The sequence below is a fragment of the Paraburkholderia madseniana genome (genome assembly GCF_009690905.1).
GTDB lineage: Bacteria > Pseudomonadota > Gammaproteobacteria > Burkholderiales > Burkholderiaceae > Paraburkholderia > Paraburkholderia madseniana.
In genome coordinates, this window is the sequence record NZ_VOSW01000041.1 from 1 (window position 1) to 56,558 (window position 56,558).

Below are 56,558 nucleotides of genomic sequence, written 5' to 3' on the forward strand. Positions count from 1 at the left end.
GTTCAGAAACGGTTATGAAAGCGATGCGGGTGTGAAACCCGTATGCGACTCACCGTCCCCGCAATACATTCGGCACTGAATTGACGTTTGTCGTGCCGCAATCGACTCGCCCCAATCTGCCAACGAGTCAGCGTGTCCTCAAATTTCCGCCGGCTACGCGTTTTGACACACTCTGGGCCGAGCGCGGTCCGATGCTGAACCGCAGTGGCGGGCCGGGTTTTGATCGCGCTGCATCCGGCTCAAGTCGACCCTCACCGGCCGCTCGCCCAAGTGTGAACGCTACGACAGGTTCCAAGCTATAACGGTCGTTCACGCGGCTATCTCTGCGCGTACGCTCGACACCGGACAGACCATCGCACCGCAGCCGAAAATATCCATTGAGCGTCAAGCAGACGCCTACCCACGACATCGCTCAGTTACGGCCGCATCCCGCCCGCGCGACCGTCTAGTCAACTCTGTTGCTCAGGAAGAACACTGACGTAGTATCGCGCGCTTCACGTGGCCGGCCGCGAAGATAAATCGTGGATGCCCTGGAACCAGTATGGTCTGCTGTGGATTACCAAACGATGTGGATGACGCCAACCTCTCCCACGAACGCCAACAAGTGATCTGACGAAGCAACCCGGGCGAGTTTGTTGCGCACTTAACTCCAGCATTCATGGGAGTTCAGTCTTGCGTATGCGCCCAGGGCACGCTCGCAAGACATTCGCCGAGATAGGCCAGCATCGCTGTCACCCGCGCCGGTCTGAAACCGCCAGGCGGTGTGACGAGGTTGAGATGAACTCGCGCAATCTGCCAGTCTGGCAAGACTTCCTCCAGTTCGCCGCTGCACAGCGCATCCCAGACGACGAACTCCGGTTGCAGCGCCAGACCCTGTCCCGCAAGCAGTGCCGGAATAATGGCCTCGGCATTGTTGCTGCTGATTCTCCCCTTCACGGGCACCACGCACTCGTCTCCGGACGCATTACGGAAGCGCCATTGGCCGGGCGTCGGTAGATTGGTGTAGATCAGGCAGGCATGGTCCGCGAGTTCCCGTGGATGCTTCGGGCGGCCGTTGGGGGACAGATAGTCCGTGCTTGCGACGAGCGGCCGGCGCACCTCGCAGAGCTTGCGCGAGCGCAGCGACGAGTCCGGCAGTTCGGCGATGCGCAGTGCCACATCGTACCCTTCGGCGACGACATCGACCACAGTATCTGTCAACGACAGGTCGATGTTGACGTCGGGATAGCGGTTGAGAAATTCGGGAATCAGCGGCGTCAGATATTTGAGGCCAAACGACATCGGCGCACCGACGCGCACCGTGCCGTGCGGCGTGAGCGCTTGCGCCGACGCCTCGGCTTCGACGGCTTCACCTTCGTTCAGGATGCGGACCGCGCGTTCGAGGGCCATGCAGCCCGTCGGGGTTAACGACAGCCGGCGCGATGTCCGATATAGCAGCGCTGTGCCGAGCCGTTGCTCCAGGCGGGCAATCGCCTTCGATACGGTGGGCTGCGACATGCCGAGCGACTCGGCCGCTTTGGCAAACGAGCCGAGATCGGAAACACGGGCAAATATGGCCCAGGCTTGAAGATCGGGAAGAGAAGGCATGAAAAAAACGGAATGGAATCCATTCGTTCCATTCTATTTATCAGGTTGAGAAGGTCAATTACTATCGTTCCTTCGAAATCGTTCCTGCGGGCGCTCTCATCCGTGTCGATGGAACTCTCAGCGCGGACGGCCTTCATCACGCGATATCAGGTTTGCTGAATCAACCTGGAAAACACGATGCTCCAAGCACAGCCAAGCCTGGAAAACTGCTGCTTTCGCCGGCCGATCACACGCTGATCCTGATCGACAAAGTCGCAAATGGCGTTCGCCACGAAGTCGATCGATCCGGTTCTGCTGCGCAACAATGCCGCGCAGGTTGCGAAGGCGGCGAAGGATTTCTCCGTTTCGACGATCCTGACCACGGTGGCATTGAAGACCTTCTCGGGTCCGATCCGTCATCCGGAAACACCGAGCGGATCTCGCCGAAGAGGGTTGCGACGATTGTGGATGGGTCGATAGTACGCGTTGGCCGCTAAGGCAAGCAGACATTTAAAACCGTTAGTCCGACAAGGAAGGGCTTTCACCTACCGATAGAGAGGTTCTATGGAATCCGCGAGCGAATTAGTCTACGTAGTCGACGACGACGGGCGCGTGCGAGAAGCACTCGCTGCGCTGTTGCGCGCAAACGGAAGGGACGTCCAGACATTCGACTCTGGCGAAGCGTTTCTGGACACGCCGCATCAAAATGTCGTCGCGTGCCTGATACTGGATATGAGAATGCCAGGCATGAGTGGCCTGGAAGTCCAGAGGCTTGTCCGCACGGACTCTCCGATTCCCGTCATTTTCATTACCGGAAGGGCAGATGTGCCGTCCACGGTCCTGGCCATGAAGGGCGGGGCAATTGACTTCCTCACAAAGCCACTCGATGAAGACTCGTTGATGCGCGCGGTCGATGCGGCACTCGCCACGGCGCACGTTCTTCGCAAGGAGGCGGAAGATACCGCGGCGCTCCAGGCTCTCCACCAATCGCTGACGCCTCGTGAGCAGGAGCTGTTGCCGTTACTCGCAAGCGGCCGGCTCAACAAGCAGGCGGCGGCAGTCCTTGGTATCACCGAATACACCGTGCAGGTGCATCGCGGCAACATCATGAGAAAAATGCAGGCGGATTCATTTGCCACGCTCGTCAGACAGGCAAGCAGACTGCAGCTTCAAACGTCGTCGACGACGCAACGAACGGCGTCACCAGCCGAGCGGCTGTTTCGAGAGCGAAGCTGACGCACGAATGTCCGGTTGCGCCGACGAGCGGATGACGCCTTCGAACCCGGCTGTTTCCGCTGCGGACACGGTGCTTGGGAGATTACGCATGCCGTTCCATGAGGTCCGGTGACGACGAAGGAGCAAGCACCAAAGTGCAGATCTTGCCGTCGTTTTCGACTTCGACAAAACCGATTCTGCTGTACCAGTCATAGGCAACTCGGTTGCGTATGAAGACATTCAGGTACAGGGGTTTTTGTAAAAAACTGGACAACGACATGACCTTGGCAATCGCTGCACTGCCGATCGACTTGTTTTGCATCTCCGGCACGATACAAAGCATCCTCAGCCATAAGACATCCGGTTCGACGTCCCAGTGCACAAACCCGCAGCGGCCGCCTTTCCACGTAACTATTTGACAAGGGCCCTGACGAAGGCTTTTTGCAAAGCCCGCTTGCTGCAAGTTGTCATCCCAGCCATACGCTGAAGTAACGAAACCTTTCATCGTTCGCCGGTATGTGCCAAATAGCCATTCCGAGTCTCCGGGTACGGGCAGCCGAAAATCCAGATCCACCACAACCGCCGATCGCGATAAGCAGGTCTTCGGCAGAGTACTGGATAAAGAGGATCGGCATCAGTCGGTTGGGGCCGGCGAAAGCCAATGGATGCGGAATGCCGTTCACCGGACAGCTGAGTCACCGATCCGCTGCTGGCCGAACCTCGGCTCCCGACGAACCGCCGAAATCGACCCGAATCGGACCTACGAAACTTCGTGCCAGCGATCTCTCCTCGGGGTCGCCGGGGAGACGGAGAGCGTGAGCCTGGCCGGTTTCAAAGGGATGCTGTCGAAAAACTCGCGGCAGTTGGTTGCCCACCGCCGGCCAGAAAATCGATCTCTCAGATCGCACTACAAGCCGTTCGCGGGCCTCGGTTAAGGAGCGACCAATGAAAACCTCGCGATGTAGACCGTCGCCGGCTTTTTCAACACCATCAAAGGTCAAACGGTCATTCACGCAAGGACACGCCTCTAACGAGTACGGGACACGAGGCGTATTCCAGCTTTATGTAATAGCCGCCCTTTGCCCCGCCAGCTACCATCAGGAAATTGGCACTACAAACCGTTCAATTCAGACACCACGGCTTGGCGATTGCACTGCGGACCTCGATGTGATCGCGGGCCGGATGAACGTCCTGCCGGGCAATTCACGGCATCCGATTCCGATCGCGAAGGGATCGGAAAGCCAGCGGTAATGATCGACGAGATCGCTACCCGGCGGTACACAGTCGTGCCCGACATTCAATCTCTCTTCCGATGGCAATGACACGAAAGGACACACTATGACCTCGCCCCGAACCAGCGGAACGAATATTTCCCCGGATGCGACCCGCTCCGGCCGATTGTTTTTCCTCGAACTGAGCGGTGGCCGCATTCACTCGATCAATCCCGACGGATCCGACCTCAAGACGATCGTCGCGGATTGCCGCCTCCCCGACGGCATCGTCGCGGACGTTGATGCCGGTCATATCTACTGGACCAACATGGGTTCAATCGGCCTCCATGACGGCTCGATCGAACGTGCCGACCTGGATGGCAAGAACCGCGTGGTCATCGTCCCGCAAGGCGTCACGCACACACCGAAGCAGATTCATCTCGACAAGGCAAATGGCAAGCTCTATTGGTGCGATCGAGAGGGCATGCGCGTGATGCGCGCCAACCTCGACGGCTCTCAAGTCGAAACGCTGGTCGCGACCGGGCAGAGCGACCAGGACCGTCTCGACCAGACCCGGTGGTGCGTCGGAATCACGATCGATCCGAAGCACAAGAAGCTCTACTGGACGCAAAAAGGTCCGGACAACGCCGGCCTGGGCCGCATCTTCCGCGCCAATATCGAGATCCCGCAGGGCGAAGGCCCGACAAACCGCTCCGACATCGAGGTGCTGTTCGACCGGCTGCCCGAGCCCATCGACCTCGAGCTCGACCTCACGAAGCGTGTCCTCTACTGGACCGACCGCGGCGATCCTCCGCGCGGCAACTCCGTCAATCGAACGCCGATCGACGGACCCGCGACGTCTGAAATCCTCGTTACGCACCTGATGGAGGGAATCGGCATCGCACTCGACATTCCCGGAAATCGGATGTTCGTCACGGACCTGGGCGGCTCGATCTACTCCGCCGATCTCGATGGAAAAAACCCGCGCAACTTCCTTTTCGCCCAAGGCAACCTGACCGGCATCGCCTATGCCGAAGTCTGACCCACGCATTGGAGACATGACATGACTGATACCAAGAGCCAGCCCATTCGCCGCATCGCCATCATCGGCACCGGCGTGATCGGTGCCAGCTGGACCGCGCTGTTTCTCGCCAAGGGGCTGAAGGTCGTTGCGACGGACATCGCCCCGAATGCCGAAGCCCAACTCAGGGCGTTCGTGGAGGCTGCCTGGCCGGCGCTCACGAGATTGGGCCTGGCGCCCGGCGCGTCGCAAGCGAACCTGACGTTCACGCCTGTGCTTGCACAAGCACTCACGGATGTGGATCTGGTCCAGGAAAACGGCCCCGAGCGGCTCGAATTCAAGCAGGATCTCTATCGGCAACTCGATGAGCTGCTGCCCCCCCACGTGATCATCGCATCGAGCACGTCGACCCTGCCCATGAGCAGCATCCAGGTGGGCGCCGTGCTGCATCCCGAGCGCTGCGTCGTCGGCCATCCGTTCAATCCGCCGCACCTGATTCCGCTGGTCGAGATCGTCGGCGGGACCAAGACCTCGGAAGAGACGATCCAGCGCGCCATGGAGTTCTATACGTCGATCGGGAAACAGGCGGTGCGCCTGAACAAGGAATTGCGGGGCCACGTCGCCAACCGTCTGCAGTTCGCGGTGGCGCGCGAGGTCTATTACCTGGTGTCAGAGGGTGTGCTGAGTGCCGCCGACGTCGACACCGCCCTCTCCTGGGGGCCGGGCCTGCGCTGGGGCTTGATGGGCAACATGATGCTCAATCACCTCGGCGGCGGCCCGGGCGGCATCGAGCACTTCTTCCATCAGTTCGCCGGCCCGATGACGGCTGGGTGGAAGGAACTGGGCTCGCCGGAGCTGACGCCGGAAGTGCAGAAGAAGCTGATCGACGGCGTTCATGCCGAGGTCGGATCGCGGTCCATCGAGGAACTGGAGGCAGAGCGCGATGAGCTGCTGCTCGGACTTATCGAGCTGCGCACCAAAGGAAAGGCGCGTTAAAGGTACGGATGCGGCCACGCCACGCGTGGCCGCGGCTCGCGTGAATTGATCGCGGGCAGTTGACACTCCCTTATCGAAGAAATTTCCCAAATGAAAGACTCGACCAATCTTGCAATCGAAAGCGGGCCGGATCGGCTCACCGGAATCATTCAATCGAATCTCGCGAATCCGGCACGGAACGCGGATATCGACCTCCACGGCGCGCTCAATGACGTACTGAAAGACGTCGGGCTATCGACGGCGGACAGCGGTGGCAAGATCACGTTCCACGGCCGGGATCCGATCATTCCCGCGCTCTTCCGGTTCGGCTCGTTGTCCGCGATCGCCCTGGCCGCGAAGGCCGTCGGCGTCGCTGCACTATGGCGACTGCGGACCGGCGAGGAACAGGACATCGAAGTGGACGTTCGTAAAGCGTTGCGGCGCTTCGCGGGGTTCTTCGATCTGAAATGGGAGACGATCAATGGACGTCCTCCAGCCCTCAAGATCGATACCAATCTCTTTCGCGAAACCCGCGACGGACGGCACGTCGTGCCCCTGAACATCTACCCAAAGCTGGCTGCCCGCGAACTCAGCCTGCTGCGGTGCGACTCCAGCCCGGAAGCCGTGCGCAACGCCATTCTGCAATGGCGCGCGGACGACCTGGAGAATGCGGCGGCGGAAGCCGGGATCGTCATCGCCAAGGTGCGCACTTTCGAGGAATTCCGCAAGGAGCTTCAGTACACCGAGGTCCTCTCGAGAATGTCGCTGATCAACGTGGAAAAGATCGGCGAAAGCGAGCCGATCCCTTTCAGGAAAGAGGGCACCAGTCCGCTGGACGGCATTCGCGCACTTGGGATGGGTCACGTGATTGCCGGAGCGGCCATCGGGAGAGACCTCGCTTTGCACGGGGCCGATGTCCTCAACATCTGGCGGCCGTTCGACGACAGCGAAATCGAGGCGTTCGCGTGGGACACTCAGGTCGGGATGCGCTCGACGATCCTGGACTACTCGACGGAGGATCGCGCGAAATTCGATCTCCTGCTGAAGGATGCCGATGTCTTCTTCGCGAACAAGCGTCCGGGCTACCTGGAACGCCATGGTCTCGAGGCTGAGGAACTCTGCGGCAGGAAGCCTGGGTTGATCCATGCCAGTGTCCTGCTTCACGGCGCCAGGGGCCCCTGGAAGTATCGTCCGGGATTCGATGAAATCGGCGCGGCCGTCTCGGGGCTGTTCGCCGTCGAAGGTACGCTCGCGCGTCCGAAATCGCCGCCGATCATCCCCATTGTCGACAACGTGGTGGGCTGGCTCGGCACGGTCGGCGTACTCGCGGCGCTGCGCCGACGTGCGATCGAGGGTGGCAGCTATCGAGTCACCGTTTCTCTGACCCGAACCGTGCTGTGGCTGTTCTCGCTCGGCATCTTCGACAGGGACTATGCCCAGGCGACCGCCGGATCTTCCGAAGAACACGCCTACGTCGCCCCCGATCTGTTCACGGCAGAGACCCCGCTGGGCACGTATCAGGGCATGACCGACCAGGTCGTCCTGTCGAAGACTCCCGGGTCCTTCAGGACGGTGCTCGTGTCACGAGGCTCGAGCAAGCCCGAATGGCTGACGCAGTGAGGACCTAAGCCGACGATCGATGAGCAATCCCAGTAAGCGGCGGCCTTGACCGTCCGTATGTTGTTGACACGCGTGCGCTCGCGCGATCGCGAAAGCAGCAGTAAGCCGCGGCGCACATCATGCCTGGATATCGTGGCACATTGCGATGCCACGTAGTCCGCCTCAAACCAAGGAGAACCCGATGTCGGAACACGTATACAAACTGATTGAACTCACCGGCTCGTCGACGCAATCGAGCGACGACGCGGTGCGTGTGGCGCTAAGCAAAGCGGCCAATACCGTGCGCAACATGCACTGGTTCGAAGTGTCTGAGACGCGCGGACACATTGAGGAGGGCAAGGTCATGCACTGGCAGGTCACGCTGAAGGTCGGGCTGCGCCTGGAGGACTGAGACCAGACGGTGACTCATAAAGGCCCTGACCGCATGGTCCGAACAACACAGGGATGTTTCAAGCAAACACCCTCTCTGGGACCCGCTGGGCACATATCAGGGCATGACCGACCAGGTGGTCTTGTCGAAGACTCCCGGGGCCTTCAGGACGGTGCTCGTGCCGCGAGGCTCAAGTAAGCCCGAATGGCTGACGCGGTGAAGGTGCCCGACCGCGAAATCAGACAGGGGCGGATGGCGTTACGGCTGATGTTAATCAGCTTTCTGCAAGCAAAGGACGCCATTCCGTCTCCGCCGTCTCTGATTGCGATTGAAACGGCGGGGGCCGCCGCGCGCCCTTGCAAAGGCGATAAAGCAACGTTCATGGTCGCGAATTGAGTGGCCGCTTTCTGGGGTGGATCCGACGTCTGAACTTCCGAGCAACGGTGCGTGCGAATGACGCTTCATGGCCGAACTCGGTCCGACGCCGAACCGCCGAGCTGGCCGCCGTTGATCGTTCCGCTGCCGGCGGAAGTCGACCCTTCTCCGTCATACGAGGTCAATCAAGATCTCCGGCCGCTTTTCGAATTGCAACGGCCGTTAATCAATACAGTTGAATCGTGCTGGAGGTTCAATCTCCCGAAGTGGGTTGCCGCGATAGCCCGCCCGCGGCCTCGACTCACATCATTTCGGGGCTGCTCAGTTTTGTTCCGTCGGAAAAGCGGGCCAGTCTGTAGGGTTTAATGTCGAACTGCGGCGCCTCGTCCATTACCAGCCGGCTCACGAGAACGCCTGCGCCTGGCCCTAGTCCAAAGCCGTGTCCGCTGAAGCCGGATGCGATCACGAGACCGGGTTTCGCATTAACCTTCGAGATGACGGGAACGAGGTCCGGCGTCGTGTCGATCGCGCCCGCCCATGCGTGAGCGATCCGCAGGCCCGCCAGCTCGGGAAACACGCTGGACACATTTTGCAGGGCACGTTCGAGCCATTCGGTATCAGGCCGGGGATCCAACACCCGCGTTTCTTCGAACGGCGAGACGTCATCGTCGCGCCAGGTTGCGCTTGCCTCCGGTCCGTGGAAGAAGCTGGCACCGACGCGAATCTTCAGTTTTTTCTTCAGCTTGCTGCGGAACATGGTGCGGAACTTCACCGAATGCCGCAGGTTTTGCGGCGCGAGTTCCACGCGTCCGTAGCCGGGAACAGCGATGGTGTAGCCGCCGTCCAACCGCCTCCTCAGCGCGAAGTTAGGCCCGGAGAAACAGCCTTCGATGACCCCCGGCGCCTCAGCGGTTCGCAACGCCGTTCCCATCACGTTGATGGAGGGCAGATCGATGCCGTGATGCTGGCAGAACAACGCGCTCCAGGCGCCTCCCGCGAGAACGACGGTGTCCGCTGCGAGCCGGCCGCGCTCCGTCCAGATGCCAGAGACACGCCCAGCACTCGTGTCGAGACTTCGTACCGCGCAGTTCTGATACACCATCGCGCCGAGACCTTGCGCGCCGCGAGCAATCGCAGGCGCGGCTTTCGACGGCTCGGCGCGGCCGTCCGTGCCAGACCACAGCCCTCCAGCCCACTTCGCGCGTCCGGACGGAATGCGCGCTGCCAGTGCGCGCGCACTGAGGATCTCGCTGTTAAAGCCGACTTCCCGGGCGCGGGCAAGCCACGATTCCCACTGCGCGATGTCCGATTGATGCTCCGTGCCGTACAGGATGCCCGCCTTACGAAACCCAATGTCCTCGCCCAGTTCTTCGCTTAGTTCGCTCCAGCGCTTGAGGCTCTGCATCGCGAGCGGCAACTCATGGAGGTCGCGGTTCTGCTGACGCACCCAGCCCCAATTGCGCCCCGACTGCTCGCAGCCGATGACGCCCTTTTCGAGCAGAGCCACCTGGACGCCGCGTCGCGCCAGTTCATAAGCGGTGCTGACGCCAATAATGCCGCCGCCAATTACCGCGACATCGCATCGCTCGGGGAAACCTTCGCTATCCGTGACTTCGTCGATCCTTAGCATTTCATAGTCGTTGGTTGCCGCTTCTTAGTACGTTACTGCAGTCAAGACATCGGAAATGCGCACCTAAAGCGCGATTTCACCATCCGCAGATAGTGGCTACGATTTTGGTATGTTCCACCGCTTCGCTGATAGGACGATCCTGTTGTATCCGAAAGGGATACAACGATGATCCACCAAACGCTGAGGCAAATCTTGAATTGCAATCTTGCAGACTGTTGCCGAGACCAGGTTTCTGCCTAGCCACATTCTCACGCTCTTGCTTCCTGGTTAGCAGACGTGCAAGCACAGGATGTGCGAACGGCGGCAAAGGCCGATCATGGGGCGCTCGTCGTTAACAAGCGGATGGCTGGTTGCGGGGCGAAGCCGACGCCTGAACGTCCGACCGGCGACGCGTGTGAACGACGGGTTGTGGCCGCTCACTGCCTCATGCAAACCGCATCGGCGACTCGACCTCCCTCGGTCTCGATCGACAACACGCGACCCCGAGCCGTCATTCGTCACCGTGTTGGCAACGGCCGCTTTCCAATTCCGAACGGACATCCGTCCGCATCACGTCTGCAGTACGGGCGCTCGCGGCCGACGGGTCGCGAGCGGCCATCATGCACTCGCTCAGAAGCGCCAACGGAATCTCGGTCAAATCACCAGCAAGCGTTTAGCGATGTGCGTGGCCGCTGTGACTTCGTCGTGAGGTGCCGCTATTTGAACTTGACGAGATCCTTGAAGATCAGTTGACCCCAGGTATTCCCCCTGCCTTGGACAAGCAAGCCGCCATCCTTGAGCGGTCCTAGCGCAATCGGCGCGAAACCGAGTTGTTCGGCCAAAGCAGCGACCGGTGCCACCGCATTTTCGTCATCGCTCGACAAAAAAACGACGCGGCTTCCGCCATTCACGCTCGGATCAGCGGCCAGGGCGGCAGCAGGCAGATGGTTAAAGCCCTTTACGAACCTGGCGCCGGTAAACGCCTTGGCGACAACCGCGGCCGGCGGCTGACCCTCCAGGTCTTCAACAGGAACACCAAAAGCATTTGTCGTGTCGATGATCGTCTTGCCCTGCCAGGTTGTGATCTGCTTCGCGACTTCGCGATGTTCCCAAAACGGAACCGCGAGGAAGATCGTGTCGGACGCGATTGCATCCTGCAGCGTCCCGGGGACAACGGTGGGGCCGATCGCTCGTGCCTGTTGCATCAACGTCTCGGGAGGGCGCCGGCTGGCGACGGTCACATCGATGTTCTTTCTTGCAAACGCTCGGGCGAGCGCCTGGCCTACCGCGCCAAAACCAATAATCGAATAGTTCATGCGAACTCTCCATTCAGTATTGTAAGGAATCCGTATCTATCGACATAAATCAGATCACCTTCGTCGAGTTGAAAGATCCTTCTACACGCTTTCGGCGCGATTTCAGATGGCCGAGAAGCCGCCGTCGACAGACAACTCCACCCCATTCACGAAGCTCGAATCGTCTGAAGCAAGAAACAGCGCGACCGTCGCAATTTCCTCAGGACGACCCATCTTTCCCCGCGGGATCAGGGATTCGAACATCCGCTTCGCCTCCTCGGTGAGAACCTGGTCCTGCATCGGCGTGGCGATCGGCCCCGGGCTCAGCACGTTCACCCGGATATTCCTGCCCTTCAGTTCGTTAAGCCAAGTGCGTGCGAATGAGCGCAACGCCGCCTTGCTCGCCGAATACACGCCATAACCAGGAAAACCTTTCACCGACGCAACTGACCCGGTCATGAAGATCGATCCGCCATCGTTGAACAGCGGCAACGCCTTCTGAACCGTAAACAGCGTTCCGCGCGTATTCAGACCGAAGGTCGCATCGAAGTGCTGCTCGGTAATCTCGCCCAGAGGGACGGCTTCGCCCGTGCCTGCGCTCGCGAACAGGATGTCGATCTTGCCCTTTTCCCGCTTGACTGTATCGAACAGGCGGTCGAGGTCGTCTAGATTGGCCCCGTCGCCGCGCACGCCGGTCACGTTCCGGCCAATCAGCTTGACGGCCTCGTCGAGCGCCTCCTGCCTCCGGCCCGTGATGAAAACATAGGCGCCTTCTTCAACGAACCGCTTGGCGCTCGCCAGCGCCATGCCGCTCGATCCACCCGTGATGACTGCAACCTTACCCTCAAGCTTTCCCATGACATCTCCTTTCGTGGTGTCGTACTGCGCCTCTGTTCCCATCTGCACAAATGTGCTGTATCTTGTGGATCACTGATCCGGATACAGGTTCATTATATTCGGATCACTGATCCGTTTGTCAAGGCAATTTATGCGAGCTGACGCCAGAAAGAATTACGACCATCTCCTTGCAGTCGCGCGTGACGTCGTCACCGAGCATGGTGCCGAGGCGTCCATGCGAGATATCGCCCGCCGGGCCGACGTCGGGTTGGCGACACTATTTCGCCATTTCCCGACACGAGAAGCCTTATTCGAAGCGTTGCTGCGCATGAACGTGGACGAACTGATACAGCAGGCGGCCGAACTCGAAACGTCGAATCCACCTGACGAAGCGCTGGTGTCCTGGTTTCGCGATGGGGTGGCATTCGTTCGCAGCTATAGCGGTATTTGCGCCTTGTTTGCGACCGCGCACGCGGACCCGGACTCCGCGCTTCATGCTTCGAGCACAGCGCTGCGTTCGGCGGGCGCGCGACTACTGCTCCGCGCTCAAGCCGAGGGGACGGCGCGCGCCGATATTGATGGGGTCGACCTGTTCGCCCTGATGTCGGCGCTCGGCTGGCTCGTCGGCCAGCCCGGATTCGCGCCACGGGGGGATCATCTCTTTCACGTTATTACGAGCGCCATCCTGACAAATCGGCCTGGCAACGATATCAAGAAGGCAACGTAACCGAGTCCAACGAATTGTTGTCTGCATTGCGTCGGATGGCGTCCTCTATGACCGACGCCGGCGACACTATGCGCAAAAGTCTTGGCAAAGGTGACGAATGCAACTGATCGTGTCGGGAGTTTTGAGCGGCTGTTGACGAAGGCGATAAGACGCTGGAGCGGCTGAGCTGTCGCACTACCCAGCGACCGCACATGGCCAATCACGGTCCGATCCTGATTGCATAGGGTAATCGCCAGAGATCGACTCGCGTCAGACCGTCATCGACCCTGAGCCGACGTTCACCGTTCTACGAAGCGGACATTGATTCAAGGTAACCCGACCCGCTTCTGAAGCTACCCACGGATCGCTTGAAATCATCGTCCTTTAGTACATTCGCGGGACGAGCGTGTCATCCGCTACCCGCTGCACTGTACCCTGCCATGAGCGCCTCGGCCTCCCTTGCGAACGGGTGCATGCTGTCTACCGCGAGGCGTATCAGCGCAATCATGGGCGAGTAGCGCCCGTACTTCTGATAACGATTGATGCTTGCCCCAATGTCTTGCATGCGCCATTCTAACTTCGCGCTCGCGAAGTCAACATGCTCGTACGCTACTCGTTCGCGGCGCCGGTGGCCGTCGCACGCGGTGAATTGCGCCCACTGCGCGATTCAACCGATCCTTAGGTCGGGGCACTGCCGTTGCTCCCCGGGCCCCTTATTTTGCATTCGTCTTGTGCCTTACGTCCCGGGTGGCATACTTGGCTCATTCGCGGTTGAGAGAAAAGCGCGCGTCAGCTTCCGATAACCAGGCATTTTTATAGCCATGAATCCAAGAGGACATGCCGAATGAACAGTTTCGATACAGCAATCCTAGCTTTCCTGACGCACAACGCTTTTAGCTCCGACCTGATTAACCACGCGATAAGGGTAATCGCGGACCTGTATACATTCAAGGGCCTCGTGCTCATACCCATTTTGTGGTGGATGTGGTTCAAACCCAGTCAGCGTGGCGAATGGGAGCGTGAAATGGTCATTGCAACGATTGTGGGCGGCCTTCTGGCGCTCGCAATCGGCAGGCTTCTCGCCGATTATTTGCCATTTCGGGTGCGGCCAATCTATAACCCCGAACTGCACCTGCACTTTCCATCCGCCAGTCTGCGAGACGTGCGAACCTGGAGTTCCTTTCCGAGCGACCACGCGATGCTGTGGATGTCAGTCGCGACAGGAATTTTTCTCGTCTGGCGCCGCGTGGGCGTGCTTGCGCTTTTGTACACCGCTATCTTCATATGCATGCCGCGCGTTTATCTCGGCTTGCACTATCCGACCGACATACTCGCGGGTGCGGCGATCGGGATTATCATCACATACGTAATGACACGGGACTCCGTCAGAACGCGTTTTGCGGTGCCGATACTGGGATGGATTCAGAGATTTCCCGGGGGCGGTTATACGTTGGCGTTTCTCTTGTGTTTTGAACTGATAACCCAGTCGGTGGAAATACGTTTGCTCGAGCAGTCCGTTTCAAAGGCAGTACGACTGGACGGGACCGCAACTTATGGGCCCGGCAACCACTGGCAATAGCGTGAGCGTGAGCGTGAGGAGTGGATGGTGAGACCGGCGGCGCACGTCCCAATCCGCCCGCTGAACTCACGCGCTGCCAGTCGCAAGGCAAAGTTACTTCAGGTGAATGAGGACTGATCCCTCCGATATCTCCGGCGCGCCCACGCCCGTGTTTCCGGCGTTTTTCGCGATCCAGTCCTTCGCCTTCTGCACGCTTTCGTCAGTGCCTGTCTTGTCCTGGCAAACAGTCACCGAGAATCCGCCATCGCCGCTGCGTGCGAGGGTGTAGCTGACAAAGCCTTTGACCGAACGCATCAGTTCTTCGACGTCAGCCGTGCGCTTCTCCAGCAGATCGAACAACTCCTTTGCACCCTTTCCGGAAAATCTCCTTATAACAGTTTGCATGATTGCATCCTCCTGTTTGACCAGCGAAACGAGCATGCCGCACGAACAATGTGTGCAGCGTGTAACTGCTCTTTTCGACAGCGTGTAGTGCGTGGAAGTAATTGAGAAGGCCGCGCACCTGACTTCCGCGACCCATACCAAGTGTAGTAACTGTACCGCCGTAGTAAACATGAGAAGCGGTGCAAAATCCAGGTGCCTTCAGCCAACGTCCGCAATTGGCCGACTACGGTCTGACATGCGCGTGGCTAGTCTCCGTGCGCGGATTGCGGGTGCTACAGACGCGGGACATGAGCAATATGCATCTTATCTATTTGCAACACTCGCAGGCCTCAACTATGTTGAATAGCCTGAAGGCTCGGCTGCCGGGCGGGTGCCATGTCCGATATTCCTAGCACTCTTACGCGATTCCGAGTTCGCGACAATAGCAGGGAGACTCGGCTATGACGACACCGCTGCTCGGACAGATGATGGACGTGCCGCTGACGGTTTCCTCACTGCTGGCCCATGCGTCACGTCACTTCGGCACGACCGAGATCGTGTCAAAGCGCATCGAAGGCGACGTGCATCGCTACACGTATCGCGACTGCGAAAAACGCGCGAAGCAACTGGCACAGGCGCTTATCGCGCTGGATGTGCAGCCGGGCGAACGGATCGGCACGCTGGCATGGAACGGTTACCGCCATCTGGAAGCCTATTACGGCACGACGGGCTTCGGGGCCGTCTGCCATACCATCAACCCCCGGCTCTTCCCCGAGCAGATCGCATGGATCATCAACGACGCCGATGACAGCTACGTGCTGTTCGATACGACGTTCGCGCAGCTGATCGATTGCCTTGCGCCGCTCTGCCCGAAGGTGCGTGGGTGGATCGCGCTTGCCGACGACGCGCATCTGCCTGCGATGCAGACGCCCATACCGCTCATCAGCTACGAGACGTTGCTCAAACCGCACGACGGCGCATTCGACTGGCCGCTCCTCGACGAGCGCCAGGCATCGTACCTCTGTTACACCTCGGGCACGACAGGCAATCCAAAGGGCGCGCTGTATTCGCATCGCTCTACGGTGCTGCACGCGTACGCCGGTTCGCTGCCGGATGCGATGTGTCTATCGGCGCGCGACTCGGTGTTGCCCGTCGTGCCGATGTTTCATGCGAACGCATGGGGCATGCCGCATGCCGCGCCGCTCACGGGCGCGAAACTCGTCCTTCCGGGCAAGGATCTCGACGGAAAATCCCTGTTCGAACTGATGCAGGCGGAGCGCGTCACGTATTCCGCCGGCGTGCCAACCGTCTGGCTTGGCCTGCTCAACTACATGAAGGAAGCGGGCGTGCGGTTGTCGTCACTGCAACGCGCGGTGATCGGCGGGTCCGCGTGCCCGCCGGCGATGCTGCGCACCTTCGAGGAATACGGCGTCGAAGCCATTCACGGATGGGGCATGACCGAGATGTCACCGCTCGGCACGGTCGCAAAACTGAACTGGGAACAATCACAGCGGCCGCCGGAAGAGCAGCGCAGGCTGCGCGAAAAGCAGGGGCACGTGATCTACGGCGTGGACATGAAGATCGTCGGCGACGATGGGCGCGATCTGCCGTGGGACGGCATCGCGTTCGGCGAACTGCGCACGCGCGGTCCGTGGGTGATCAAGCGGTATTTCCAGCAGGATGACTCGCCGCTCGTCGACGGCTGGTTTCCGACCGGCGACGTGGCCACGATCGACCGGGACGGTTTCATGCGCATCACCGACCGAAGCAAGGATGTGATCAAGTCGGGAGGCGAGTGGATCAGTTCGATCGAAATCGAGAACATCGCGATCGCGCATCCGGCCGTCGCAGAGGCGGCCTGCATCGCCTGCGCCCATCCGAAGTGGCTGCAGCGGCCGCTGCTCGTCGTCGTCAAACGCATGGACGCGGAGATCACGCGCGAAGAACTGCTCGCGTTCTACGAGGGCAAGGTCGCGAAGTGGTGGATGCCAGATGACGTTGTCTTCGTCAACGAATTGCCGCATACGGCCGTTGGCAAGCTGCACAAACTGAAGCTGCGCGAGCAGTTCTGCGATCACCTGCTGCCGTCGGCGCTCGAAGTTGAGAACTGTCCGCTTGCCGACGAGCGCGCAACGGGAGGCGCCGGGTCGAAACCTGCGGCGGAATAATCGGAAGGAGGCTGTCAAAGGGACCGCCACCGCACCGCCATTTGGTGCAACCGGCCGTAGCCGACCCACATCAGCCCTTCGGGCTGGCGGGACATAAATGGCGGCTTCCGGAGTGCTTCGGACATCCGTCTTCGCACAGGCTGCTGCCGCACTTCGGCCAGAGCGGTCCCTCGTACTTCACCGAATATGACCTACCGCGAATGGCCGGTTTAACGCGCTCTTGACGGGCGCTATCTACCTGAAACGGAGATATATTCTTCTACAAATCGGACGCTCAGTTCCAGTCAGCCCTTGCATCGTGGCGACCTATATCCATTACGGCGCGTCCAGCCCAAGGCGAAAGCAATGAGTTCCGCAATGGCATCGGTAATAGGCTTCGCGGCACAAAAGTGCTCGTCGTGCGAGCGGTTTTTCTTGTGACAAGACGCAAATGCTTCGGCTTGGACTGGCGCTTACCGAGCGGCCACATCTTTCGCCTCTGTCGCCGGTTCCACCGAACGGAATGTCACGTACATCAGGTCCCCGGCCCTACTTCGCTAGCGTGGCGGCCGCTGCTCTCGTCGGCATTCAGAACACACCGAAGATCAACCGATACCGAACGCGGCTCATGAATTCGCGGTAGCTTCTATCCTTGGACAGCACGCGTTCTTCCCGAACGATTCGGCAGATCTGTACGCAGAAGTGCAGCGCGAACACGATGACATTCTGAAGTCCGAAGTTCGGAAGCAGAAAACCGACGTTTCTAATCATGTACCCGACGTACATCGGATGGCGCAAGACGCGATAAGGCCCGCTCACAACAACCCCTCGATTCGCGGGCAGAAGTCCGAATGAGCGCCGCAGCGCGAGCTTCGCCCAAAGCTGGATGACGATGCCGACAATTTGCAATCCGACGGCTACCCCCTCAGGAATAAGATGGATGCCGGGCTCCATCCGAAAAGCGACGTAGTAGAAGGTCCCGGTCACAGACATCACCATGCTGACGGGAGTAAAGTCCCGCTCGCGCGCAACACGTGCGAAGACCACCAGGCCGATGTCCAGGAGTGAGGTGAACAAAAAGAGCAACAGCGTGATTCGCGAAGGGTCCTTCAGAACCTGGAGGATCGCGGAAACGAGAAACACGGAAAGTGCCGACACGGTGCAGACGCGCAACGCAATCTCGATCACCAGTTGTTTGGGCGTCAGCCGCGCGGCAGATGAAGGAAGCGATACGGACGCCGGGGCATCGAGGCTGATCGAGGCGGTGGGCGCGCCTGGCCACCCCAGGTTTTCTTGTTCCATTGGCGTTGCGTGTCGATGTTAGGAAAGGTCGTCGCGCAGCTCGCGAGCCGCGTGCCAGACAGCATCGGGATCACTGCGCGAGGCGCGGTTCAATGTACGCTCCGTAGTTGGGTCCGACGCCGCTCGCAGATGTCGGTATCCTGTAACCCGCGACGAAATGCCCCTGAATGTATTTGTCGCTACCTCCAACCGATGCGTCGACGTAGAACGCGGCGAAAGCGACGATCGGAACATACGCCTTAATGTCGATTTGCGCCGCGACGGGAATGACGATTGTGACGTTCGTCGGCACCGAACTGTACAGCGTCGTTTTCGCGCCGGGTTCGACCCAGATGCTGTCGCCGATGCTCAGCGGCGTTGGATTGCCGTTCGCGATCAGCGAGCGAACGGTCGGCACGTTGTTCGCGTTGATCAGGAATGACGTCCACTGGCCGGCAGAACACGATGCCCCATAGACTTGACCGTTCGTAATGTTGAATTCGTAAGGCTGACCCGTCGATGGGTCGATCATGGGTTGATTGGTCTGCGCGTTCCAGTACTGGTTGAAAATGCACTGGTCCAGCACGACGGGAAACAGGCCGCCCGCGCCGACCGTCCCTGGCGACGCAGCCACGGCTACGGCAGTGGCGCTGCCGGGCGTGCTCAGCAGGTTCAGCAGGCCGCCCAGAAACAGATTGATCGCACCCCCGTTCTGGTTTGCCGCGCGCGTCACAATTACCTGCACTGCGGGCGCATCGTCGAGGCCCGGCGAAATCGTTGTCGGCTGAATGCCGGCTGGGCTGCCCGACAGGTTCCAGTAACCGGTCTGAATCGCGCCCGTCGTCAGCTTCTGCTGATCGGAGCGGTTTAGCGAGACGCTGTTACTTGCTGCGGTTTGCGCCAGAGCCCAGTTCGGCCCGCTAGTGCCGGCAGCCAATAGCGCGGCCGCACCGCTCAGCGCCGCGGCGTCGGCCGCATTTTGCAGTTCATTGCGCACCACGCTGACACGCGCAAGGTCGACTGCGAATGCGCCGAAGCTCAGCAACGCTACGAGGAACAACACGAAGAAGAGCGCCACGGAGCCGCGTTGCCGACTCAGGGGGCGGGATGGCTGAATTCGCGACGGGTTGGCAGTGCGCTTCATCTTCACCCTCACTCGTAATTCATCGCAGTTGTAGCCGTCAGCGTGACCGGGCCGGTCAGTGAACTGAAAGCAGAACCCACAACAAGGCCCTGGTACTGATAAGTCACCGTGACCGTCAATGGACTGCCGGGAGACGTGCCGCCTGACTGATCTACCGTAACGGTGGGTGTTGTAGCCGTGCCTCCAGTGACAAGATTCTGCTGCGTGTAATTCAGCGCGACATTGCTGATCTGGGTAACCGACAACTGGGGAATCCGCACTACCACCCCGGCGCGGGCCGCTTCCCGACTCGCATTGGTAATGACCGCCTTGTCGCACAACAGCAGGCTGACGTCGATAATGCCGAACAGCACCAGCATGAGGAACGGAAACACCAGAACGAATTCGAGCGCGATCACTCCGCGCTCGGCGCCGGCACGCGACCCACGTTGCGCCCGGACGGGGCAACGCGACGGGTTGACGGCGAGCGCGCGCTGATTCATTTCGGCGCCTCTGCGGGCGGCGAAACGCTTGCCGCTGTGGCCTTGCCGTCTGTACGCCGGGTATCTGAAGGATACCCGGCGAGCCTGTCGCGCAGCGATTGATAAAAGCGCAGGTTGTCGTCGGCCGAAGACGGCGGCAGATCGACCAGCAGGATCTTCTTCGCCGCCTCCGCGTTGCCGAGCATCCCGTACGCGAGAGCCAGGTTCTGGCGCGCCTGCAGAGGTGCATCCGGCAGGCCTGCGACGTCGAGCAGAGTGTTGGCGGCCTGACGGGGCTTATTCTCAAGAATGAAAGACAGGCCCAGGTTGATGCGCAAACCCTGTACCTCCGGGTGCGCCGCGAGCGCGCTGCGATAGATTGCCTGCGCGTCCGCGTGGCGGCCCTGAAGGTCGAGCACCGCGCCGAGACCCTCGCACGCCACAGGATCGTCAGGCTGGCTGGCTAGCAGCCCGCGATATAGCGCCGCTGCATCGTCAAGCCGGCGCTGCCGCAACGCCACGCGTGCGAGACCGAGTTGCGCTGCCGGCTTCACCAGGGTCTGCAGCGCGGCGAGCTGGTAAAGCGCTCGGGCTCGCTCGAGGTCGCCGGCCAGGTACATTGCATCGCCCAGACCGAGTTGCGCCTCGGGCGAGTTCGGGTTTGCCGCGAGCGCTTTTTCGAACAGTGTGCTCGCAAGCTCGACATCACCACCTCGCAAAGCACTGTCGGCGACGCGCAGATCGCTCGTTCCGTCGATGTTGCGCGACGACGAGATGGGGCGCGGGTTAAAACTGCCGCCGTTGGCGCAACCCGTCAGCAAAACGACGGCACACGGCAGCGCTATGACGATGGAGCGCAGCAACGTTGGGGAAATTTTCATTTGAAGACCGCTATCAGGCGAATCACAGCCGGGCCGGCCGCTATCAGGCCCACCGTCGGCAGGATGAAGAACATCATTGGCAACGTCATCTTGGTTGCAAGTTTCGCGGCCTTTTCTTCGAGCGTCATCATCTGCGCGGTCCGCTCGGCACGTGACAGCATGCGCAGCGAGTGGGTGATTGGAGTGCCGTACTGTTGCGACTGAATCAGCGTGGTCACGAGCGCGCGCACCGAGGGCAAACCGATTCGCGCCGCCAGGTGGCGCAAGGCGCCCGCACTGTCGCCGCTGACCTGCAGTTCGTCGCCGGTTACGGCAAACTCGTCGGCAAGCGGCGGACAGATCGTCTTCAGTTCTCGTGCGACGCGCTTCACGCCGACCACCAGACTGTTGCCCGCGTTGGTGCAGATCACCAGCAGGTCGAGCGCGTCGGGCAGACACGAAGCTATCGCCTTTTGCCGGCGGCTGATCAGCGTGTTCAGCGCAAGCTCGGGCAGCATCATCCCAACGATGAACACGCCGCCCATCATCAGTGCTCGAAACACAAAATACTCGCCAATGCGTGGCACATACGGACCGAGCACAATTGCCACCAGCGCGAACAACGCGCCGACCAGCAGCTTGAAGCCGATCATCATCGAAACCGCCCGGCGCTCGCGAAATCCGGCCCGGACCAACTGCTCGCCCAGCTGGTTGCGCTGCGCCGCACCGCCCACTGGCACGCGTTCGCCGAGCGATGCAAAGCGCTTCAGCAGGCGTTGCCAAAGGTCCGCTACGTGCTCTTCCGCGCGCAATGGTGGATGCGAGTCCGCGCGCATTGCGGCGATACGCGCGCGATGTGCGATGCGACGGCGGGTGCTGCGCGGCCGCATCAGCGCAAGCAGTAGTCCGCCGCAGAGCAGGAGCACCAGCGCAAGGTCGCGCACGGCATCAGAGTCAATAAAGTTCATCGCGACGTGTCCAGATTCGATATTTTTTGAATCAGCGAAAGACCGATGACAAGTAGCACCGCGGCAAGCGTCAGCATCTTGTGGCCAGCGCGTGTGTGAAACAGCAGGTCGACATACGGCCGGTTGATGACGTACAGGAAGCCCATAATGGCGAAGGGCACCGCGGAAATGATCTTGCTCGCGATTCGGCCCTCCGCGGTCAACGCTCGGGTCTTCAGACGAATGTCCCTGCGGGTGCGAATGATTCCAGACAAGTTCTCCAGCGTTTCCCCCAGATTTCCACCTGTCTCACGTTGCAGCAGCAGACACACTGCAAAGAACGAAAAATCGGCGATCTGCAGGCGTACGACTGCTTTGTCGAGCACTTCTTTCAGGTCCGCACCCAGCCGCAGGCTGTCGCCCATCGTGCGGAAAGTCGAGCGAACCGGTTCCTCGGCCTCCTTGCCAGCGGTGCTGATCGCCTGCACGACCGGGATGCCGGCACGCACCGCCCGGATGATGAGGTCGAGCGTATCGGGAAATACCAGCAGAAACCGCGCGCGGAAACGGGCGATCAGAAAGCGATAGGTGAACCGTATCGCGGCGAGCGACATGCAGGAATAAATAAACAGATGCGACCACCCAGGCAGCGGGGCGAGCCGCACGACGATGAACGCGACCACAGCGCCGGCTATACCACTCGCGCATACGAGACGGATGCCGCCCCCGCCGCTTACCGCCCTGATCCGCTGCACATATTGCTGGAACCACCTCTGGAACGCGCCGTAGTCCTTCGGCCGTTCGAATAATGCGCCGCTCGTGTCTGCTGGCGCAGACTGCTGCCTTGCGGCGCGCACCTGCTGAAGCTCTCTCATGCGCTCCTGAATACGCCGCCGCGGCCGACTGCGTGCGAGATCGCGCAGCGAAGATACGAGCATGCCTGTCAGCACGATCGCGACGAACGCACCGGCGCCGACGATGTCCGCTGGTGTCATGGCCGCATCGCCTCCATCAGGGTCGTCTCGAGGCCGTAGTAGGCAGCGCGTGTCGCGAACACAGGACGCAACGACGACGACTCGAAGGTGCCTTTCACGTCTTCCTGATAGGCGCTGGCATCGTAGCGAAACGCGAACAGATCTTGCGTGATGATCACGTCGCCTTCCATGCCCGCCAGCTCAGTCACGCGGGTAACGCGGCGCACGCCGTCGCGCATGCGTTCGACCTGCAGGATCAGATGTACGGCGCTGGCGATCTGGCGCCTGATCGCCGTAAGCGGCAGGTTCCCGTTCGCCATCATCACCATGCTTTCGAGCCGGGTGATCGCGTCGCGCGGCGTATTCGCGTGAATGGTCGTCATCGAACCGTCGTGACCGGTGTTCATTGCCTGCAGTACGTCGAATGCCTCGGGACCGCGTGTTTCGCCCAGAATGATGCGGTCGGGACGCATCCGCAACGCATTGCGCACGAGATCTCTCTGCGTCACCGCGCCGAGTCCCTCGCTGTTCTCTGGGCGCGTTTCGAGGCTTACGACGTGGGGTTGCTGCAATTGCAGTTCCGCGGCGTCCTCGATAGTCACGACACGTTCGTGTTCGTCAATGTGTTGCGACAGAGCATTGAGCAAAGTCGTCTTGCCCGAACCTGTACCGCCCGAGATGATGATGTTGAGACGGCACGCGCCGGCGATCTTCAGCAAGCGGACCATCTCCGGCGACATGTTGCCTTGCTGGGCCATTCTTGCAAGCGTGATATTGCGCCGTGAGAACTTCCGGATCGAGATCGATGCGCCGCGTAGCGCGATCGGCGGCAGCACGACGTTGACCCGGCTTCCGTCGGCCAGTCGCGCGTCGACCATCGGGCTGCTTTCGTCGACGCGTCGGCCAACCGCAGCTGCAATGCGCTGCGCGACGTTAGTCACATGCGCGTTGTCGCGGAACTTCAGCGACGTCAGTTCAAGCCGGCCATGCCGCTCGGCATAGACCTGATCCGGACCGTTGACGAGGATATCCGTCACCGCATCATCGGCGAGCAGCGGTTCGATGGGGCCGACGCCAAACATGTCGTTGAGGATTTCGCCGACGATCTGGGCCTGCTCGCCAGGCGTGATGTGCAGCTGTTCGCGTATCACCGCGTCGGCAGCGATTTCCTCGATGCCTGCGCGCACCTGGTCGCGCGTTTTCATCAGCGCGGCAGACATGTTCATCGATGCAAAAACTACCGCGCGGATTTTCCTGAAGTTTTCCGAGCGAATCACGGTCTCGTAGCCGTCAGGCGGCGTGCGCGGATGCGGATGCGCAGGCGCAGGCGCAGGCGCCGCGGGCTGCACGGTTTCTGCGTCGGCGAGCGGCAAAGGCTCCGGGATGGGTTTTTTGGCGCCGAACATCAGCCGCTTCTCCGCATTTTGAATAACCGCAGGTGCCAGGGAGCGGGCGCCGGAGACTCACGGCCGGTGAGGCTGTTTGCAACGCGTTCGATAGCGGCGGCAAACCCCAGAGGCTTCCTGCGATCGCCGAGCGGTTCGCCCAGGTTTTCGGCCCGCGCAAGGGGCTTTGGATCGTACGGCAATTCGTGCACGACGGCGCGTCCCAGCGCGCGCTTGAAGTCCAGAGGCTGGACGCGGTCCGCGACGGGTTCGAGCGGATTGTTCAGCAGCACCGAGATCACCGGTTCGCCCGAGCGATCTTCGGTGAAGCGGAGCAGGCGCATGCACTCGCGTGACGCATACACGGAAGGATCCGCCACGATGCAGATGACCTGTGATGCGTCGAGCGCCTCTTCGACGATGCGGCCGCTCCGGGCCGGCAGATCGAGCAGCACATAATGGAAGCGGCGCTTGAGCGTATTGATCAGGTCGGCGAGCGCACCCGGACGCACGGTGAACTCGGTTTCATAGGGAAGCTCTGACGACAGCGTGAAGAGCCGTTCACCGGCTGCCACCACCGCTTGATCGAGTGCCTGCGGATCGATGCTGCGCGTGTCCTGCAACAGATCAGTCAGCCCGTTGCCTCCGGGTAGCCCAAGCGTGGAACCGGCCGCCCCGCCGTGCAGGTTCAGGTCGACGTACACCACATGTCTGAGCGTTTCATCCGTCAGATGTCGCGCGAGCGAGACGGCGATCGTCGTCACACCTACGCCACCTCGTGCGCCAATGAAGCTGATCACCTTGCCGGTGCGTGCCTGGGCGGACGGATCACGAGCCGACAGTGCGCGCAGGAGCAGTTCGACCGTCACAGGCTTGACGAGATAGTCCTGGATCCCAATCTCGAGCAGGCTGCGATACAGACCGACATCGTTGCGATCGCCGATCACAACGACGGCGACCGACGGCGCACACACGTCGGCCAGTCGAGCGAGGTCCGACAATGGCATGTCGGAGCCGGACACGTCGACCAGCAACTGGCGCGGCGGCCGCGTGAGATTCTGCAGCAGACGGATCGCGTCGTCGATGTTGCCGATCTGCGCGTGCGCATTCGATATCGCCTGATCGACAATCAGGCTCTTCACGGCATCGACGCTGGTTGCATCAGAGACAACCGCAAGCAGGTCCGCCGCGTGTGCTGCGGCCGAACTCGCGGGACGAAACATGTCGAGCGCATTCATGAGGGGCGTGTCAGTGTGTCAATGGACTTGTCGTCGACGTGGCGTTCGGCTGCTTCACGCGGCCTTCGTCATAGCGGCGCACCGCGCCTGCGGCCGTCGTTGCGTCGGCGCCGGCGTACGGCAGCGGATCGACGAGATCCTCCGGCCGGGCGAGCATCACCGCGAGATTCGTATACGTCGCGCAGCCGAATGGCATGCTCGCGCGCGCGACGCCCGCATCGACCAGATGCGACGGCTGGACCAGCGTCGCGCAGTCCGGCGCGATCGCGTGGCGGCTGTCGAAGCCGATGACCGATGCATCGGGAAGTCCGAGTGGCGGAGTTGCGGACATGCAGCCGGGCAGCAAAAGCGGCAGCAGTCCAATACCGATCAGTCGAAGGAGCATGGCATGGTTCCCGATAGGTCAATAGACGAAGCCCGCGGCCCCGACGAGGCGCGGCACGTTCCCCGACAGCGGATCGAGCCCGAGCTTGCTCTGCAGCACATACTCGATGTCGCTGCTCGGCCGCACGATGGTGTCGATCGGTTGCCGCAGACGGCCGGGGTCAGCGGGCTGCACGATGTAAGGCGTCACGATGACCACCACTTCGGACTTGTCGTTGAGATAGTTCTTCGACGAGAACAGCTTGCCCAATACCGGAAGCTTGCCCAGGCCCGGCAACTCCGAGAGGACGTCGCTGGTCCTGCTCTGCAGCAGTCCGCCAATGGCGAAGCTTTGTCCACTCGACAATTCGACGGTGGTCTCGACGCGGCGCACGGTGAGCGCGGGCACCTTGATGCTGTCGATCGTCACGCTGTTGGTCGGATCGATCTCGCTGACTTCGGGGCGCACCTTGAGGCTGATCCGGTTATCCGACAGCACCGTGGGCGTGAAATCGAGCGACACGCCATAGGGCTTGAACTCGATCGTGATCGAATTGGTCTGGCCTTGCGGAACCGGGATCGGAAACTCGCCACCTGCGAGGAAACTGGCGGTTTCGCCAGACATCGCGGTGAGGTTCGGTTCCGCGAGCATCGTGATCAAGCCTTCCTGATCGAGCGCGTCGAGCACCCCGTCAATCGCCCATTTGCCGGCGTGGAACGCCCCGAGGACCGAGAATGCGCCGGTTGACGAAAGCGTCGTCGTGGCAGCGGACGCACGGCCGTTGAACAGGCCGCCGATGAAGTTTCCGCTTTGGCCGAGTGCGTTCCAGTTGATGCCCAATTGCTGCGTCACGTTGCGGTCCACTTCGGTGATGCGCACGCGCAGATTGACCTGGATTGGCCGCGTCAACGTCAGCCGGTTAACCAGCGTCTCCTTGTCGTGCAGATACGGTGTAAGGGACTGCATCACGGCGTCCGCGGCCGCCGCGTCGGGCACGCGCCCAGCGACCATCAGCGAACCGGGAGCACCCGTCAGGTTCAGCTGAAAGTGCGGGAAGCGGGCGTCGAGCATACGCTGTATCGATGGCGTATCCGCACTGACCACGACGGTTTCCCGCAGGATCGTGCGATTGTGGGCGCCGAGCGCGAACAAGGTCGTCGTGCCCGCCTTCTTGCCGAGCACAAATACCGTTTGAGGCGTCGGTACGTGCACGTCCGCGACACCCGGATCGGCGACGAACACCGCGACGGCTGGCTCGGGCAGGTGCAGCATTTCGCCCCCGCCTGCCGCGACCGCCAGCGACGGATCGATGCTCGCAGCGAGCGCGCCATGCATCAGTGCGACCGTCAGTCCGAATCCGGCGATCAACCGCACCTGCACTGCCGAATAGACACGATGCAACATGAATCCTTCCTGTTAATTTCGGGTCTCACCGCCTGGGCAAGCCGAAGGGTCAGCGTTGTGTAGTGGGCTGTTCCGGCAACGGGTTCTGCCCGGCAACCGTCGTCGGCGGGTTCGGCGGCAGTGGTGGCACACCCGCGGCACCGGTACTGCCTTGAAGCCTTGCATCCCCGCCTGCGTCCGATACCTGGGAGCCGCGGTAGACGATCACCGGATGCGGGGCAGCCGGGACCGACCCCGCCGTGCCGTGCGCCGATACGCGTACCGTTGACAGGGCACGCGAGACGTCGCCGGCCCACACGGGTGGTGTTTGCGGCAGCGTCTCATTGCCGGTGACGGGCGGATTGCGATCGCTAGTCGCAAAACTGCGCAGCGCGAGTGACAGCGAACCCAGATGCGTCGCGACGGCGATCACCTGCGCGGTATGCGGCGTCACCTCGAACGTGACCGTTCGCGCACGCGTATTCGCGTCTGCCGTATCTGCCTTGGGTCGCTGGAAGACCGAACCGACTGCGAGCACGCGAACGCGGTTGACCACCGTCTCGCTTTCCACAGAGCGAGCGGTGTTCTCCGGCGCACGGGCCGGCCCGTCGAGTTGCTGCGTGAGCAGCACGTCGACGTAGTCCCCTGGCTGGATCAGGCCGGCGTTGCCCGAAACGTCGTCGATGGCAACTGAAGTTGCACGCATGCCGGGCTTCAATGCAGCAGCGAGAAATCCCGGCGCATTGGGCGGAATGACATCCGCAGTGCCTAGCGGCGTGCCGGCTGTCACCGCGTGGCGCAGCACATCGCCTTTCAGGTCCGTTGCATCTGCGCTGTCAGCGTCGCTCTTTACAAGCGCACCCTGCTGGAGCTGCTTGTGAGGAACATCTTTCCAGGCGAGGTCGCTGTCGCGCAGCAACATCCCCTCTGGCAGATCAGCGGCTGCGACGCGCACCCGATCCATCGCCGGCGGCCGCGCCTGGCCCGGCTGCGATGCGGCGACGAACAACGCGCGGAAAATGATCGCGCCGACCGAGGCGAGTATCACGAGGATGACGATCTTTAAAATTCTGGGCATGGGCGTGGCGATCGGCTGTCAGATCGGCTACAGAGAGTTCAAGACGGGCAGCCATACGGCCGCGATGCCGCCGAACGCAAGAGGGACGCCGTAGGGCACGCTGCACGGCGAAGCGGGCTGCGTGGATGCTGGCGCGGAATGCGTCGCATGTCTGCGGACGAGACCTATGATCAGCGCTGTCAAGCCGAGAACCAGGCCGCCGGAAGATACGATGAAAAACACCGGCCATGCGTAGGCAGGACCTGCCCACAGGAAAACGGCGGCGGCCAGCTTGACATCGCCTCCGCCCATCCAGCCGCAGCGGAACAAAAGCGCGAACAGTGCAAAGCCGATGGCAGCAGCACCGAGGTGATCCGCGAGCGACGCGATGCTTACTCCAGCAACAGCAGCATCGATCCCGTAAAGACAGGCCACGAGCAATACGGCGCGTGTCGGCAAGCGGCGCGAGCGGATATCGCGCACCGCCAGTGATGCCAATACAAGACAAGCCGCTGATTTCGCCGCGTACAGCATGGGTGGCTTTTCCTTATTTTCCGCTGTGCCCGGGACGCCCGGCGCCCCTTGGGGAAGCCGGGCTGGCCCACTGATCCCGCAATGTCTGGAGATATCGATTAACCGTTCTGTGCGTTCGTAACCTTCGTGACCATGTTCGTGAACAGCGCAGGCAGACCGCCAGCGCCACCGAAAATAGCGCCGGCCGCCACGACCGCAATGACTACGATGCCGGCGAGCACCGCATACTCGAGCGCACTAACGCCGCGCTCGTCGCGCGACAGAGACTTGATAAATTGAAGCATGAGGACTCCGTAGGTGAGTTTGACTTTTGTAAGGATGCCGAAAGAACGAAGCTGCGTTAAAACGCGATGCGACGGGTTTCTGAGTCAATTGTTGAAGGCGCAGACGTGTCAGACCCGGGAGCGAAAAGATCGCATCAGTTTCAGACTCGTCACAAAGGTGAAACGTTTGCGTGCGAGACGGCATGCAGACAACATCCGGATCCTTCAACACTGCTGAGGATAACGATGGCCCCACACCGGCAAACCGAAGAAATGAGGCTAGAAACCCTCGCTATTCAAAGATTTTTTTGATCAGACAAATAGAGGACTGTCATTTCGGCTAGGCCTCGCCATCAAAGTGATCGCAGCATGCAAGGTTGAAAAAGAAACCATTCGTTTCGCGACAGAATGAATTTGCAGTTTCACGTGATTATCAGCGTGCATCCCGCACGATCGCGCCTCGCCATACCGCCGTCGCTCGATCTATAGCGGCCGCTCGTTGCTGGATACCCCTTGCGATGAGACTCGCCAGATCGCTCGCCTGCGTAGCTGTCAACAGGCCGGCAAGCGGGCAGCGATGCTCGACATGGAAGCGTTGAATGTACGTGAAGGGAAAGCACTGAGCCCGCAGGCCGGACGCTTCCGCCGAGCTGGCCGCTGATGCGCGGCCGTCATACCACGGCGACCCGTCACATACGTCTGTGTCAGGCCTTTCGTGGGGCGCCTTCATGGCGATCCAATACCAGGTTGCGTACTCGGGCTCGGTAGTCGGGGCAGGCGTGGTCGTCGGCGGCCGTAGTCGGAGACAATTTCTATGCGAAGACTAACTACAACTACTGGGCCGACACGAACAACATCGTCGTCCTTCACCCTCAGGCGATTGCGCCCACGGTTCCTTTCAGTCCGGAAGATTGCTGCGACTGGTTCGGTTATACCGGCCCCGACTATGCGCTGAAATCGGGTTCGCAGCTTACTGCGGTCCATGCCATGATCGGCCGGCTGCGCGCGAACCCGTAATCCACAGGCGCGTGCGCGTAGAAAGGTACGGAACGATAAGTTCAATGCCAGACAGAAGAATCTAGACGCGGCGAGATGTGCCATGTTCGCGAGCCGGTTCGCGCCCCGGCGACAGGTTCTAAACGTCCGTATTGGACCGAACCTAAGTCCCCTGTGCGCCGATACAGATCATTCGAGTTTCTCGACAGCCGACGTTCGCGTCCGACTCAATTTCGACGCGCGCGAACGACCGCTTCGGCCGACAAGCAACACTTCACCATTGGGAATCGAATGGCCGGTTCCTGAGTGGAACCGACGCCTGAATGTCTGAGCGACGTTGCGCGCGAACGACGCTTCATGGCCGAGCCCGGAACTCCGGAAGCCGGCCGAGTCCGGTCAGACGCCCCTCGGCCGCGAACTTCGCTAGTCGGCCCTCACCGCACCTTCGTCTCGCGAGAAATCACCCGCTCGCGGGCCACGCTTGCCACCCCGAACCGCCAGTTGGCATCTGAACGCTCATCCACCTCGCGGACCAGCTGAAAGCGCTGCTCGGGCTGGGCTCCAACGCGTTTGCTCGTGCTGGGAATGCGAACAGCTCAACCTTTTCCGCGCCTCGCCGATATACCGCTCTAACGCAGCCTCGAGTTGGACAGACGCGACGCTTGCTGGAGCGGCCAGTGGACAAGGACAGTTTCCTGCGAAACGCCGTTCGCCGAACGGGCGAGCGGCGCCTGGCACGCTTCGAAGAAGACCCTTCCCGATCGAAGAATCTTCCAGCCCATAGCGCGCATGCCAGCACGACAAGGAAGGCAGTCACAGGAACCATCAGTCGGTCCCCATGTGAAGCCCGTCAGGTTGTCAATGCTGCGAGCATGGGCCAAACCGCAATCCCCCGATTCAGGTGCCTCAGGAGGGCACGCTTCACTATCATGAAACGAATCTATGCCACGTTCCTCACCGCCCTTCTGATCGCTACGCTCGCGCCGGAGTGTTACGGACAGTACAGCACCGACTGGGTGGCGAACACATTTGGGACCAACGCTACCCACGTGGGTAGCGTCGCGCGCTCCATGTGGATAGCGCCCGAGGGCGTCATCTACACGGCTTCCATGTGGGACGAAAACGAAGGTGGTGTCGCGATATACCAGAACGGCCAAAGCCTGGGATCCATAGGAGGTCACGGCGAGTTTCAGGGCAGCGCCATTACGGGTAACGCAACTTCGATCTTCGCCGCTCTGCAATTTAATGCCACTTACGGCAGCGGCACGGTCGGGCGGTACAACCGAACCACTCAAACTCGCGACTTTCTTATCTCGGTCAGCGCGACAACGACTGAGCAGCGGGCTGATGTAATCACGGGACTCGCGACGTCGGGCTCGCTCCTTTATGCGAGCGACTCGCCTGGAAATCGCATCCGCGTCTACACCACCGACGGCGTCTGGCGGCAGGATATCGCCGTCTCAAGCCCTGGCGCGCTCGCGGTGGACAGCGCAGGAAACATCTGGGTTGCGCAGAAGAGCGCGGGCGCGATCCTCGAATTCAATCCGGCCGGCGTGCTCGTGAACACCATCCAGATGTCCGTCGCCTCTCGACCGTCCTCGCTGTATCTCGATTCGTCGACCGGGTTTCTCATGATCGGCGACGCGGGCCCCGACATGAACATCAAGATCTATAACACTTTGGTCATTCCATTTCTGATCAGTACATTTGGCATTCAGGGGGGATATCTCGATACGACAACGGGAATCAAAGGCCAGGTTGGCGACAGGCGTTTTACCCGCGTCACCGGCATCGGCAAAGACGCCGCCGGCAACCTGTACGTGCTCAACAACCCGTGGGGCGGAAGCTGGGACCTCGGCCGCGACGGCGGCACCGACATTCACTCCTACGACAGTTCTGGCCACCTGCAATGGAAGCTTCAGTCTCTGAACTTCGAGGGGGTCGCCGCTCCGGACCCGGCTACCGACGGCGCGTACTTCTATGGAGGGACCAACATCTACACCGGCACCGCTGGGGGAACCTTCGTAGCGAACACGGTCGATCCGATCGACTATCCATCCGATCCACGCATCAACATCAACGATCGCTCACGGGATGAGCACTTCGGTCAACTTGCCACCGTCGGCGCCAACCGGATCCTCGTGGCGTCCGGCCAGAATCCCGATACTTTCTACTTCTTCCACTTCAATGCTGCGAATGGCTACATCGCCATACCGGACGCCACGCTTCCGGGTACGGCGTTCAATACGACCGCACCGGTCAGGGACGGATTCTGCCTCGACAGCAAAGGGGACGTCTGGGCCGGTTTGGACAAGACGAATGCCATCTGGCACTATCCGCTGACCGGCTTCGATGCCAACGGGAAGCCGAGTTGGGGAGCAGGAATTGCAACGCCCATTCCGGGCACGATCACGCCATTGACGCGGATCATCTACCTGCCGGAAAGCGACACGATGATCCTGGCCCAGGGAGTTGTCGGGAGCGCAGACTGGACGTCGATCGGAACGCGGATCGAGGTGTATCACGGCTGGCTCGCAGGCAACACGACCGCTCCCAATCCGGTGATCAACCTCACCAGCGCCAATCCCAAGTCGATCACGGCGGCCGGCAACTATCTCTTCGTCGGATACGTACACACCGTGCCCAACATCGACGCCTTCAATCTCACCACAGGCAGCCTGGACACCACGTTGATCAACAGCAACCCCAACACCGTGTACGTCGGCAATGACGTGGATTCGATGTACGGCCTTCGATCGTACCGTCGGTCGACCGGGGAGTACGTGATCACGAAGGACAACTACAACGGGGCCAGCGTCATCATCTATCGCTGGACACACTGATCGACAGTGCTCGTCGCGGCTACGCCCCGGCGAGCACCTCACGTTATGTCGACTTATTGACCTTGTTTCTTTCCACAGGCAGCGTTCGGCCGGAGCGCTCCTTCTTGGCGATAGCTGGCGCTGGGCCTGCGAGTCCGGTTTTGCCGAGGCCGGCGGTTAGCAGGTCATCGCTGATGCCGTCATAGGTGGTCGTCCTGAGGCTGTCCGCCACGACGAACCACGGCAGGCCATTCGGGCCTGGGCGGCGGTCGTCGTGATCGTCGGCCCGCGCAACAGGGACGAGTACTGCGCTCACTATCGCGGCGCTGAGCAGCACTGCCTTTTTTCGGGTTGCCATCCGCATGTCAACGGCCGCTTCGGAGGCGCAGCCTTTCGTCTGGTGTATGGCGACGCTCCGAAGCACACGGCGGATGGTCTAAACTTCAGAATCGACGAACAAGGCCATTCCCGTTCGGCTACCTCGCCATGGCGCACATCTTCTTCGCTGCTTCGATTCAACGGCATATCGCAACGCCCGAGCGCGAGATCGATGCGCGCACGCTCGGCGAAGCACTCGAGGCCGTCTTCGCCGCGCAACCTCGACTGCGCGGCTACATCGTTGACGATCAGGGCTCACTGCGAAGGCATCTCGCCGTGTTTGTCGATGGCCGGCCGGTGCGCGACCGACAACATCTGTCCGATGCGCTCGGTGAGGAAAGCCGGGTTTACGTCATACAGGCGCTGTCGGGCGGATAAGAAGGTTCCACTCGTACTCCTGGAGACACTCGACATGAGCGATCGATTGCTTGTTGCAACCCGCAAGGGACTGTTCGTTCTGCAAGCCGACGACGAGGGTAGCTGGACCCTCGGTGAGCCGTATTTCGTCGGCGAGCCGGTGAGCATGGTGCTGCCTGATCCGCGCGACGGATCGCTGTATGTCGGGCTCAATCTCGGCCACTTCGGCGTGAAGCTGCATCGCCGGCGCGCTGGCATGGCGGATTGGGAAGAGTGCGCGGTTCCCGTCTACCCGCCGCAGCCTGCTGACGAGACGCGTACCGGTGACGGCGCGGACAATGCGAGCGCGGCCGCGCCCAGCCCGTCGCCGCCTTGGACGCTTCAGCAAATCTGGTCGCTCGAAACCGGCGGCCCGGACGAGCCGGGCGTCTTGTGGGCCGGCACGATCCCCGGTGGGCTCTTCCGTTCTGACGATGGTGGCGACACATGGGTGCTCAACCGTGCGCTGTGGGATCGCCCGGAGCGCCGCGAATGGCTCGGAGGCGGCTACGACGCGCCGGGCATCCATTCCGTGATGGTCGATCCGCGCAACAGCCGGCACGTGACGGTCGGCGTGTCGTGCGGCGGCGTCTGGCAAACGGCCGATGGTGGTGCGACCTGGTGCCTGAGTGCCGAGGGCATGGAGGCCGACTATATGCCGCCAGAGCGGCGCGGCGATGCCAACGTGCAAGACCCGCACCGCGTCGTGCAATGCACGGCAAACCCCGATGTGCTGTGGACGCAGCATCACTGCGCGATCTTCCGCTCGACCGACGGCGCTGCCCACTGGCAGCGGATCGAAGCGCAGCCATCGAGTTTCGGCTTCGCCGTTGCCGTGCACCCGCGCGAGCCGGACACCGCGTGGTTCGTGCCCGCCGTGAAAGACCAGTACCGGATCCCGGTAGACGGCCAGTTCGTCGTCACGCGCACACGCGACGGAGGCCGCACGTTCGAGCGCTTCTCGAACGGGTTGCCGCCTACACCGGCCTATGACCTCGTGTATCGGCACGGGCTCGCCGTAGACGACTCCGGCACGCGCCTCGCGATGGGGTCGACCACTGGCGCGCTATGGACATCCGACGATGGCGGCGAAAGCTGGCATTTGATTTCAGCGCATTTGCCGCCGGTATATTGTGTTCGGTTTGGATGAGGGCGCCGAGCAAACGCATTCGCTTTAGCTAACTTGCGCCGTCGCCACCCTGCCAGCGAATGTACGCGGCAGTACTCATCGCGTCGATGTTCGGCAGCTCGCCGACGCGAACGTGCTGAAAAAAACCAAGCAGTGGCCCCAAGGGGATTTTTCTGGTGTGGATTCAATCCAGCACGAATATCCCAAGCGTTTCCAATCCAACGATCTGTCATCGTTGACGCGTCGAAGAAGCTCCTGTGCGATTACCTCGCACCAGATCAAGGCCTCTTCCGCCGACCCTGCCTCGATAAATGCGCCCGATGACGATTCGTAATCTTCGATCAGTCCGCGCTCAAATAGCTCACGCGGTTCAGGCTCGTGGTATTGGAAAATGACGAGATATTCGTGCGCCATGCCGTAAGGGGAGGATTGACGGTTTTTCCCGGACGCTGTTCGTGCCAACGGCGTCGAGATTTCCTATCGATTGTCGATGATCTGCGCACCGATGTCGAACGCCTGAAAGTTATTAGGTTTATACGACGCCTGCCCACATCTGCTTGTGGCGCTCGCCCATGCTCGTGACTGAGGGCAGGCATGCTACAAATCTGAACGACTGAAGTCGTTCACCTTCTCGATGGTTAGTGCTGCGTGGGAGCCGGCTGTTGGGCAGCGTCTGCTTCTTCGTTTGTCGCGGATTTGGCTGACGTTTGCTTGCCAGGGCGGGGCTTCGTGCCTGCCGGTGTTTCCTTCGTCGCTATTTGTGATGCCTCTGCAAGAAGGCGCGCTGCACGGCTCGCGGTGATGCGGCTCTGCGGGATGCCCTTCGCATCGAGCGCGATCACCTGATACAGCTCACGGTCACATTCGAGCTCTCGCTGATATTGCTCTGCTGTGTCGACAAGCAATTCAAGCATGGTCTGCTGACGTCGTCTTTCGTCGCTCGTGATGGCAGGATTCCTACACATTGAGGACGCAAGTGTGATCAGCGTGTTGAGTTGACTCAACTGCCGGTTGCATAGATCGAAGGTGGAGAGCGCAAGCTTTTCGTACTGGAGCGCGTCGACAGGCGGGCGTGAAGCGGGTTGAGATTTTTTTGTAGGTTTGCTGCTCATGGTGCGACCTCCCTGGTACTTCCTGGATCGCCCGACACTCGCTTGAGGAAGTGGGTGAGCGGGCACGTGGCGGGTTTGGAAGACCGGGATCGTAACGAACCGGCGAGCCTTGCGGCTCCCCCACCACAGCCCGCCCATAGAAATATAGACGTGCAGAGGTAGACGCACGCCCCGCCTGAGCGGGGGTGCGGTTACGATCACAGGCTTCCACACCTGACCGCCGGGTGTTTCCCGATGGCTTGATGATTATAAATCAAGGTAGCGGCGTAGCGTTCAACCAGGCGGGCTAAGTCTTTGCGTTTGGCTGATTGGATAAGGTTGTCGGCGGACGTTGGAGCGTTGCTGCGACTTCGGAGGTCGCAGAGGGCGCGCGGTTAGTCGTCTCTACGTTCACAGTCAGTGCGCAGGCGTATCTGGGCTTCGCCAATGTCCGGGCTTGGCGGTCGATGACGGTTCATCGGCCTTTGCCGACATTGGGGCGGGTCGGGTTCTACGTCAGCAATGTGGCGGATTGCTGACAGTGGCGGCATCGAGCAGTCGGACGGCAGCTTCCTGCATCAGCGAACTCACACTCCCGACCCTGAAGCGACGTTCGACAGTGTCACGTTGAGCGGCTGGACTTCGGTCATACCGGCCGGTCACGTCTTCGGTCGGACCGGTAAATGCCCCGGCCATGTTCGATGTCGTCCTCGACACACACAGACAACAGCGGATGCCTTGTCTGTAACGCATCGAACGCCGGACGGAACTTCTCGGGATCAATCGCGTTTCGATTTCCGCGACGACGCAAAAGTGCCGACGGTGTTGCTCGGCGTAGAAGTGTAGAAGCCTTTCATGGTGATGGGCGCAGCGCCGAACGCACTGCTGCGACTGCGCATCGCGCGAGCCAGAGCACAAGCACGTCCATCCTCGCGCGCGCGCTCACCACTGAGCCAGTGTTGCAGGACGTAATTGAAAGCCGCCCTCCATCATGTTCGGCGCTGATCCATACGACAGCATATGGAGGCAATTCAAGAGATTCGCCTTCTGCCAGCCAATAGTCATCCGTTTGTCCTTCCACGGTAACCCACAGCCTCTCGCGCATTGCGCTCACCCTCGATGGGCAGCCAATCGGCAGGCGCGTTGGAACGTCAGCTTGATCCAACTCAAAGATTCTAATTTCACGCATCGCAAAGCTCCAACAGTTTCCACACAGTCATGCAGATTGCCGCCGCGCATCCAAACGACGCCGCAGAGAAATCTGCCCAAAAATACCGAAGGTCCTACTCTGTTTGAAGCAGCCGCGCTGCCGCGCACCGCTTCAAAAGGCCGTTTCGGAAAATATAGCGGCCGTTCAAGCATCGATTGGTTCTCAGCAGTCTGCTGCCCAGCTCATTGAATTATTCAACACGACGCTTTCCAGTACAGCAGATTCGACGATCGGCGCAGAGAGTACGCGAAGGACCATCGTTGGCTATCTATTGGTACTGAGATCGATGCGAAGGTCGGCTATGTATCAGTACATGGCTGCGTCTAAAGGGCAGCATTCGTCGAGTGCCGTGGCGGCACGGTGGGATTCGAGATTCGCCGTCACTTGCGCGGCCACAGACGCAGTGACAAACAGGGCGCTCGATATCGGTACGCGCGAATGAGCAAGCGGTCCGACAAACCAGAGGCTGCCCTGTTCGGCTGGCCGGGTCGGCTCGGTGGTCAACCGGTGCGATAGGTCCACGGTCTCTTTCTCGCGCGAGCCGTGTATTTCAATTTCCATCTGACCCGCTTCGTCTCTGACAAGGCGTGGCGTATGAAATCCGGCGGCAACGACTATCGCATCGAAGTTTTGGAATCCCTCACCCCAATTCACACACCATGGTGCCGATCTATCCGGTGGTGCGATGATATCCACCAATCTGCCCTTGCTCACGGACAGAAGGTCTTTGTCTATCAGGTCGAGCAGCTTCCTCGCATTCGGTAGTGCGAGCGCAGTGAGGTAGGGCTCGACACTTTGGCTAGCCGCGGTGTGCATCGCGCCAGGAAACAGGGACCTAGTTTTAGCGTGGATCGCATTAATCGTTTCCACAAGATCGACGAGCACATCTTGCCATTGGGATTGACCGAGTTCGGCGAGAGAGATCTGGTCGCGCAACCGCTGATCGCACGTGTGTGCACCGCTGAACTGCTTGCGCCACAAAGGCCCGGCCAAGGTCGACATGTGGTGGACGAAGTATTTCAGATATGCGTGCCTCAAGCCCTTCGGATATGAAGCATCGCCGCCCGGCGTCCATCGCCTGAAAATCGACTCCAACCACGAGCGGTCGAGGCGAAACCGCGCATTTCTGATGGACCGGCTGCGCACGGCCGGAAGCGCGCCGGACGGCGATACCATCGACACCTTGCAGTCTTGCCGGCCCAGTAAGACGGCCGCATCAACCGCCGAGAGTTTGCTGCCAACCACAAGCACGCGCGAATGCTTAGGTATTCGCTGCAGCATGTCGGCCTCAGGATAAGGACTGCAAATCAGACGCGGATGGTCGATGTGTGGTTTCAGCAAGTCGGGAAGGCGTGGAGCGCCAAGGCCCGTGCAGAAAATGACATCGGTCACAACGAGCGAATACGAGGCGTCGTCACGCGCCAGCTTCAACTCATGGCCGCACGCGTCGATGACACGCGCGGAATGAAAGTGATACGGCAGGCGAACCACTTTTATCCCGCGCCGGCATGCAATAGCCACGTAATCACGAAAGCGATCCGTCAGATATGCACCGACCCACGATCGCGGCACAAACGCTTCTGGACTGACATATCGGCCGTTTTGCCGCAAATAGAGCAGAAAATCTTGCGGGGCGTCTGCCATCACCGACATGATCTCCGCCGACGTGTTGCATATCAGGTCATCGTCACTGTTTCCAAACACCAGGCCGGGGCCGATTTCGCCGGGGGCTATCACATAGATGGTTTTCGCTGCGCGCCGTTTGACAAGCGCGACAAACGTTGCAACACAAGCAGCACCACCGCCAACCAGAGCCACACTATTTTCGTCCTGTTTCATAATACTGATGTCCTGTTCTTACCGTTGGCCGCATTGCGTGCCATCGGATGATCCGGGAAAAGATGAAAGCGCCCGTTGTCGTACCAATGGCTTCGATAGCCGCCGCGCCAGCGTTCTGCGTCTTTCATGCGTGACGCCACGATATCCAGCGCCCGCGTGGCGAGTATTGAAGAATCCTGCGACCGCAGAGCGCTCGTCCCAACACTTTGCCTGGTTGCAAGATTCTTCAAGACCGATGCACGCACGGCCTGGTAGGCTGAAATAGACGTGCGGCGTAGAGTTCGCGGCGTTCCCCAGGTCTGGCGACAAGATTCGCCGTGGAAAACACCGTTACGTCGGCGCTCAGCGCAAACGGAAAGTATTCGGTATCGTTTACGTGACGGTTCCTCTTCTCGTATCGGGAATTGGCTCGTTCGGGTGATCTATCTTGCCTGAAGGCCATGCGTCAAGGAAAGCATCTGGAATCTTATTTCGAGGTAGAGATGTCGCATGACAGCAGCGTCAAGGTTTGGCGGATGACGGACCTGCACGACGCGGAGATGCTCAAGGGTACTTACGTTCAACATATGTATCCATGGCACTCTCATGAGGAAATAAGTTTGGGTCTAGTGCTCGAAGGGGCAATCGACTTGCGCACGCGCTCACATCAGGGCATTGCCAAAGCAGGCTCTTTCACATTGATCAACGCAGAGGAAGCTCACTATGGCACGCCGGTGAATGGCGGAGGCTGGCGTTGCAGAACGATCCACATCAATCCCAGGATGGTGCACAACACCGCGGCGGATTTGCGAAGGTACTCGCCCGCGTCCAGCATCGCATTTCTCGGACCAACGTTCGACGATCCTGACGCCGCTCGCGAATTGCTTGAATTGCACCGACGCTCCGAGGCAGAAACGTCCGCGCTCGAGCGTCAATCGCGGTTAGTCACGCTGATCGTGAGACTGCTGCTGCGACATTCGGGAGCCGTGGCCACCATTCCTGCACGTGTGCGGGAACCCCGTGCGGTCGAGCTGGCGCGCGATTATCTGGTCGAAAATCTGGGGGACAAGGTCACTCTGGAGGAACTCGCGGCGACGTCAGGCGTTCCGCCGTTTCGGCTTTTACGCGCCTTCCAGCAATCGGTCGGGCTGACGCCTCACGCTTATCAAACGCAGACGAGAATCCGTGAGGCATGTCAAATGTTGCGTTCGCAGCAGCCGCTTGCCGACATCGCTATCACTACGGGGTTTGCGGACCAGGCCCATTTGACCCGCACTTTTAAGGCAATCATGGGCATGACGCCGGGTCAGTATCGCGATGCATTCCGTTAGGCGAACGACAACAAGGAAACCCTGAGCCGCTATCAAGTCGCGAAGCGGCTGGTCAGGCAACCCGAACTAGCTGTTTCTGAATGGCCGTGTCTGGACTATAGAGCACATGGACAATCGCAGATCCTCAGGGGCCAAACCCTATCTTGAAGACCGCTTGGCGCTTAGACCGAGCCTTATCGCGCAACACACCGTCTCCTAGATAGGATTGACTGCATCAGACACCGACGGTATTTTTACAGGCGGGGCTTCACGCCCCCCGCGCCGCCTCACAGTTCATTTTGATTCCGTGCCGGCTGTGGAGGCTCGTCGGCACGGAAACTCGGACCGAATCCATGCGTATCTACTTTCAGAACGCGTCTATCCCGACGCGGGCCGCCAATCGGCTCAAATACCGCCTTTCTCTAAAGGAATCCCAGGCGCGACAGGTGACCTCCGAAGTCTTCGGCTATAGAGACTGGACCGACCTCCACGGCGAGCTGGGCAGCAAAGCAGCTTCCGCGCTCGACGAGGCGTGTGACAGCGCGACACTAACCGAGAGACGCGTATATCAGGTGTCGCAATTGCTCGCATCGTCAGTTGATCTTCACGGTGAATCCGCGGACGACTTAGTTCGATGGTGGCAACCATCGGCCGCGCATGCGCACGAAGAGTGCGGGGACCCGACAGAAACGCCGTTTGCCGGCTCAAAGGAAGATCTGAGTTTTCAAGAGGCGCTAAGCACGTTGGCTCACGCCGTGCACCATCCCGTTGGCCACTTCGAACAAGCGCTCATGACTGGCATACACAGAACGGAAAACGAAAGCTCGCTGAGGTTTGTAGAATCGATTGCTGATGAGTTGCTAAGCGGCAACCGAAACCGGGAACCCGAAGTGGCTCGTCACCTCCTTGAGGCTTTGGCATCGCGAGGGCTGCCCCGGTCGATACTTAACCTGGCGACGAGTTTGACGCTTGGCGATGGTGGTCCGAAAGACGAAAAAAGAGCCACGGACTTGCTTGAGCAGTTGGCTGAATCTGCTTCAACTCCCGATGATCTGAAGCGGATTGCCGAATCACGTCTAGGCACCGCCTAAGCACCTGGCATCGTGCAGGCGACGTCCCCGCTGCATTCAACGCCGGCCTGTATCGTGATCACGCTGCGGAAAAGAGGGATCAATCTGCGAATCCGGCGAGAGCTGCTCGTTTCTATCGGCTTGTGGCGGCCAAAGGGCACGTACCGGCGTCGACGAATTCTGGACTCCAGACGAGCGGATCCTTGAGGTCCAGAAAACGATGCGTGCCATCAAGGGTGGTGCAAAGCGGGCCGCCGATTCGCATGAAGTCACAGCAAGCCGGCCGCCGCCGTTGGCTGAGATCGCACTATCGACCCGCAGACGACATTCGCCGCCACAAATCTGCCGCATGGAAGGCGTCATCTGCTTTGAAGTGGCGAGTGGCGATTGGTTTACGCCGTCACGCCGAAGGCTTTCCCTCTTTGCTATCGGTCGGCGGCGCCGGTCCTCATGCCTTCGCGTGCGGGCTTCAGCGTCTTGGCCCACCATGACATGTCGTCAAGTAGCTTGTTGGCCGCCTGCGCCAGGTGCGGGAAGTCTTCGAAGGTCTTGCCCTGCTGCATGATGCCGAGGGATTCCACCATGCCGATGTGAACGGCATGGCTCACCGGTGCCATCTGCAGCTCGACTGCAACCAGCCGCAGTTGCTCGACGGCCCGTGCCGCTCCCACCCCACCATAGCCCACGAAGCCGATTGGCTTGCGGGCGAACTCGGTGTAAGCGTAGTCGAGCGCGTTCTTCAACACCGCGCTCGGGCCGTGGTTGTACTCGGGCGTCACCACGATGAAGCCGTCGAGTCTCGCGAGCTTGCCGGCCCAGAGCCGCGCCGCCTCGTTATTGACCGGTCCGTAGGCCGGCGACCGCGGCTCGTTGAAGAAAGGCAGCGGGTGATCGCGCAGGTCGATCAGCTCGAAGACAAGGTCGGTGCGCTGCCTGGCGATCTCATGGATCCAGTGCGCGGGCTTTTCGCCGAAGCGGCCTTCTCGGGTCGAGCCGATCACGATGCCGACGCGGGGTTGTTGCTGTTCGGTCATGGGGGTACTCCTGCAACTTGGGGAGGAAAGGTTCAACGAGGCTAATCACTCTCGTCTTGGTCGATACGAACAAACTGTTCGTTGAGATACAGTGGGCTCTGTCGCCGACACCAGCAAGGAGGCACTTTTATGGTCGATACGAACACTGCTGTTCGCGCCCCAGAAGCGTCGAACCCCCACGAGGCTTGCAAGGCGGTAGTCGAGATACTCGCTCGCATCGGCGACAAGTGGACCGTGATGGTGGTGGGCGCCTTGTCGCAAGGACCGATCCGCTACAACGAGATCCATCGCCGCGTCGAAGGGATTTCGCAGCGCATGCTCACGCTGACCCTGAAAGGCCTGGAGCAGGACGGGTTGGTCACGCGCACAATGTATCCAACGATTCCACCCCGCGTGGACTACGAGTTGACCGAACTCGGACGCAGTTTGATCGTGCCGTTGAAAACGCTCGCTGAATGGGCGCGGGAAAACCGGCCGGCGATGCTGGCCGCGCGAGAGACGTTTCGGACAAGGGGATAGCACGGCTCGCCGCGCACGCGCTTTACCGTCCCGAAATCGACCTGGTGCTTGCGGCGTACGACGTGAGCCCGGGTCTTTCGAGGACTGTTGCTCGCGCGGCGGCCTATGGCCCCGCTCGGTCACCAGCAAGTAGTCGGTCTAGGATGCCCGCTCATAGGCCGAAACTGCTAGTAAATGAGCCACGCCACTTCGTCCGCAAACGCGCCGATTGCAGACACACGAGGAATTCCTATGAGTGTCGGGAGAGGGCCGGGAGTGTGAGTTCACTGATGCCGGATGCTGCCGTCGGGTTGCTCGATGCCACCATCGTCAGCAATCAGCCACATTGCTGACGTAGAACCCAGCCCATCCCAATGACGGCTCAGGCCGAGAATCAGCCGTCCGCAAACTTCGAATGGACTTGACGATTCGTGCCACAGATAGCGGCGGCGGGAGGCGGAGCTAGTTCTTCAGAATGGTTGCGCGGCGGCGGGCCAACTTCCCTCCCTGACTCCCAATCCTCACTTCACCGCCCCCAACGCCAACCCCTTCACCAAAAACCGCTGCAACCAAGCAAACACTATCGAAACCGGCAACGTCGCGCAGAGAGTAGCGGCCATCACCAAATGCCACTCAACGACATACTTCCCAGCCACCATATCCGTAACCTGCACGGTAAGAGTCTTATTCTCCGGCGACCGAATCAACGTATAAACAACCGCAAACTCATTCCAAGCATTGATGAACGTAAAGATCGCCGTAACAACAATCGCCGGCACAGCCAACGGCAAGAAAACCTTAAAAACAGCCCGAGTCCTCCCACACCCCTCAAGCCACGCCGACTCCTCAAGATCCCTTGGCACAGTCTGAAAGTAAGAAGACAACATCCAAACCGCAAACGCGATATTGAACGCCGCATAAGAAACGATGACCCCAATCTTGGAGTCAACCAGATTCCCATCCCCATAGGGAATCATCGCCGCGAGCCGGAACAACCCAACAACCAGCAAGATCGGCGACAGCATCTGCGTCACCAGCAGAAACTGCGAATACAACCCTTTCCCACGAAACGGAAACCTGGCCAACGCATAAGCCGCCGGCAAGCTCACTGCCAACGCCAACGCAGTCGACAAAAAGCTAATCACGCAACTATTCCTCAGCGCCACGCCGAAGTTAGCCGCAACCCACATATCCGAAAAATTGCTCCACTGCCAATGCACCGGCAACCACCTCGCCGGATAAACAAAAATCTCCGTAGCCGGCTTCAAAGCAGTAAACAACATCACAGCAAACGGAAACAGCACGGCCACAATCAGCGGCGAAAGTGCCAACCAGCACCACAGCGAGCGCTTCATCTTGATGCTGAGACTCATGACGTCTCTCCTTCTTTCGCGGGCTGCAGACGCAGATAGGCGATCGAGAAAACGAACAGCATGACGAGCATGATCAGCGACACCGCCGCGGCTTCGCCGGGACGCCCCAGCCGGAACCCAAGCTCATAGAGATACGTAACGAGAATATGCGTGCCGTTGTCCGGCCCGCCTTGCGTCATCACCCAGATGATCGGAAAAGAATTGAACACGTAGATCACGTTCAACAGAATCGTCATGTTGATGAACGGCCGCAAGAGCGGCATCGTCAGCTTGCGAAACTGCTGCCACGCACTGGCGCCATCCATCCGCGCCGCTTCATAAATGTCACCCGGCACCGACGACAACCCGCCCAGCAGAATCGTCACCGTAAATGGAATCGACACCAGAATGCCAACCGCGATCTCCACCGGAAACGCGAGCTCCGGCGTCGCGAGCCAATGTATCGGACCGTTGATAAAACCGAGCCGCTGCAACGTGACGTTGACCATGCCGTAGTCATCGTTGAAGGCCCAGCGCCACACCACGGCGGTCATCGTCAGCGAGACGGACCACGGCAGCATCACAATCGTGCGCGCCACGCCGCGTCCATAGAAATCCTGATTCAGCACCAGTGCAACCGGCACCGAAATTAGTACCGTGCCGCCCACCACGAACACGGTCCAGACAATCGTCCGCTTAGCAGCAGCGAGAAACGAGGGGTCCGTGAAAATCGTATAGAAGTTCTGCAGACCGGTGAAATCGCGGATCGCGCCGAAGCGCGAGACCTCGTGCAGCGATTGCCACACGATGTTGAAAATCGGATAGCTGATGATGAAAAGCGCCAACACCAGACTCGGCGCAATCAGCAACCAGGGCGCCTGGAGGCGCGAAGAAGCGGAACGGCTCATGCGTGCTCGATCGTAAGACGCGTCCACATTAAAGCGGACGCGACGGGATGGGCCGGATAGTGCATTACGGATATGACAACCGAAACGCGCGCCGCTTTCGCAACGGCGGCGCGCGTTCCGTGTTCACCAAATCACTACGAGACTACGCGATCACTTACCGAGCGACTTGTTCGCTTGCGTCGCTGCGGCAGTCAACGCGTCCGCCGGCTTCGCCTTGCCCAGGTAGATCGATTGCATTGAATCGGTCACAGCCTTCGCGGTGTCTTCCCAACCGGTCACAGTCGGCGCGAAGTGAGCCGTCGGCAGCAGCGCGACGAAAGCTTTGGTGTCCGGATCGTTGAACGCCGGATCGGTTGCCTCGGCCTTGGTGGTCGGCAGGAAGCCTTCGGTCGTCGTGAACTCGACGCGCGGTTCCTTCGTGAACAGATAGTCGAGGAACTTCCAGGCCGACTTCTTCACCTTCGAGTTCTTGAACATCACGATCGAGTCGGTCACCGCATAGGTGGCGTGCGTCGTGCCCATCGGGATCGGATCGATGCCGTACTTCAGGTTCGGCGCTTCCTTTTTGATCTGCTTGGCGAGGAACGGTGCGGAGATCATCATCGCAACGCGGCCCTGCTTGAACAGGTTCTGCACGTCTTCGCGGCTGTAGCCGGTCACGCCAGGCTGCGTCAGGCCGTCGTCGATCAGGGTCTTGTACAGCGTGGCCGCCTTGATGCCGGCCGGCGAATTGAACGCCGCCTTGCCGTCCTTGCCGACGACGTCGCCGCCGTTGGTCCACAGGGCGTAGTAATAGTAGACGTCGGTTTCGATTTCCTTGCCTTGCAGACCGAAGCCGGCAACGCCCTGTGCCTTCAGTTTCTTCGACGCATCGATCACGTCATTCCACGTTTTCGGGCCGTCGGGATAGCCGACCTTCGCGAGCAGATCCTTGTTGTAGTAGAGCGCGCGTGCAGACGCGGCGATCGGCAGGCCGTACACCTTGCCGTTGATTTCGCCCGGTGCGAGGAATGGGCCGATGAAGCGGCCCTTGAAGCTGGCGTCCATGTAGCCGTCGAGCGACTCGGCGACGTCGTCCTTCACGAAGTCGAGCAGCCAGCGCGTACCGACAATCGCCAGGTCGGCGTTGGCGCCGCCGGAGATGTCCGTTTGCAGTTTCTGTTGCAGCGTGTCCCAGTTCACGTCTTCGATCTTGATCGTGGTGCCGGGATTGGCCTTCTCGAAGTTACGGGCCATCTTTTCGAAGTACGGCGCGGTCGCATCGCTGTAATGCGCGACCGTCACGCGGACCGTGTCGGCGTGAGCCGCGACGGCGATACCTGCAAACGCGAGCGCCACGGCAACTTTGCCTAGCGCGAGGGAAGCACGGGCATGCAACGACATTTCTCTCTCCTGTGTCGATCGGAGTTAGCGCTTTACGCTTACTCCGGTCCCATCCAACGATGGTGGGGGGTGGTCTGCTGCCGTCGCCGGCCGCTTTGGGTTAAATTGTTTGAAAAAATCCTACATGACGCAAAATAGCTTGTCACGTAGGGTCTGCCATATTTTTTCTCAGCCAGTTTTGTGCATAAGATGCTGTAAAGCAGGGGTATTCTGCATAACGCGAAGTCACGGATACCCAATCTTCGGGATGACTAGACAACTGTTCGATGCCGGTTTTGTAGGAAATTTACACGCTAAACCGGCGCTGCAACGAGGTTGAAGGGCGAGGGTAGACATGAATCGTGTGGTGTTGGTGACAGGCGCTTGCGGCGGGATCGGCAGCGTGTTGTGCAAGCGTTTCGTGGAGCAGGGCGACACGGTGCTGGCGCTCGATGTCGACGCGGTCGCGCTTCACGGATTGGTTGCGCAACTCGGCGTCGCGCATGTCACGCCGATCGCGGTCGACCTGGGTGACGCTGCCGCAGTGCAGCAAGCGGTTGCCGATGCGGTGAAAACGCGCGGTCCGGTGGACGTGCTGGTTGCCAACGCGGGTGCCGCCAATGGTTTGACGCTCGCCACGACGGACGCCGCCAGTTGGCAGCGCGATATCCATCTGAATCTGAACGGTACGTATCACTCGGTGGAAGCGGTGCGCGCGTCGATGATCGAACGGCAGACGGGCACGTTGGTGCTGATCGGCTCGGTGAACGGCATGGCCGCGCTCGGGCATCCGGCGTATAGCGCGGCGAAAGCGGGTCTCATCAGCTACACGAAAGCGCTGGCGATCGAACTCGGCCGCTATGGCATCCGCGCGAACATCGTCTGTCCGGGCACGGTGAAGACGCAGGCGTGGCAGGCGCGCGTCGACAAGAATCCGCAGGTCTTCGAGGATCTTAAGAAGTGGTACCCGTTGCGCGACTTCGCGACACCGGACGACATCGCCGATGCGGTGCTGTTCCTCTCATCGCCGATGGCGCGTGTGATTACCGGTGTTGCGTTGCCGGTCGACGGTGGATTGATGGCCGGCAACCGTTTGATGGCGGAAGAGTTGACGCTCGAATCGCTTTGAATGGATTGGATTCGCTTTGAACTGCTTTGACCCGATGGCGCGGCGTGTGCTTTGCTCGATGAAGCAAGGCAGCACGTTCGCATGACAGCACGACGATGAGGACAGCATGGCAGCAGTGCAACTGAGCGGCATCTTCAAACGCTATGGCGACACGCAAGTGGTGCACGGCATCGATCTTCATATCGACGACGGCGAGTTCGTCGTGCTGGTCGGCCCGTCGGGTTGCGGCAAGAGCACGCTGATGCGCATGGTGGCGGGGCTCGAAGAAATCAGCGGCGGCGATCTGATGATTGGCGGCACGCGCGCGAATACGCTTGCACCGCAGCAGCGCAATATTTCGATGGTGTTCCAGAGCTACGCGCTCTATCCGCATCTGTCGGTCTACGAAAACATCGCGTTCGGGCCGCGGATTCGCAAGGAATCGTCGGCGAGTTTCAAGCCGCGGATTGAAGCTGCGGCGAAGATGTTGAACCTCGGCAGTTATCTGGATCGCTTGCCGCGTGCGTTGTCGGGTGGTCAACGTCAGCGGGTGGCGATGGGCCGCGCAGTGGTGCGCGAGCCGTCGCTGTTTCTGTTCGACGAACCGCTGTCCAATCTCGACGCCAAATTGCGCGTGCAGATGCGCACGGAAATCAAGGCGCTGCATCAGCGTCTGAAGAATACGGTGATCTACGTCACGCACGATCAGATCGAAGCGATGACAATGGCCGACCGCATCGTCGTGATGAACGCAGGGCGGATTGAGCAGGTTGGCCGTCCGCTCGATCTGTACGACCGTCCAGCGAATCTGTTTGTCGCGAGTTTCCTCGGTTCGCCGTCGATGAATTTCGCCGAAGGCGTGTTGGTCAATCGCACTGATGGGCAGGGTTTCGCGCTAAAACTCACAGACGGTGGCGAGATCGTGCTGGAAGGCACGCCGGCCTCGGCGGTGGTCGGCGCAAAAATCACACTTGGTGTGCGTCCCGAACACATTGAAACGATGGCTGATAAGCCGGACACCACGATGGAAGTCGAAGTGGTCGAGCCGACTGGCGCCGAGACCCATTTGTACGGGAAAATAGGCGGCAACACGTGGTGCGTGACGACTCGCCAGCGCTCGAAAGTCGAGCCCGGTCAGCGCGTCACGCTGCGTCTGCCGGCCGAGCATATTCATCTGTTCGATACGGAGAGTGGACGCAGACTGGTCTGAACCGCGTGTTGCCGCTTGAGGCTGATTCAAGCTGATTGAAGCTGCGACGCGACGCGGATTCATTTAACCCTTAAGGAACACCGGGTGTCCGCACCGAACTTGATTCCCCACATCCGCGGCGCGCTGGCCAATCTGCGGCCCGCCGAGCGCAAGGTTGCCGAGATGGTGCTGAGCGACGTCGACTTTGCGATGCGCGCGAGCATCACCGAGCTCGCCCAGCGTGCGGACGTGTCCGAGCCTTCCGTCACGCGCTTTTGCCGCGCGATCGGCGCGCATGGTCTGCGCGACTTCAAGATGCAATTGGCGCAGAGCGTGGCGGGCGGGGTGCCGTATGCGTCGACGGCGGTTGCGCGTGACGATGACGTGCAGACGTTGATGGACAAGGTGGGTGAAGCTGCTGTCGACGGGATTACGCATGCGTGTAGTGCGTTGGATCCGGCGGTGGTTGAGAGTGCGATTGCGGCGTTGTCGAGCGCGGGAAGGGTTTTCTTCTTTGGTGTTGGGTCGGGTTCGGGGCTGGTTGCGCAAGATGCGGCTTTGAGGTTTTTGCGGCTTGATATTGCGGCTACTGCGTTTACCGATGGTCATTTGCAGCGGCTTTATGCGGGGCTCATGGAACCCGGTGATGTGGCGTTTGCGATTTCGCATTCGGGGCGCAGCGTCGAAGTGAATGAAAGCATTCAGATCGCCAAGGAGCGTGGCGCCACTACCATTGCGCTGACTAATGTGGGTTCACGGTTAGCGTGGTTGGTCGATATTCCGCTGCTGCTGCGCGTGCCGAGTCCGATCGATCCGAATACGCCAGGCGTGTCCCGGCTCGTGCATCTGTGCATCATGGATGCGTTGGCGATCGGCGTCGCGTTGAAGGCGAGGCCCAAGACGCTTGAAAAGATGCGGCATGCGAAGGCGCGGTTGTCGTCGCATGAGCCGGAAGCGGCGGGGGATTGAGCGGGAAGGGTGGTCCGCTTCACGAACCCTGCGACGAACGCGTGAACAGTCACGCTGCTTGAGGACGCCAGGCGATCATGCCCGCCGTCCGCGCACGAACCTCCGGCGAGGCTAAACAGGTGGCAACGGCTTCGTATCCCGGCGTGCCTGGGTAGGGGGCGACGAGAGTGGGTGGACTGTGATTGGCTGGGCACAGGATGATCGATTCATTTGGACCGATTGCTGCCAGATCCAGGATCGCTGAAGAGCGCGTCATCAGAAACAACGGACGTCCACTCACTTTGGCGCGTTGGCGAAGATGGATGATTAATGCTTCCTGCGTCGCCTGATCTAACCCTTGCTCCACCATGTCGACGACGAGGGCAGCCGGACCTTCGGATTCCAGTTCGACGAGTAGAGCGATTAACGCTTCCGATTCTCCTGCGCCTTCTCCGATAAGCCACGCCAGAGTCTGATCCACTCGCGATTTGAGCGCTGCATCCGCTTCAAGGCGGGCTACGGTCGCGGCATTTCCATCGTTTAGCCGCTCGAGGCTCAGGAAAGCGGCATTCGGTATGTTCTCAGCCAGGCATTTCGCCAGCCGCGTCTTGCCGCTTCCCAACGGACCGATGATGTAGTTCAGCGGTCGGATGTCGCGAAGTTCGAACCGTTCGCCACCCCACGGCCACGGGAGATCAAAGGCAGTGGCGAATTCTGAGGAAGGGGAGAGCAGGCGTGCCAGCTCTCCATCGGCAGGTGCCTGACCTCGTGCAAGATCGGATCGGAGCCCCCTGACCTTGGCTATCGCGCCCACGAGCTGGCGAATTTCCGCTTCAAGCCTCGCCTCGTGGGCAGCCAACGCGGGTTCCAGACTCTGAGGGTCACCTTCCAACACTTGTGCCACTTGGGCGAGGCTGAGGCCGAGCGCGCGCAGGGCCACGATCTCCGCCGCACGATTCATCTCCTCGGGACCGTAGGTACGATATCCGGCGACCGTGCGTGCCGGCGTCACCAAGCCTCGCTGTTCGTAGAGTCGTAGGGCCTTGGTCGAGACGCCGAGCTGTCCCGCCGCTTCGGAAGCACTTAAAAATGGAGTGGAACAACGCATGAGTCACCTCTTCGTTTGCTGATCACTCACATCATGGAGCTGGCCCTTGGGGCCGAGTCAACAGGCTTCCTGCAGTGCTGGAAGGTCAATGATCGTCAGGAATCGAGAAGTTGCAGTGGAACTCAGCGATCAGCGGCTTAAGGGCCCAACCAAATCCACTTCCCGTTGACCCATTGCTCGCGCACGCCCGGTTCCCACGTATGCAGACTCACCTCGTCAAATCTGGCGCCCGCTCGTATGAATGACTTGTCCGTCGCGCCGTTCTCCGACCAGCCCTCCCATAGCCCTGTCTCCGGGCAGAGCATGCCGGTGCAGAGATTCATCATGCCGTATTTCTGGCGCTTCGCAAGGCGGCGTTGTTCAAGCTCTTGCAGTGTGAGATAGCTTCTACGGACTTCGATTCTGCGAAGGTCGACCGGGCTTTGCAAACTGGCAAACTCAGGCCCGTCGTGTTCGAACTTCGCCTCATAGTCGACGTTGACATATACGTCATATGGAGAATCGACGGGCATAGGTAAGCGATAAGCGAATGTAACGCCATCGGGACTGGACGTCGGGTCAATTACCCAAGGATTGAAGTATCTGAGTGATTCCGTTCGCGTCCCGTCAATGCTCTCTCCTTCGACGAGCCGGTGCAGTCCAAGTCGCGTCTCGTAGTCTTCTTTGCGGATTCGCGTGCTTACCCCGTCATTGAATTCAAGCTGAAAGGAGAGTGCTGATGCCTCTTTATCTGATGGGTAGTCTTCTGCAAGGGTGAATTTTAACGTAGCTATGTCCGAGTAATATGCAAAGCCGGACTCCTTCTTGAAGTCAAATCGCCACGTCCGTTTCGGTGAGCCCAATTGTTGTTTAATCTCATCGAAGCTTGTCTTTCCTGCTATCCAGCGTATTCCTAACTCTACAGCCTGCAACGCTCTGGCCTGCTGCTCCGGGGTTGCCTGTTTCACCATCTGACTTGTCTGCATTCTAGTGATCTCCGCCGCTGGCAGTACCGGTTGGGCGACTGTAGCGATCGGCGCGCTCGTAAATGCGGCTGCACTTATCAGCAGGTAGCGTAGGCATGCGCAACCCATTGATCTGATTCCAATAAGCGCTTGCGAGTTCGCGGCAAGAAAAGGCGTCGTTTTCCCACGGGCGACTAGCATAGGCCGCGTACGTTTTGAACGGCTCGGTGGCCATTGCAGCGGCACGGACCTTTGCAGTTTCCTGCTCAAAAGTCGCCGCATCAGGCGCGTGCCGGTCCCATTCACGGGTTGTCTGATGAAAGGTCATGGTTGTAGTCGCGCAACCAAAACCACTGACCGTTGACCCATTGCTCGCGCACGCCCGGTTCCCACGCATGCAGACGCACCTCGTCAAATCTGGCGCCCGCTCGTATGAATAACTTGTCCGTCGCGCCGTTTTCCGACCAGCCTTCCCATAGCCCCGTCTCCGGGCAGAGCATGCCGGTGCAGAGGTTCATCATTCCGTACTTCTGGCGCTTCTCAGCTTGCTGATCGAGACGACGCTGCTCGCGTTTCTCCTGAGTCAGTGCAGGATATGCCCGGCTTAAGATGACATCCATCAGGACTGGCGTTGTTGATCCTCCGTCCTCCATTGGGTTTGCACCGGGATCGCCGAAAGTCAGTTCCACGTCTACCGGGAATCGGCTCGTTGGCCGGTCCAGCGCGCGATAGCGATAGTGGTGCAGATAGATCTGCGGCGGCGTTGTTCCCATATCGTTGCCGGGCCGCCGGTTACCATTTCCATCGATCCAGTATCCGATACCGAGATGAAGCATGTCTTCCAGACTTGATCGGTTGATTCCCTCCATGAGTGGACTGAACCGGATTGTGATGATTGTGGGAACTGGCTTGACCATCATGCGGTTGGCCGTGTAGTCGGCCGGATCGCCTTCCGTCATCAATACGATTTGCGTACGAGGAAGAACTGAATTCTCGAAGGAATATTCCTTACCCACGGAACCCTTGATAGGCTCTGTGGCAAAGTTACCGCCAAAGGCAAGATGGGCGGGATCGAACGGCTGGTCGTCCCGCAGGATTGCCATCGCTGTCGTTAGCATCCTGAGCGCCATTGCGCGCTGCTCGTCGGTAATCGCCGGTCTCATGTCAGCTCCTTGCACCGATTGTCCGGAGGGCTGCTTCATAATCGGCTGTGCATGTACCGGGATTGCGCACCAGAGGATCATCAGGGTTCTGCCAGTATGCTTGAACCACTTCCGCGCAAGCGTAGGCATCTTCTTCATGGAGCTGGCTCCTGTAACCGGTTTCAAATCTCGCCATTTTCTGTGCGATTTCCGGAGTGACCTTCAGCAGGTCGCACGCCTTCTTCTCGGCAAGCGGGACTTCCCGCTTCAGATATTCGCCGCCGGCTGTGTCCTGCATATGGGTAATCAACCAGTAGTAATGAAATACGAGCATCCTGTGCAGCCCCATATGTACGCGTGCATCTTCAGGCAGTGGGGTACTGCCCGCTGCCTGGAAGGCAAACGGCGACATGTGCGATGCATATACGTTCTGAATATTCGGTAGATCCCGGTAGTCATCGGGAAAGTGCTGGAGCAACGAAAACATCCAGAAATACTGCTGACAATGCCGGGACTCGTGATACAGCGTATCGGCAAACGCCCCGAGCCGGTCATCCAGCTCCTTCCGTTTGTCTGTAAGTGCGATGATTTGAGCGATCTCGCTTTCGTTGACCCCGATACTCCAATCTGGACCGAGAAACGAAGCACTGACATCCAGTCGCATGTTGTATTTTTTCGCTCGGATCGCATCGACAATCACAACAGTCGGCATGGCACTACCACTTTCCTTGCCAATGGCATTCCCTCGCGGCAATCCGAACGGGCCAGAGCCGAGCGCATCATGCAGTTGCTGTTGAACCGTATCCTGAATCGCCTTTACTGATCTGAAAGACAGCGGAAATCGGATGCCGGACCAGTCAATTCCTTTCAAGGTAGACTTTATTGCCGCCGTATAGATCTTCGTTACAGAGTATTCAACACGTCGACGCATTGGGATACCCGCGGGCGTATCGGTTTCGCTTGCACCATTGACAAAGTGATGCGATCGCAACCCAAAGTTCATTGGATCGCACGATGCAAATGCGGGTGGCTTGTCTTCCGTCGTGGGTCCCAGTTCCGGAGTGGATGTAGCCTTCCCCGCAACCTTCGTGCTGCGCTTCTCCGGGTTCGCTACCGTTCCGGCGAACGGTCTGTCTGCGTCACGCATGACAACACCCCCGCTGAATGCAATAACCGTGTCCGGTTCGCTGGCGGCGAATATTTCGACTGTTGAAAAAGCGAGCTCGTTGCTCGTCACAAGGCGAGTTTCGCCAAATGCATTGGTTGTGCCCTGCATCGTTCTACCGTCGTCCAAGACTATGCGGTAGGGTTGGTTCGGCAGGGCGAACCCGGTGTCATGTTCGACTAGGATGTAATGTGCAACCAGTTTGCGGGGATTCTCCGGTCGCACCTTCGTCCTTACAGGCCGAACTTGCGGACTGTTGGTCGCGTGGCTAGCTGCATGAATCAGGAATTGGCTGTCGGTGTAACCACGGATGCCTTGTGCGCCGATTTCCAGTTCCGTGCTGCCGCCGTTTAGCCTGACACCTTTTTTCGCTTTCAGGATGATCCAATCGGTTGTGCCTATGATTTCCACCGCTCGCTTTGCGATTATCTCGACCCTGTCGCTCTGAGCCTCGATGCGAACCTTGCCTGCTGCTGCAATCAATCGCATACCTAGCTTGTACGTAAAGATCGAACAACCTTCGCGGATCGTCGCAAACAACGATTTCCCGGCCGCAATACCGATATGGTCACCTGTAGTCAGCGCGAGGTGTTCGTCGCTCGCAATGTGCGTACTGCCCGCTGAGGTTGTCTGAATGCCAGCGGGACTGGCCAGCGTCAGGTGCGGCTCCGCAAATTCGGGAGAGGTATTGTCATCCGTTTTGGCACGGCCCCGTATCGCGTCGTTCTGCGCCTCGATCGCCTTCGTGACCTCGCTCTGGTCCGAGTCTGCCTGTTGTGCTTCGTGCTGTTGCGCAAGGCCTGTCAGGCTCTCGTGCAGATCACGCGCCTGCGTTAGCCGCTGCTCAGTCTCACCCATGTCCTTTGCGTGCGACTGCGCGTTGGATCGTGCCTCGGTAGTAATGAGCATGCCTCTTGCCGCACGTGCCACGCCGTCGCCGTCCGTGCGTAGTTCGAACCCTTCGCCACGTGGGTCCTGTCGGCCCTTGTTGCCGGATATCCGCGTGAGATAACCGAGATTGAGTTGGGAGAAAGCGTGATCGCTTGAAAGTTGTGTCTGGATTTTCCCTTCGGTGTCGTCCATTACCAGGTAATTCGCCCGGGATCCGTTAATCTCGCGTGAGCGGAAGCCCGACAGTGCCTGGTTATCCGGCAGCTTCCAGGCTGGCATCCGGAAGCCGTTGCTAACCCGCCCGGTGACGATCGGCATATCCGGGTCGCCTCGCAGATGGTCGACTATGACTTCTTGCCCCACGCGCGGCAGGTGCGTTGCGCCGAATTCACTGCCCTGCCAAGGCGACGACACGCGCAGCCAGCAGCTTGAGCGTTCATCGCTCCGTCCGACTCGGTCCCAGTGGAACTGGACTTTCACGCGTCCATACGCATCCGTCCAGATTTCCCGGTCGCTGGGACCCGTCACCACCGCCGTTTCCGGGCCATGGACGCGCGGCTTCGGGATCGTGCGTAGCGAGCGGAATACTTCGCTGGTCGGCTGGACTACGAAGTGCGTCACGCACCGATAGCGCCGACCGCCATTCACGACACCGTGCGGCTGCGTTTCCTCGCCGACGTTCTCAATCTCCAGCGTGCTGGACACCACCAGATATTCGCGATTCGCATCGGTCTGCGGGTAGTGCGTCAACCTGAACGTCTGGCCCGTTACCAGACCGCGGAGATAGCCCGTACCGCTCGCGCGCAGTCCCTGACAACGCAACGCCTGCACGCGCACCAGCGAAAGGAAGTCCGCTTCCTGTTCCGGCCGGTTGTGATCGCCAGAAAGACCCGTCGCACCGGCTTGCGGCTGCGCATAGTCACCCCACGAGTAATGTTCCTGATTCGCAAATTCGGTGTCGCGCGGGTCTTGCCGCTTCGCCTGCAAATTGGCGCGCGGCCAGGTGTAGTCGTAGTCAACACGCGTTATGGTGCCTGTCGTCAGCGCGCTACTCACCACCAGCGCGTGAATGTGCTCCTCGTCAATGCGGCGACCCGCTGACGCTTCATAGCGGATCGTCTGATACGCGGTGCTTTGCGGCTTGTGTGCGCCGATGGAGTCACACAGCACCAGGCGGTGCCGCCCGTCGCTGTGAGTGAACCAGAAATAAATACCCCATTCTTGCCAGAGCCTGCAGATAAACGCGAAATCGCTTTCCCAGTTCTGCCTCTGGATATCGCGCTTCGGATACTTTTCGATCAAGTGTTTTTCGACCGGGAACGCATAGGCGCCGAGCACTGCGTCGCTGATCTCAATCACCGTCATGTTCTGGAAAAGGCGGCAGTCCTGATTGAGCGTCGCCAGATGCAACCACGGGCGCAACGTCAGCGAGTAGACGATCGAGCGGCCCTCTTCACGCAGAATGCGCGCTTCAGTGACCAGTCCGGTAATCTCGCGGGTGCTCGCGCCGATGTTTGCGGCACTCGTGCCGCCTGCCGTGCCGGGGATAAAATGGCCGTTGCCTTCGAGTTCGATCAGGCACGTCACTTCGGTGCCAGGCAACCTGTCGAGTTCGATATTTGCGGCTTCGCTGGGAGAAAACGCCAGCGAGTCAGGTGTCTTGAGTTCCAGCGTGTATTCGAACAGTTCGCCAAGCGTCTCGGTGCCGCTCAGACGAACAGGAGTGAGGACTGGAAGACAGTCAAAGCCATAAGTGGGAAGCGCTGCGCCGGACACTGCCAGCGTGTGGGACTGGACGGGGTTGAACATGACGGATGGGTTTAGAACAGACGCGCATAGGCGTCGCGTCATACTGTTTTCTCTCCCGGGCGAATTATCGGCCGGCCGTTTTTTCTGAACGCTTACACCT

52 protein-coding genes and 1 pseudogene are annotated in these 56,558 nt (G+C 60.0%); 20 read left to right on the plus strand and 33 right to left on the minus strand.

Annotation, left to right across the window (positions count from 1 at the left end; translation table 11 throughout):
• Positions 1-666 precede the first annotated feature (666 nt).
• Positions 667-1,587, minus strand: a complete 921-nt coding sequence (locus FSO04_RS21600; RefSeq protein ID WP_154562286.1) for a LysR family transcriptional regulator — start codon at positions 1,585-1,587, stop codon at positions 667-669.
• A gap of 155 nt (positions 1,588-1,742) precedes the next feature.
• On the opposite strand from FSO04_RS21600, the pseudogene FSO04_RS21605 reads away from it, so the two are divergent.
• Together FSO04_RS21605 and FSO04_RS21610 are read left to right on the plus strand one after the other, a co-directional pair.
• Positions 1,743-1,980, plus strand: a pseudogene (locus tag FSO04_RS21605) (hydrolase); the annotation flags it as partial.
• A gap of 150 nt (positions 1,981-2,130) precedes the next feature.
• A complete protein-coding gene (locus FSO04_RS21610; protein WP_154562287.1) occupies positions 2,131-2,802 on the plus strand; it encodes a response regulator transcription factor in 672 nt (223 codons plus the stop codon).
• Between the two features lie 82 nt (positions 2,803-2,884).
• Here the strand turns inward: FSO04_RS21610 and FSO04_RS21615 are convergent, their stop codons facing one another.
• Positions 2,885-3,286: a GNAT family N-acetyltransferase gene (locus tag FSO04_RS21615; RefSeq protein ID WP_154562289.1), complete on the minus strand. Its 402-nt coding sequence runs from the start codon at positions 3,284-3,286 to the stop codon at positions 2,885-2,887.
• Between the two features lie 833 nt (positions 3,287-4,119).
• On the opposite strand from FSO04_RS21615, the gene FSO04_RS21620 reads away from it, so the two are divergent.
• The 5 genes from FSO04_RS21620 (at position 4,120) to FSO04_RS21640 (ending at position 8,374) form a co-directional block, all read left to right on the plus strand.
• The gene (locus tag FSO04_RS21620; protein ID WP_154562291.1) at positions 4,120-5,034 is read left to right on the plus strand and encodes a 3-hydroxyacyl-CoA dehydrogenase; all 915 of its coding nucleotides are present in this window, start codon (positions 4,120-4,122) and stop codon (positions 5,032-5,034) included.
• A gap of 21 nt (positions 5,035-5,055) precedes the next feature.
• A complete protein-coding gene (locus FSO04_RS21625) occupies positions 5,056-6,009 on the plus strand; it encodes a 3-hydroxyacyl-CoA dehydrogenase NAD-binding domain-containing protein (protein WP_103153846.1) in 954 nt (317 codons plus the stop codon).
• Positions 6,010-6,099: 90 nt separating this feature from the next.
• Entirely contained in the window at positions 6,100-7,608 is a 1,509-nt protein-coding gene (locus tag FSO04_RS21630) for a CoA transferase (RefSeq protein WP_154562293.1), read from the plus strand.
• A gap of 181 nt (positions 7,609-7,789) precedes the next feature.
• Positions 7,790-7,999, plus strand: a complete 210-nt coding sequence (locus FSO04_RS21635; RefSeq protein WP_154562295.1) for a dodecin — start codon at positions 7,790-7,792, stop codon at positions 7,997-7,999.
• A gap of 183 nt (positions 8,000-8,182) precedes the next feature.
• Positions 8,183-8,374: a hypothetical protein gene (locus tag FSO04_RS21640; RefSeq protein WP_154562297.1), complete on the plus strand. Its 192-nt coding sequence runs from the start codon at positions 8,183-8,185 to the stop codon at positions 8,372-8,374.
• Between the two features lie 280 nt (positions 8,375-8,654).
• Here FSO04_RS21640 and FSO04_RS21645 read toward each other — a convergent pair whose 3' ends face one another.
• The 3 genes from FSO04_RS21645 to FSO04_RS21655 all read right to left on the minus strand — a co-directional run bounded on the left by FSO04_RS21645 (position 8,655) and on the right by FSO04_RS21655 (position 12,115).
• Entirely contained in the window at positions 8,655-9,983 is a 1,329-nt protein-coding gene (locus FSO04_RS21645) for an NAD(P)/FAD-dependent oxidoreductase (RefSeq protein ID WP_007735328.1), read from the minus strand.
• 695 nt (positions 9,984-10,678) lie between these two features.
• Positions 10,679-11,278: an NADPH-dependent F420 reductase gene (locus FSO04_RS21650; RefSeq protein ID WP_154562299.1), complete on the minus strand. Its 600-nt coding sequence runs from the start codon at positions 11,276-11,278 to the stop codon at positions 10,679-10,681.
• Between the two features lie 102 nt (positions 11,279-11,380).
• Entirely contained in the window at positions 11,381-12,115 is a 735-nt protein-coding gene (locus tag FSO04_RS21655; protein WP_007588950.1) for an SDR family NAD(P)-dependent oxidoreductase, read from the minus strand.
• 130 nt (positions 12,116-12,245) lie between these two features.
• Between FSO04_RS21655 and FSO04_RS21660 the strand changes: the two genes are divergently transcribed.
• Positions 12,246-12,821 carry a TetR/AcrR family transcriptional regulator gene (locus tag FSO04_RS21660; RefSeq protein WP_035538937.1) on the plus strand — a complete coding sequence of 192 codons (576 nt, stop codon included), beginning with the start codon at positions 12,246-12,248 and terminating at the stop codon, positions 12,819-12,821.
• 823 nt (positions 12,822-13,644) lie between these two features.
• The gene (locus tag FSO04_RS21665; RefSeq protein WP_154562301.1) at positions 13,645-14,379 is read left to right on the plus strand and encodes a phosphatase PAP2 family protein; all 735 of its coding nucleotides are present in this window, start codon (positions 13,645-13,647) and stop codon (positions 14,377-14,379) included.
• Between the two features lie 93 nt (positions 14,380-14,472).
• Here the strand turns inward: FSO04_RS21665 and FSO04_RS21670 are convergent, their stop codons facing one another.
• Entirely contained in the window at positions 14,473-14,763 is a 291-nt protein-coding gene (locus tag FSO04_RS21670) for a hypothetical protein (RefSeq protein WP_154562303.1), read from the minus strand.
• A 440-nt stretch (positions 14,764-15,203) separates the two neighbouring features.
• On the opposite strand from FSO04_RS21670, the gene FSO04_RS21675 reads away from it, so the two are divergent.
• Positions 15,204-16,910, plus strand: coding sequence for a 3-(methylthio)propionyl-CoA ligase (locus tag FSO04_RS21675; protein ID WP_154562305.1), 1,707 nt, complete (start codon positions 15,204-15,206; stop codon positions 16,908-16,910).
• A gap of 567 nt (positions 16,911-17,477) precedes the next feature.
• Here the strand turns inward: FSO04_RS21675 and FSO04_RS21680 are convergent.
• The 13 genes from FSO04_RS21680 to FSO04_RS21740 form a co-directional block, all read right to left on the minus strand.
• Positions 17,478-18,191, minus strand: coding sequence for a methyltransferase family protein (locus FSO04_RS21680; protein ID WP_233464937.1), 714 nt, complete (start codon positions 18,189-18,191; stop codon positions 17,478-17,480).
• Between the two features lie 70 nt (positions 18,192-18,261).
• Positions 18,262-19,314: a pilus assembly protein TadG-related protein gene (locus tag FSO04_RS21685; protein WP_154562307.1), complete on the minus strand. Its 1,053-nt coding sequence runs from the start codon at positions 19,312-19,314 to the stop codon at positions 18,262-18,264.
• 8 nt (positions 19,315-19,322) lie between these two features.
• Positions 19,323-19,796 (minus strand): TadE/TadG family type IV pilus assembly protein, encoded by a 474-nt coding sequence (locus FSO04_RS21690; RefSeq protein WP_154562309.1) that lies wholly within the window; start codon positions 19,794-19,796, stop codon positions 19,323-19,325.
• Positions 19,793-20,656 (minus strand): tetratricopeptide repeat protein, encoded by an 864-nt coding sequence (locus tag FSO04_RS21695; protein ID WP_154562311.1) that lies wholly within the window; start codon positions 20,654-20,656, stop codon positions 19,793-19,795. Before FSO04_RS21695 ends, FSO04_RS21690 begins: the two co-directional genes overlap by 4 nt.
• Entirely contained in the window at positions 20,653-21,603 is a 951-nt protein-coding gene (locus FSO04_RS21700; protein ID WP_154562313.1) for a type II secretion system F family protein, read from the minus strand. The genes FSO04_RS21695 and FSO04_RS21700 overlap by 4 nt, the downstream gene beginning before the upstream one ends.
• Positions 21,600-22,577: a type II secretion system F family protein gene (locus FSO04_RS21705; RefSeq protein ID WP_154562315.1), complete on the minus strand. Its 978-nt coding sequence runs from the start codon at positions 22,575-22,577 to the stop codon at positions 21,600-21,602. The genes FSO04_RS21700 and FSO04_RS21705 overlap by 4 nt, the downstream gene beginning before the upstream one ends.
• Positions 22,574-23,962 (minus strand): TadA family conjugal transfer-associated ATPase, encoded by a 1,389-nt coding sequence (locus FSO04_RS21710; protein WP_414693448.1) that lies wholly within the window; start codon positions 23,960-23,962, stop codon positions 22,574-22,576. The genes FSO04_RS21705 and FSO04_RS21710 overlap by 4 nt, the downstream gene beginning before the upstream one ends.
• Positions 23,962-25,179 (minus strand): CpaE/TadZ family protein, encoded by a 1,218-nt coding sequence (locus tag FSO04_RS21715; protein WP_154562319.1) that lies wholly within the window; start codon positions 25,177-25,179, stop codon positions 23,962-23,964. Before FSO04_RS21715 ends, FSO04_RS21710 begins: the two co-directional genes overlap by 1 nt.
• A 10-nt stretch (positions 25,180-25,189) precedes the next feature.
• Positions 25,190-25,564: a CpaD family pilus assembly lipoprotein gene (locus tag FSO04_RS21720; protein ID WP_154562321.1), complete on the minus strand. Its 375-nt coding sequence runs from the start codon at positions 25,562-25,564 to the stop codon at positions 25,190-25,192.
• Between the two features lie 18 nt (positions 25,565-25,582).
• Entirely contained in the window at positions 25,583-26,878 is a 1,296-nt protein-coding gene (locus tag FSO04_RS21725) for a type II and III secretion system protein family protein (RefSeq protein ID WP_154562407.1), read from the minus strand.
• A 118-nt stretch (positions 26,879-26,996) separates the two neighbouring features.
• The gene (gene cpaB / locus FSO04_RS21730; protein ID WP_154562323.1) at positions 26,997-28,004 is read right to left on the minus strand and encodes a Flp pilus assembly protein CpaB; all 1,008 of its coding nucleotides are present in this window, start codon (positions 28,002-28,004) and stop codon (positions 26,997-26,999) included.
• A gap of 27 nt (positions 28,005-28,031) precedes the next feature.
• The gene (locus tag FSO04_RS21735) at positions 28,032-28,517 is read right to left on the minus strand and encodes an A24 family peptidase (protein ID WP_154562325.1); all 486 of its coding nucleotides are present in this window, start codon (positions 28,515-28,517) and stop codon (positions 28,032-28,034) included.
• Between the two features lie 98 nt (positions 28,518-28,615).
• Positions 28,616-28,801: a Flp family type IVb pilin gene (locus FSO04_RS21740; protein ID WP_154562327.1), complete on the minus strand. Its 186-nt coding sequence runs from the start codon at positions 28,799-28,801 to the stop codon at positions 28,616-28,618.
• A 1,904-nt stretch (positions 28,802-30,705) separates the two neighbouring features.
• On the opposite strand from FSO04_RS21740, the gene FSO04_RS21745 reads away from it, so the two are divergent.
• The gene (locus FSO04_RS21745; protein WP_166618228.1) at positions 30,706-32,619 is read left to right on the plus strand and encodes an SMP-30/gluconolactonase/LRE family protein; all 1,914 of its coding nucleotides are present in this window, start codon (positions 30,706-30,708) and stop codon (positions 32,617-32,619) included.
• A 43-nt stretch (positions 32,620-32,662) separates the two neighbouring features.
• On the opposite strand, the gene FSO04_RS48310 is transcribed toward FSO04_RS21745, so the two are convergent.
• A complete protein-coding gene (locus FSO04_RS48310) occupies positions 32,663-32,956 on the minus strand; it encodes a 3-hydroxybutyrate oligomer hydrolase family protein (RefSeq protein ID WP_154562329.1) in 294 nt (97 codons plus the stop codon).
• 128 nt (positions 32,957-33,084) lie between these two features.
• Here FSO04_RS48310 and FSO04_RS21755 point away from each other — a divergent pair, with 128 nt between their 5' ends.
• Both FSO04_RS21755 and FSO04_RS21760 read left to right on the plus strand, forming a co-directional pair.
• Positions 33,085-33,354, plus strand: a complete 270-nt coding sequence (locus tag FSO04_RS21755) for a MoaD/ThiS family protein (RefSeq protein WP_154562331.1) — start codon at positions 33,085-33,087, stop codon at positions 33,352-33,354.
• Positions 33,355-33,388: 34 nt separating this feature from the next.
• On the plus strand, positions 33,389-34,522 hold the full coding sequence (locus tag FSO04_RS21760; RefSeq protein WP_154562333.1) for a WD40/YVTN/BNR-like repeat-containing protein: 1,134 nt from the start codon (positions 33,389-33,391) through the stop codon (positions 34,520-34,522).
• A 617-nt stretch (positions 34,523-35,139) separates the two neighbouring features.
• On the opposite strand, the gene FSO04_RS21765 is transcribed toward FSO04_RS21760, so the two are convergent.
• Both FSO04_RS21765 and FSO04_RS48745 read right to left on the minus strand, forming a co-directional pair.
• Positions 35,140-35,613 (minus strand): hypothetical protein, encoded by a 474-nt coding sequence (locus FSO04_RS21765; RefSeq protein ID WP_154562335.1) that lies wholly within the window; start codon positions 35,611-35,613, stop codon positions 35,140-35,142.
• An 832-nt stretch (positions 35,614-36,445) separates the two neighbouring features.
• Positions 36,446-36,781 (minus strand): DUF2917 domain-containing protein, encoded by a 336-nt coding sequence (locus FSO04_RS48745; RefSeq protein ID WP_154562337.1) that lies wholly within the window; start codon positions 36,779-36,781, stop codon positions 36,446-36,448.
• Between FSO04_RS48745 and FSO04_RS46425 the strand changes: the two genes are divergently transcribed.
• Positions 36,749-36,991: a hypothetical protein gene (locus tag FSO04_RS46425; RefSeq protein WP_166618226.1), complete on the plus strand. Its 243-nt coding sequence runs from the start codon at positions 36,749-36,751 to the stop codon at positions 36,989-36,991. The two genes, FSO04_RS48745 and FSO04_RS46425, sit on opposite strands and share 33 nt — an antisense overlap.
• Positions 36,992-37,108: 117 nt before the next feature.
• On the opposite strand, the gene FSO04_RS21775 is transcribed toward FSO04_RS46425, so the two are convergent.
• Positions 37,109-38,641, minus strand: a complete 1,533-nt coding sequence (locus FSO04_RS21775; RefSeq protein ID WP_154562339.1) for an FAD/NAD(P)-binding protein — start codon at positions 38,639-38,641, stop codon at positions 37,109-37,111.
• Positions 38,638-38,769 (minus strand): hypothetical protein, encoded by a 132-nt coding sequence (locus FSO04_RS48315; protein WP_266262270.1) that lies wholly within the window; start codon positions 38,767-38,769, stop codon positions 38,638-38,640. The genes FSO04_RS21775 and FSO04_RS48315 overlap by 4 nt, the downstream gene beginning before the upstream one ends.
• A gap of 312 nt (positions 38,770-39,081) precedes the next feature.
• Here FSO04_RS48315 and FSO04_RS21780 point away from each other — a divergent pair, with 312 nt between their 5' ends.
• Positions 39,082-39,951 (plus strand): AraC family transcriptional regulator, encoded by an 870-nt coding sequence (locus tag FSO04_RS21780; protein ID WP_154562341.1) that lies wholly within the window; start codon positions 39,082-39,084, stop codon positions 39,949-39,951.
• Between the two features lie 332 nt (positions 39,952-40,283).
• Positions 40,284-41,021 (plus strand): SEL1-like repeat protein, encoded by a 738-nt coding sequence (locus tag FSO04_RS21785; RefSeq protein ID WP_154562343.1) that lies wholly within the window; start codon positions 40,284-40,286, stop codon positions 41,019-41,021.
• 404 nt (positions 41,022-41,425) lie between these two features.
• Here FSO04_RS21785 and FSO04_RS21790 read toward each other — a convergent pair whose 3' ends face one another.
• Positions 41,426-42,034: an NADPH-dependent FMN reductase gene (locus tag FSO04_RS21790; protein ID WP_154562345.1), complete on the minus strand. Its 609-nt coding sequence runs from the start codon at positions 42,032-42,034 to the stop codon at positions 41,426-41,428.
• A 129-nt stretch (positions 42,035-42,163) separates the two neighbouring features.
• On the opposite strand from FSO04_RS21790, the gene FSO04_RS21795 reads away from it, so the two are divergent.
• Entirely contained in the window at positions 42,164-42,553 is a 390-nt protein-coding gene (locus FSO04_RS21795; RefSeq protein WP_154562347.1) for a winged helix-turn-helix transcriptional regulator, read from the plus strand.
• Positions 42,554-43,053: 500 nt separating this feature from the next.
• On the opposite strand, the gene FSO04_RS21800 is transcribed toward FSO04_RS21795, so the two are convergent.
• The 3 genes from FSO04_RS21800 to FSO04_RS21810 form a co-directional block, all read right to left on the minus strand.
• On the minus strand, positions 43,054-43,905 hold the full coding sequence (locus tag FSO04_RS21800) for a carbohydrate ABC transporter permease (RefSeq protein WP_154562349.1): 852 nt from the start codon (positions 43,903-43,905) through the stop codon (positions 43,054-43,056).
• Positions 43,902-44,792, minus strand: coding sequence for a carbohydrate ABC transporter permease (locus FSO04_RS21805; protein ID WP_154562351.1), 891 nt, complete (start codon positions 44,790-44,792; stop codon positions 43,902-43,904). The genes FSO04_RS21800 and FSO04_RS21805 overlap by 4 nt, the downstream gene beginning before the upstream one ends.
• A 150-nt stretch (positions 44,793-44,942) precedes the next feature.
• A complete protein-coding gene (locus FSO04_RS21810) occupies positions 44,943-46,175 on the minus strand; it encodes an ABC transporter substrate-binding protein (RefSeq protein ID WP_154562353.1) in 1,233 nt (410 codons plus the stop codon).
• Between the two features lie 334 nt (positions 46,176-46,509).
• Between FSO04_RS21810 and FSO04_RS21815 the strand changes: the two genes are divergently transcribed.
• The 3 genes from FSO04_RS21815 to FSO04_RS21825 all read left to right on the plus strand — a co-directional run bounded on the left by FSO04_RS21815 (position 46,510) and on the right by FSO04_RS21825 (position 49,420).
• Positions 46,510-47,283 (plus strand): SDR family oxidoreductase, encoded by a 774-nt coding sequence (locus tag FSO04_RS21815; RefSeq protein ID WP_154562355.1) that lies wholly within the window; start codon positions 46,510-46,512, stop codon positions 47,281-47,283.
• A gap of 106 nt (positions 47,284-47,389) precedes the next feature.
• Entirely contained in the window at positions 47,390-48,472 is a 1,083-nt protein-coding gene (locus tag FSO04_RS21820) for an ABC transporter ATP-binding protein (RefSeq protein WP_154562357.1), read from the plus strand.
• A gap of 84 nt (positions 48,473-48,556) precedes the next feature.
• Complete coding sequence (locus FSO04_RS21825) at positions 48,557-49,420, plus strand: MurR/RpiR family transcriptional regulator (protein WP_093641958.1); 864 nt, start codon at positions 48,557-48,559, stop codon at positions 49,418-49,420.
• A gap of 49 nt (positions 49,421-49,469) precedes the next feature.
• On the opposite strand, the gene FSO04_RS21830 is transcribed toward FSO04_RS21825, so the two are convergent.
• The 5 genes from FSO04_RS21830 to FSO04_RS21850 form a co-directional block, all read right to left on the minus strand.
• The gene (locus tag FSO04_RS21830) at positions 49,470-50,507 is read right to left on the minus strand and encodes a MerR family transcriptional regulator (RefSeq protein ID WP_154562359.1); all 1,038 of its coding nucleotides are present in this window, start codon (positions 50,505-50,507) and stop codon (positions 49,470-49,472) included.
• Positions 50,508-50,644: 137 nt separating this feature from the next.
• Complete coding sequence (locus FSO04_RS21835) at positions 50,645-51,472, minus strand: hypothetical protein (protein WP_154562361.1); 828 nt, start codon at positions 51,470-51,472, stop codon at positions 50,645-50,647.
• Between the two features lies 1 nt (position 51,473).
• On the minus strand, positions 51,474-51,779 hold the full coding sequence (locus tag FSO04_RS21840) for a hypothetical protein (protein ID WP_154562363.1): 306 nt from the start codon (positions 51,777-51,779) through the stop codon (positions 51,474-51,476).
• Complete coding sequence (locus tag FSO04_RS21845; protein ID WP_233464938.1) at positions 51,754-52,614, minus strand: hypothetical protein; 861 nt, start codon at positions 52,612-52,614, stop codon at positions 51,754-51,756. The genes FSO04_RS21840 and FSO04_RS21845 overlap by 26 nt, the downstream gene beginning before the upstream one ends.
• A 1-nt stretch (position 52,615) precedes the next feature.
• The gene (locus tag FSO04_RS21850) at positions 52,616-56,458 is read right to left on the minus strand and encodes a type VI secretion system Vgr family protein (RefSeq protein ID WP_154562365.1); all 3,843 of its coding nucleotides are present in this window, start codon (positions 56,456-56,458) and stop codon (positions 52,616-52,618) included.
• Positions 56,459-56,558: the final 100 nt, after the last annotated feature.

Excerpts from the sequence above, each read along its gene's own strand:
- FSO04_RS21765 (WP_154562335.1), bottom strand. The coding sequence starts at position 35,613 with ATGAGCAGCAAACCTACAAAAAAATCTCAACCCGCTTCACGCCCGCCT.
- FSO04_RS21755 (WP_154562331.1), top strand. The coding sequence starts at position 33,085 with ATGGCGCACATCTTCTTCGCTGCTTCGATTCAACGGCATATCGCAACG.
- cpaB (WP_154562323.1), bottom strand. The coding sequence starts at position 28,004 with ATGCCCAGAATTTTAAAGATCGTCATCCTCGTGATACTCGCCTCGGTC.
- FSO04_RS21690 (WP_154562309.1), bottom strand. The coding sequence starts at position 19,796 with ATGAATCAGCGCGCGCTCGCCGTCAACCCGTCGCGTTGCCCCGTCCGG.
- FSO04_RS21625 (WP_103153846.1), top strand. The coding sequence starts at position 5,056 with ATGACTGATACCAAGAGCCAGCCCATTCGCCGCATCGCCATCATCGGC.
- FSO04_RS21700 (WP_154562313.1), bottom strand. The coding sequence starts at position 21,603 with ATGAACTTTATTGACTCTGATGCCGTGCGCGACCTTGCGCTGGTGCTC.
- FSO04_RS21670 (WP_154562303.1), bottom strand. The coding sequence starts at position 14,763 with ATGCAAACTGTTATAAGGAGATTTTCCGGAAAGGGTGCAAAGGAGTTG.
- FSO04_RS21600 (WP_154562286.1), bottom strand. The coding sequence starts at position 1,587 with ATGCCTTCTCTTCCCGATCTTCAAGCCTGGGCCATATTTGCCCGTGTT.
- FSO04_RS21685 (WP_154562307.1), bottom strand. The coding sequence starts at position 19,314 with ATGAAGCGCACTGCCAACCCGTCGCGAATTCAGCCATCCCGCCCCCTG.
- FSO04_RS21650 (WP_154562299.1), bottom strand. The coding sequence starts at position 11,278 with ATGAACTATTCGATTATTGGTTTTGGCGCGGTAGGCCAGGCGCTCGCC.
- FSO04_RS21655 (WP_007588950.1), bottom strand. The coding sequence starts at position 12,115 with ATGGGAAAGCTTGAGGGTAAGGTTGCAGTCATCACGGGTGGATCGAGC.
- FSO04_RS21745 (WP_166618228.1), top strand. The coding sequence starts at position 30,706 with ATGAAACGAATCTATGCCACGTTCCTCACCGCCCTTCTGATCGCTACG.
- FSO04_RS21780 (WP_154562341.1), top strand. The coding sequence starts at position 39,082 with ATGCGTCAAGGAAAGCATCTGGAATCTTATTTCGAGGTAGAGATGTCG.
- FSO04_RS48745 (WP_154562337.1), bottom strand. The coding sequence starts at position 36,781 with ATGCGTGAAATTAGAATCTTTGAGTTGGATCAAGCTGACGTTCCAACG.
- FSO04_RS21645 (WP_007735328.1), bottom strand. The coding sequence starts at position 9,983 with ATGCTAAGGATCGACGAAGTCACGGATAGCGAAGGTTTCCCCGAGCGA.
- FSO04_RS21680 (WP_233464937.1), bottom strand. The coding sequence starts at position 18,191 with ATGGAACAAGAAAACCTGGGGTGGCCAGGCGCGCCCACCGCCTCGATC.
- FSO04_RS21845 (WP_233464938.1), bottom strand. The coding sequence starts at position 52,614 with ATGAGACCGGCGATTACCGACGAGCAGCGCGCAATGGCGCTCAGGATG.
- FSO04_RS21675 (WP_154562305.1), top strand. The coding sequence starts at position 15,204 with ATGACGACACCGCTGCTCGGACAGATGATGGACGTGCCGCTGACGGTT.
- FSO04_RS21740 (WP_154562327.1), bottom strand. The coding sequence starts at position 28,801 with ATGCTTCAATTTATCAAGTCTCTGTCGCGCGACGAGCGCGGCGTTAGT.
- FSO04_RS21840 (WP_154562363.1), bottom strand. The coding sequence starts at position 51,779 with ATGACCTTTCATCAGACAACCCGTGAATGGGACCGGCACGCGCCTGAT.
- FSO04_RS21665 (WP_154562301.1), top strand. The coding sequence starts at position 13,645 with ATGAACAGTTTCGATACAGCAATCCTAGCTTTCCTGACGCACAACGCT.
- FSO04_RS21790 (WP_154562345.1), bottom strand. The coding sequence starts at position 42,034 with ATGACCGAACAGCAACAACCCCGCGTCGGCATCGTGATCGGCTCGACC.
- FSO04_RS21830 (WP_154562359.1), bottom strand. The coding sequence starts at position 50,507 with ATGCGTTGTTCCACTCCATTTTTAAGTGCTTCCGAAGCGGCGGGACAG.
- FSO04_RS21735 (WP_154562325.1), bottom strand. The coding sequence starts at position 28,517 with ATGCTGTACGCGGCGAAATCAGCGGCTTGTCTTGTATTGGCATCACTG.
- FSO04_RS21775 (WP_154562339.1), bottom strand. The coding sequence starts at position 38,641 with ATGAAACAGGACGAAAATAGTGTGGCTCTGGTTGGCGGTGGTGCTGCT.
- FSO04_RS21760 (WP_154562333.1), top strand. The coding sequence starts at position 33,389 with ATGAGCGATCGATTGCTTGTTGCAACCCGCAAGGGACTGTTCGTTCTG.
- FSO04_RS21715 (WP_154562319.1), bottom strand. The coding sequence starts at position 25,179 with ATGAATGCGCTCGACATGTTTCGTCCCGCGAGTTCGGCCGCAGCACAC.
- FSO04_RS21805 (WP_154562351.1), bottom strand. The coding sequence starts at position 44,792 with ATGAGCCGTTCCGCTTCTTCGCGCCTCCAGGCGCCCTGGTTGCTGATT.
- FSO04_RS21835 (WP_154562361.1), bottom strand. The coding sequence starts at position 51,472 with ATGCAGACAAGTCAGATGGTGAAACAGGCAACCCCGGAGCAGCAGGCC.
- FSO04_RS21635 (WP_154562295.1), top strand. The coding sequence starts at position 7,790 with ATGTCGGAACACGTATACAAACTGATTGAACTCACCGGCTCGTCGACG.
- FSO04_RS48310 (WP_154562329.1), bottom strand. The coding sequence starts at position 32,956 with ATGGCAACCCGAAAAAAGGCAGTGCTGCTCAGCGCCGCGATAGTGAGC.
- FSO04_RS21710 (WP_414693448.1), bottom strand. The coding sequence starts at position 23,962 with ATGTTCGGCGCCAAAAAACCCATCCCGGAGCCTTTGCCGCTCGCCGAC.
- FSO04_RS48315 (WP_266262270.1), bottom strand. The coding sequence starts at position 38,769 with ATGAAAGACGCAGAACGCTGGCGCGGCGGCTATCGAAGCCATTGGTAC.
- FSO04_RS21725 (WP_154562407.1), bottom strand. The coding sequence starts at position 26,878 with ATGCATGGCGCGCTCGCTGCGAGCATCGATCCGTCGCTGGCGGTCGCG.
- FSO04_RS21630 (WP_154562293.1), top strand. The coding sequence starts at position 6,100 with ATGAAAGACTCGACCAATCTTGCAATCGAAAGCGGGCCGGATCGGCTC.
- FSO04_RS21810 (WP_154562353.1), bottom strand. The coding sequence starts at position 46,175 with ATGTCGTTGCATGCCCGTGCTTCCCTCGCGCTAGGCAAAGTTGCCGTG.
- FSO04_RS21610 (WP_154562287.1), top strand. The coding sequence starts at position 2,131 with ATGGAATCCGCGAGCGAATTAGTCTACGTAGTCGACGACGACGGGCGC.
- FSO04_RS21800 (WP_154562349.1), bottom strand. The coding sequence starts at position 43,905 with ATGAGTCTCAGCATCAAGATGAAGCGCTCGCTGTGGTGCTGGTTGGCA.
- FSO04_RS21695 (WP_154562311.1), bottom strand. The coding sequence starts at position 20,656 with ATGAAAATTTCCCCAACGTTGCTGCGCTCCATCGTCATAGCGCTGCCG.
- FSO04_RS21620 (WP_154562291.1), top strand. The coding sequence starts at position 4,120 with ATGACCTCGCCCCGAACCAGCGGAACGAATATTTCCCCGGATGCGACC.
- FSO04_RS21815 (WP_154562355.1), top strand. The coding sequence starts at position 46,510 with ATGAATCGTGTGGTGTTGGTGACAGGCGCTTGCGGCGGGATCGGCAGC.
- FSO04_RS21660 (WP_035538937.1), top strand. The coding sequence starts at position 12,246 with ATGCGAGCTGACGCCAGAAAGAATTACGACCATCTCCTTGCAGTCGCG.
- FSO04_RS21785 (WP_154562343.1), top strand. The coding sequence starts at position 40,284 with ATGCGTATCTACTTTCAGAACGCGTCTATCCCGACGCGGGCCGCCAAT.
- FSO04_RS21820 (WP_154562357.1), top strand. The coding sequence starts at position 47,390 with ATGGCAGCAGTGCAACTGAGCGGCATCTTCAAACGCTATGGCGACACG.
- FSO04_RS21615 (WP_154562289.1), bottom strand. The coding sequence starts at position 3,286 with ATGAAAGGTTTCGTTACTTCAGCGTATGGCTGGGATGACAACTTGCAG.
- FSO04_RS21795 (WP_154562347.1), top strand. The coding sequence starts at position 42,164 with ATGGTCGATACGAACACTGCTGTTCGCGCCCCAGAAGCGTCGAACCCC.
- FSO04_RS21850 (WP_154562365.1), bottom strand. The coding sequence starts at position 56,458 with ATGTTCAACCCCGTCCAGTCCCACACGCTGGCAGTGTCCGGCGCAGCG.
- FSO04_RS21720 (WP_154562321.1), bottom strand. The coding sequence starts at position 25,564 with ATGCTCCTTCGACTGATCGGTATTGGACTGCTGCCGCTTTTGCTGCCC.
- FSO04_RS21640 (WP_154562297.1), top strand. The coding sequence starts at position 8,183 with ATGGCTGACGCGGTGAAGGTGCCCGACCGCGAAATCAGACAGGGGCGG.
- FSO04_RS21705 (WP_154562315.1), bottom strand. The coding sequence starts at position 22,577 with ATGACACCAGCGGACATCGTCGGCGCCGGTGCGTTCGTCGCGATCGTG.